The 56,727-nt window shown below is 74.0% G+C and carries 50 protein-coding genes (1 of these 50 only partly in view); 27 read left to right on the top strand and 23 right to left on the bottom strand.

Annotated features, from left to right (window positions below; all coding sequences use genetic code 11):
- Window positions 1–942, bottom strand: partial view of a septation protein SepH gene (sepH, locus tag ACFC2L_RS18000; RefSeq protein WP_375825709.1) — the 5' portion only. The gene continues 180 nt to the left of window position 1, outside the view; the window shows 942 of its 1,122 coding nt (coding positions 1–942); the start codon lies at window positions 940–942; its stop codon lies off the left edge, out of view.
- A gap of 247 nt (window positions 943–1,189) precedes the next feature.
- Between sepH and ACFC2L_RS17995 the strand changes: the two genes are divergently transcribed.
- The 3 genes from ACFC2L_RS17995 to ACFC2L_RS17985 all read left to right on the top strand — a co-directional run bounded on the left by ACFC2L_RS17995 (window position 1,190) and on the right by ACFC2L_RS17985 (window position 3,330).
- Entirely contained in the window at window positions 1,190–1,852 is a 663-nt protein-coding gene (locus tag ACFC2L_RS17995) for a trimeric intracellular cation channel family protein (RefSeq protein WP_375825708.1), read from the top strand.
- 3 nt (window positions 1,853–1,855) lie between these two features.
- Window positions 1,856–2,707: an inositol monophosphatase family protein gene (locus tag ACFC2L_RS17990; RefSeq protein ID WP_375825707.1), complete on the top strand. Its 852-nt coding sequence runs from the start codon at window positions 1,856–1,858 to the stop codon at window positions 2,705–2,707.
- Window positions 2,708–3,030: 323 nt separating this feature from the next.
- On the top strand, window positions 3,031–3,330 hold the full coding sequence (locus ACFC2L_RS17985) for a DUF4193 domain-containing protein (RefSeq protein ID WP_047234722.1): 300 nt from the start codon (window positions 3,031–3,033) through the stop codon (window positions 3,328–3,330).
- An 82-nt stretch (window positions 3,331–3,412) separates the two neighbouring features.
- On the opposite strand, the gene ACFC2L_RS17980 is transcribed toward ACFC2L_RS17985, so the two are convergent.
- Entirely contained in the window at window positions 3,413–3,928 is a 516-nt protein-coding gene (locus tag ACFC2L_RS17980) for a DUF3093 domain-containing protein (RefSeq protein ID WP_375825706.1), read from the bottom strand.
- Window positions 3,929–4,004: 76 nt separating this feature from the next.
- Between ACFC2L_RS17980 and dut the strand changes: the two genes are divergently transcribed.
- The 4 genes from dut (at window position 4,005) to ACFC2L_RS17960 (ending at window position 6,823) form a co-directional block, all read left to right on the top strand.
- Entirely contained in the window at window positions 4,005–4,481 is a 477-nt protein-coding gene (dut, locus tag ACFC2L_RS17975) for a dUTP diphosphatase (RefSeq protein WP_375825705.1), read from the top strand.
- Between the two features lie 160 nt (window positions 4,482–4,641).
- A complete protein-coding gene (locus ACFC2L_RS17970) occupies window positions 4,642–5,391 on the top strand; it encodes a DUF3710 domain-containing protein (RefSeq protein ID WP_375825704.1) in 750 nt (249 codons plus the stop codon).
- 1 nt (window position 5,392) lies between these two features.
- A complete protein-coding gene (locus ACFC2L_RS17965) occupies window positions 5,393–5,767 on the top strand; it encodes an OB-fold nucleic acid binding domain-containing protein (protein WP_087471902.1) in 375 nt (124 codons plus the stop codon).
- A 117-nt stretch (window positions 5,768–5,884) separates the two neighbouring features.
- Window positions 5,885–6,823 (top strand): DUF3159 domain-containing protein, encoded by a 939-nt coding sequence (locus tag ACFC2L_RS17960; RefSeq protein WP_375825703.1) that lies wholly within the window; start codon window positions 5,885–5,887, stop codon window positions 6,821–6,823.
- Window positions 6,824–6,850: 27 nt separating this feature from the next.
- On the opposite strand, the gene ACFC2L_RS17955 is transcribed toward ACFC2L_RS17960, so the two are convergent.
- Together ACFC2L_RS17955 and ACFC2L_RS17950 are read right to left on the bottom strand one after the other, a co-directional pair.
- Window positions 6,851–7,579 (bottom strand): potassium channel family protein, encoded by a 729-nt coding sequence (locus ACFC2L_RS17955; RefSeq protein ID WP_375825702.1) that lies wholly within the window; start codon window positions 7,577–7,579, stop codon window positions 6,851–6,853.
- On the bottom strand, window positions 7,579–8,232 hold the full coding sequence (locus tag ACFC2L_RS17950) for a potassium channel family protein (protein WP_375825728.1): 654 nt from the start codon (window positions 8,230–8,232) through the stop codon (window positions 7,579–7,581). The genes ACFC2L_RS17955 and ACFC2L_RS17950 overlap by 1 nt, the downstream gene beginning before the upstream one ends.
- Window positions 8,233–8,326: 94 nt before the next feature.
- Here ACFC2L_RS17950 and ACFC2L_RS17945 point away from each other — a divergent pair, with 94 nt between their 5' ends.
- From ACFC2L_RS17945 to ACFC2L_RS17925, 5 genes are all read left to right on the top strand, one after another.
- Window positions 8,327–10,330: an APC family permease gene (locus ACFC2L_RS17945; RefSeq protein WP_375825701.1), complete on the top strand. Its 2,004-nt coding sequence runs from the start codon at window positions 8,327–8,329 to the stop codon at window positions 10,328–10,330.
- Between the two features lie 106 nt (window positions 10,331–10,436).
- Entirely contained in the window at window positions 10,437–11,825 is a 1,389-nt protein-coding gene (locus ACFC2L_RS17940; protein WP_375825700.1) for a class I SAM-dependent RNA methyltransferase, read from the top strand.
- 100 nt (window positions 11,826–11,925) lie between these two features.
- A complete protein-coding gene (locus ACFC2L_RS17935) occupies window positions 11,926–12,189 on the top strand; it encodes a hypothetical protein (RefSeq protein ID WP_375825699.1) in 264 nt (87 codons plus the stop codon).
- Window positions 12,190–12,397: 208 nt separating this feature from the next.
- On the top strand, window positions 12,398–15,151 hold the full coding sequence (gene acnA / locus ACFC2L_RS17930; RefSeq protein WP_375825697.1) for an aconitate hydratase AcnA: 2,754 nt from the start codon (window positions 12,398–12,400) through the stop codon (window positions 15,149–15,151).
- Window positions 15,152–15,359: 208 nt separating this feature from the next.
- On the top strand, window positions 15,360–15,821 hold the full coding sequence (locus ACFC2L_RS17925; RefSeq protein WP_375825696.1) for a DUF1801 domain-containing protein: 462 nt from the start codon (window positions 15,360–15,362) through the stop codon (window positions 15,819–15,821).
- Window positions 15,822–15,844: 23 nt separating this feature from the next.
- Here ACFC2L_RS17925 and ACFC2L_RS17920 read toward each other — a convergent pair whose 3' ends face one another.
- Both ACFC2L_RS17920 and ACFC2L_RS17915 read right to left on the bottom strand, forming a co-directional pair.
- Window positions 15,845–16,567 carry an NUDIX hydrolase gene (locus tag ACFC2L_RS17920; RefSeq protein WP_375825695.1) on the bottom strand — a complete coding sequence of 241 codons (723 nt, stop codon included), beginning with the start codon at window positions 16,565–16,567 and terminating at the stop codon, window positions 15,845–15,847.
- Window positions 16,568–16,596: 29 nt separating this feature from the next.
- On the bottom strand, window positions 16,597–18,048 hold the full coding sequence (locus tag ACFC2L_RS17915; RefSeq protein WP_375825694.1) for a GuaB1 family IMP dehydrogenase-related protein: 1,452 nt from the start codon (window positions 18,046–18,048) through the stop codon (window positions 16,597–16,599).
- A gap of 202 nt (window positions 18,049–18,250) precedes the next feature.
- On the opposite strand from ACFC2L_RS17915, the gene ACFC2L_RS17910 reads away from it, so the two are divergent.
- The 3 genes from ACFC2L_RS17910 (at window position 18,251) to ACFC2L_RS17900 (ending at window position 22,466) form a co-directional block, all read left to right on the top strand.
- Window positions 18,251–19,726: an RNA-guided endonuclease InsQ/TnpB family protein gene (locus tag ACFC2L_RS17910; protein WP_375825693.1), complete on the top strand. Its 1,476-nt coding sequence runs from the start codon at window positions 18,251–18,253 to the stop codon at window positions 19,724–19,726.
- A 99-nt stretch (window positions 19,727–19,825) separates the two neighbouring features.
- The gene (gene dxs / locus ACFC2L_RS17905) at window positions 19,826–21,739 is read left to right on the top strand and encodes a 1-deoxy-D-xylulose-5-phosphate synthase (RefSeq protein WP_375825692.1); all 1,914 of its coding nucleotides are present in this window, start codon (window positions 19,826–19,828) and stop codon (window positions 21,737–21,739) included.
- 64 nt (window positions 21,740–21,803) lie between these two features.
- Window positions 21,804–22,466, top strand: coding sequence for an HAD family hydrolase (locus tag ACFC2L_RS17900; protein WP_375825691.1), 663 nt, complete (start codon window positions 21,804–21,806; stop codon window positions 22,464–22,466).
- 42 nt (window positions 22,467–22,508) lie between these two features.
- Here the strand turns inward: ACFC2L_RS17900 and ACFC2L_RS17895 are convergent, their stop codons facing one another.
- Window positions 22,509–23,606 (bottom strand): glutamate--cysteine ligase, encoded by a 1,098-nt coding sequence (locus ACFC2L_RS17895; protein WP_375825690.1) that lies wholly within the window; start codon window positions 23,604–23,606, stop codon window positions 22,509–22,511.
- Window positions 23,607–23,983: 377 nt separating this feature from the next.
- Between ACFC2L_RS17895 and pflB the strand changes: the two genes are divergently transcribed.
- The 7 genes from pflB to ACFC2L_RS17860 all read left to right on the top strand — a co-directional run bounded on the left by pflB (window position 23,984) and on the right by ACFC2L_RS17860 (window position 31,751).
- Complete coding sequence (gene pflB / locus ACFC2L_RS17890; protein WP_375825689.1) at window positions 23,984–26,296, top strand: formate C-acetyltransferase; 2,313 nt, start codon at window positions 23,984–23,986, stop codon at window positions 26,294–26,296.
- A gap of 20 nt (window positions 26,297–26,316) precedes the next feature.
- Window positions 26,317–27,309, top strand: a complete 993-nt coding sequence (pflA, locus tag ACFC2L_RS17885) for a pyruvate formate-lyase-activating protein (RefSeq protein ID WP_375825688.1) — start codon at window positions 26,317–26,319, stop codon at window positions 27,307–27,309.
- 131 nt (window positions 27,310–27,440) lie between these two features.
- The gene (locus ACFC2L_RS17880; RefSeq protein WP_375825687.1) at window positions 27,441–28,064 is read left to right on the top strand and encodes a GrpB family protein; all 624 of its coding nucleotides are present in this window, start codon (window positions 27,441–27,443) and stop codon (window positions 28,062–28,064) included.
- A 60-nt stretch (window positions 28,065–28,124) separates the two neighbouring features.
- Window positions 28,125–28,322: a CopG family transcriptional regulator gene (locus tag ACFC2L_RS17875; protein WP_108047630.1), complete on the top strand. Its 198-nt coding sequence runs from the start codon at window positions 28,125–28,127 to the stop codon at window positions 28,320–28,322.
- 2 nt (window positions 28,323–28,324) lie between these two features.
- Complete coding sequence (locus ACFC2L_RS17870; protein ID WP_175008631.1) at window positions 28,325–28,711, top strand: type II toxin-antitoxin system death-on-curing family toxin; 387 nt, start codon at window positions 28,325–28,327, stop codon at window positions 28,709–28,711.
- Window positions 28,708–30,759 (top strand): DEAD/DEAH box helicase, encoded by a 2,052-nt coding sequence (locus ACFC2L_RS17865; RefSeq protein ID WP_375825686.1) that lies wholly within the window; start codon window positions 28,708–28,710, stop codon window positions 30,757–30,759. Before ACFC2L_RS17870 ends, ACFC2L_RS17865 begins: the two co-directional genes overlap by 4 nt.
- A 221-nt stretch (window positions 30,760–30,980) precedes the next feature.
- Window positions 30,981–31,751 (top strand): PIG-L deacetylase family protein, encoded by a 771-nt coding sequence (locus ACFC2L_RS17860; protein ID WP_375825685.1) that lies wholly within the window; start codon window positions 30,981–30,983, stop codon window positions 31,749–31,751.
- A 1-nt stretch (window position 31,752) separates the two neighbouring features.
- On the opposite strand, the gene ACFC2L_RS17855 is transcribed toward ACFC2L_RS17860, so the two are convergent.
- The 6 genes from ACFC2L_RS17855 to ACFC2L_RS17830 form a co-directional block, all read right to left on the bottom strand.
- Complete coding sequence (locus tag ACFC2L_RS17855) at window positions 31,753–32,325, bottom strand: hypothetical protein (RefSeq protein WP_375825684.1); 573 nt, start codon at window positions 32,323–32,325, stop codon at window positions 31,753–31,755.
- A 116-nt stretch (window positions 32,326–32,441) separates the two neighbouring features.
- Complete coding sequence (locus ACFC2L_RS17850) at window positions 32,442–34,607, bottom strand: 3-hydroxyacyl-CoA dehydrogenase NAD-binding domain-containing protein (RefSeq protein WP_375825683.1); 2,166 nt, start codon at window positions 34,605–34,607, stop codon at window positions 32,442–32,444.
- A gap of 2 nt (window positions 34,608–34,609) precedes the next feature.
- Window positions 34,610–35,905 carry a thiolase family protein gene (locus tag ACFC2L_RS17845; RefSeq protein ID WP_375825682.1) on the bottom strand — a complete coding sequence of 432 codons (1,296 nt, stop codon included), beginning with the start codon at window positions 35,903–35,905 and terminating at the stop codon, window positions 34,610–34,612.
- 192 nt (window positions 35,906–36,097) lie between these two features.
- Entirely contained in the window at window positions 36,098–37,141 is a 1,044-nt protein-coding gene (locus ACFC2L_RS17840) for a peptidoglycan bridge formation glycyltransferase FemA/FemB family protein (protein ID WP_313663928.1), read from the bottom strand.
- Between the two features lie 21 nt (window positions 37,142–37,162).
- Window positions 37,163–38,437, bottom strand: coding sequence for an HRDC domain-containing protein (locus ACFC2L_RS17835; protein ID WP_375825681.1), 1,275 nt, complete (start codon window positions 38,435–38,437; stop codon window positions 37,163–37,165).
- On the bottom strand, window positions 38,434–39,057 hold the full coding sequence (locus ACFC2L_RS17830) for a DUF3000 domain-containing protein (RefSeq protein ID WP_375825680.1): 624 nt from the start codon (window positions 39,055–39,057) through the stop codon (window positions 38,434–38,436). The genes ACFC2L_RS17835 and ACFC2L_RS17830 overlap by 4 nt, the downstream gene beginning before the upstream one ends.
- Before the next feature lie 265 nt (window positions 39,058–39,322).
- On the opposite strand from ACFC2L_RS17830, the gene gndA reads away from it, so the two are divergent.
- Both gndA and ACFC2L_RS17820 read left to right on the top strand, forming a co-directional pair.
- The gene (gene gndA / locus ACFC2L_RS17825) at window positions 39,323–40,759 is read left to right on the top strand and encodes an NADP-dependent phosphogluconate dehydrogenase (RefSeq protein WP_087471924.1); all 1,437 of its coding nucleotides are present in this window, start codon (window positions 39,323–39,325) and stop codon (window positions 40,757–40,759) included.
- A 199-nt stretch (window positions 40,760–40,958) separates the two neighbouring features.
- Window positions 40,959–42,122 (top strand): DegT/DnrJ/EryC1/StrS family aminotransferase, encoded by a 1,164-nt coding sequence (locus ACFC2L_RS17820; RefSeq protein ID WP_375825679.1) that lies wholly within the window; start codon window positions 40,959–40,961, stop codon window positions 42,120–42,122.
- Between the two features lie 101 nt (window positions 42,123–42,223).
- On the opposite strand, the gene ACFC2L_RS17815 is transcribed toward ACFC2L_RS17820, so the two are convergent.
- From ACFC2L_RS17815 to ACFC2L_RS17805, 3 genes are read right to left on the bottom strand one after another with little or no spacing between them, the layout of a single operon-like run.
- Window positions 42,224–43,456, bottom strand: coding sequence for a hypothetical protein (locus ACFC2L_RS17815; RefSeq protein ID WP_375825678.1), 1,233 nt, complete (start codon window positions 43,454–43,456; stop codon window positions 42,224–42,226).
- 48 nt (window positions 43,457–43,504) lie between these two features.
- Window positions 43,505–44,188 carry an HAD family hydrolase gene (locus tag ACFC2L_RS17810; RefSeq protein WP_375825677.1) on the bottom strand — a complete coding sequence of 228 codons (684 nt, stop codon included), beginning with the start codon at window positions 44,186–44,188 and terminating at the stop codon, window positions 43,505–43,507.
- Between the two features lie 5 nt (window positions 44,189–44,193).
- On the bottom strand, window positions 44,194–44,781 hold the full coding sequence (locus ACFC2L_RS17805) for a GNAT family N-acetyltransferase (RefSeq protein WP_375825676.1): 588 nt from the start codon (window positions 44,779–44,781) through the stop codon (window positions 44,194–44,196).
- A 72-nt stretch (window positions 44,782–44,853) separates the two neighbouring features.
- On the opposite strand from ACFC2L_RS17805, the gene ACFC2L_RS17800 reads away from it, so the two are divergent.
- Window positions 44,854–45,594, top strand: a complete 741-nt coding sequence (locus ACFC2L_RS17800) for an aspartate/glutamate racemase family protein (RefSeq protein WP_375825675.1) — start codon at window positions 44,854–44,856, stop codon at window positions 45,592–45,594.
- Window positions 45,595–45,652: 58 nt separating this feature from the next.
- Here the strand turns inward: ACFC2L_RS17800 and ACFC2L_RS17795 are convergent, their stop codons facing one another.
- Together ACFC2L_RS17795 and ACFC2L_RS17790 are read right to left on the bottom strand one after the other, a co-directional pair.
- Window positions 45,653–46,138: a hypothetical protein gene (locus ACFC2L_RS17795; protein ID WP_375825674.1), complete on the bottom strand. Its 486-nt coding sequence runs from the start codon at window positions 46,136–46,138 to the stop codon at window positions 45,653–45,655.
- A 5-nt stretch (window positions 46,139–46,143) separates the two neighbouring features.
- The gene (locus tag ACFC2L_RS17790) at window positions 46,144–46,995 is read right to left on the bottom strand and encodes a dihydrofolate reductase family protein (protein WP_375825673.1); all 852 of its coding nucleotides are present in this window, start codon (window positions 46,993–46,995) and stop codon (window positions 46,144–46,146) included.
- 37 nt (window positions 46,996–47,032) lie between these two features.
- On the opposite strand from ACFC2L_RS17790, the gene zapE reads away from it, so the two are divergent.
- Window positions 47,033–48,160 carry a cell division protein ZapE gene (zapE, locus tag ACFC2L_RS17785; protein ID WP_375825672.1) on the top strand — a complete coding sequence of 376 codons (1,128 nt, stop codon included), beginning with the start codon at window positions 47,033–47,035 and terminating at the stop codon, window positions 48,158–48,160.
- Between the two features lie 36 nt (window positions 48,161–48,196).
- Here zapE and ACFC2L_RS17780 read toward each other — a convergent pair whose 3' ends face one another.
- From ACFC2L_RS17780 to glgX, 4 genes are all read right to left on the bottom strand, one after another.
- A complete protein-coding gene (locus ACFC2L_RS17780) occupies window positions 48,197–49,117 on the bottom strand; it encodes a PPK2 family polyphosphate kinase (RefSeq protein WP_375825671.1) in 921 nt (306 codons plus the stop codon).
- Between the two features lie 14 nt (window positions 49,118–49,131).
- A complete protein-coding gene (treZ, locus tag ACFC2L_RS17775; RefSeq protein ID WP_375825726.1) occupies window positions 49,132–50,970 on the bottom strand; it encodes a malto-oligosyltrehalose trehalohydrolase in 1,839 nt (612 codons plus the stop codon).
- Between the two features lie 68 nt (window positions 50,971–51,038).
- A complete protein-coding gene (gene treY / locus ACFC2L_RS17770) occupies window positions 51,039–53,684 on the bottom strand; it encodes a malto-oligosyltrehalose synthase (protein ID WP_375825670.1) in 2,646 nt (881 codons plus the stop codon).
- Window positions 53,681–55,876: a glycogen debranching protein GlgX gene (gene glgX / locus ACFC2L_RS17765; RefSeq protein ID WP_375825669.1), complete on the bottom strand. Its 2,196-nt coding sequence runs from the start codon at window positions 55,874–55,876 to the stop codon at window positions 53,681–53,683. Before glgX ends, treY begins: the two co-directional genes overlap by 4 nt.
- 205 nt (window positions 55,877–56,081) lie before the next feature.
- Here glgX and ACFC2L_RS17760 point away from each other — a divergent pair, with 205 nt between their 5' ends.
- Window positions 56,082–56,297, top strand: a complete 216-nt coding sequence (locus ACFC2L_RS17760; RefSeq protein ID WP_087471935.1) for a hypothetical protein — start codon at window positions 56,082–56,084, stop codon at window positions 56,295–56,297.
- 7 nt (window positions 56,298–56,304) lie between these two features.
- Here the strand turns inward: ACFC2L_RS17760 and ACFC2L_RS17755 are convergent, their stop codons facing one another.
- A complete protein-coding gene (locus ACFC2L_RS17755) occupies window positions 56,305–56,622 on the bottom strand; it encodes a hypothetical protein (RefSeq protein ID WP_375825668.1) in 318 nt (105 codons plus the stop codon).
- Between the last annotated feature and the right edge of the window lie 105 nt (window positions 56,623–56,727).

Below are 56,727 nucleotides of genomic sequence, written 5' to 3'. Positions count from 1 at the left end.
GTCCTCGGAGCCTGGGTCGTCCGGGGCGTCGTCGGGCGTCGGGTCCGGGAGACGCACCGCGTCGAGCGGACGGACGGTCGGGAGGTGGACGACGGTCGCCCCCGCGGGCGCGATCGTGTCGTCCGGGGAGCCCTGCGACTCGTCCTCGTGCCTGGCCCCCACCTGCGGGCCGAACCCCTCGAACGGCTCCTGCCCCTCGACCTCGACGGGACCCGCAGGGGCCTTGCGCGGGCGCACGCCACGGCGCTGGCTCAGGTCGTCGAGGAGCTCGGCCGTCCCGTCGTCGGGCGGGGTCGGGGGAGCGGCACGGAGCGCCCGGCCCCGCCCCGTCGCGTCGACGTCGAACACCGCGACGGCGCCGGGCGTCGGGTCGCGCGGGGCGTCGGTCCCCGAGAGCCAGCGGGCCTCGTCGTCGAGCGCCTGGAGCGCCCGCGTCACCGCGTCGTACTCCCAGCGGGCCGTCCGGCTGCCCGTCCCGACCTCGAACGCCGCCGTCACGACCCACGACGCCCCGGGCTGGCGAGCGGCGCTCCACTCCACGGCGTCGGGCTCGACGTCGCGCGCGGCGAGCCGCTGCGCGACGAGCTCCCCGACGGTCGGCGAGTCCTCTTCGTGCCCCTGACGGGAGGCGCGGACCCGGTCGACGACGTACTCCTGCTCGGCGACGACCGGGCCCGCGAAGCGGCGCACGTGCTCGACCCCGAGGCCGGCGGCCTCGGCGACCGCCTCCACGGACTCCCCGGCGCGCAACCGGGCCTGGATCTCGCGCGGGGCGAGGTTGCGCTCGCCCTCCGCGCGCAGGTGCTCCAGGTGCGGGCGGTCGCGGCGCACGGCCGCGCGCAGCGCCTCGGTGATCGGCAGCGTGAACTGCGTGCCGCCCGTCGCGCGCAGGACGAGGTGCTCCCCGTCCTCGTGCAGTCTCACCAGCTCCAGCTCGTCCATGGACCCTCCCGTGTCGCCGCGCCCGGTGGCGCTCGCGGTGCCGCTCCCGGAGCCGCCCGGTCGCCCGATGCCGCTCCGGTCGCCGGTGCCGTGCCGCGAGCCCGTCTCCCGGGCCGGCGGACCGCGACGACCGCGTCACCGCTCCCTCGAGGGTGCCATCGTCCCACCCGCGAGCCGCGCAGCACGCGCGGTGTGCCGCGGACTCGGCGCGCGCTCGTCCGCGCCCCGGGTGCGGGCGGCTGGGATGATGCCGGGTGTGATCCTCGACCTCGTGCCCGGCGACGCCCTCGAGCTCGGCGGCGTCTTCTTCGCGGCGCTCTCGGGCGGGCTCGCCGCCGTGCGCAAGCGGTTCGACCTCGTGGGCGTCCTGGTCCTCGCCTGGGTCGCCGGCCTCGGCGGCGGTCTGCTGCGCGACGTCCTCATCGGCGCGATCCCCCCGGTCGGGATCTCCGACTGGCGGCTCGTCGCGGTCGCGGTGCTCGCGGGCGTCGTGACCTTCTTCTGGCACCCGCGCCTCGAGCGGCTCCGGCGGGGCATCATCGTGCTCGACGCGGGCGCGCTCGCGCTCTTCGTGCTCTCCGGCACGATGAAGGGCCTCGACTACGGGGTGGGCCCGCTCGCGGCGATCTTCGTGGGCGTCATCACGGGCGTCGGCGGCGGGATCCTGCGCGACCTGCTGACCAACGAGGCGCCGCTCCTGTTCCAGGACAAGCAGCTCTACGCGATCCCGGCGCTCGCGGGCGCCGCGCTCACCGCCGGGCTCGCGGAGGCAGGCGCGCTCGGGCTGCTGTCCCAGGCCGCGGTCCTCGCGCTCGTGTTCGGCTTCCGTCTCCTCTCCCTCCGCCTCGGCTGGTCCGCCCCCGGCCCGTGGGAGGGTCGCACCGCACGCCGCGGGTCGGGCAGGATGTGATCCGTGCGCCTCTTCATCGACGACCCCCGACAGCCCGACGACGTGACCGTGGCCGACCTGCGTGACCTCGCCGAGCGCCTCGCGCGCGAGGCCGGCGACCTGGTCCGCTCCGGCCGCCCCGACCGCGTCGAGGTGGCCGCCACGAAGTCGACGGCCACGGACGTCGTGACGCGCATGGACGCCGACTCCGAGGCGCTCCTGCGACGCGGCATCGCGGCGGCCCGCCCGGACGACGCGATCCTCGGCGAGGAGGAGGGCGCGTCGGCGGGCACGTCCGGCATCACGTGGGTGATCGACCCCGTCGACGGCACGGTCAACTACCTCTACGGGATCGCGTCGTACGCGGTGTCCGTCGCCGCCGTGGTGGGCCCGCCGGACCCGCTCGAGTGGACCGTCCTCGCCGGCGCGGTGCACTCCGTCGTCGACGGCCGCACCTGGACCGCGGGCCTCGGGGCCGGGGCGACGGTGGACGGCCGTCCGGTCCGCGTGAACGCCGAGACCGACCTGGGGCAGTGCCTCGTGGGCACGGGCTTCGGGTACGACGCGGAGCGGCGCCGCGCGCAGGCGCGCGTGCTGGTCGACGTGCTGCCCCAGGTCCGGGACATCCGTCGCCTCGGCTCCGCGGCGATCGACCTGTGCCTCGTCGCCTCGGGCGAGCTCGACCTCTACTACGAGCGTGGCCTCAACCCGTGGGACATGGCCGCGGGCGCGCTCGTCGCGCACGAGGCGGGTGCGCGCGTGACGGGTCTGCGCGGCCGCGCCGCGGACCGCGAGATGACCGTCGCGGGGCCGCCCGAGGCGGTCGCACGGCTCGTCCGGATCCTCGAGGACGCGGACGCCGACACCGGCGCCTGATCGCGCCCGACGGGGCTGGGAGCGTTCCCGCGTCCCCGGGCCGGACGACCCCGTGTTCGCCCGTGACGAACGACACCGGGCGGGCGGGGCGCCACAGGGTGCATCCCTCCCGGAAATGGTGCAGAATCCGGTGGCCCGCCGGGAACAATTCCGGTGCGCCGTGCATTGACCAGCGTGCAACGCCTCGACGACCTCGGGGCACGACACGTCACGGGGTGCCCCCCGCGCCCCGCACCTGTGCCGCCCGGCACGACCGGCCATCGCCGGTGGTCCCGGACGGGCACTGTCGCGATCGACGAATACTCCGGAGAGTGACCCCACAGATGGCAACAGACTACGACGCCCCCCGCAAGAGTGAAGAGGAGCTCAGCGAGGACTCGCTCCAGGAGCTCCAGGCTCGTCGCTCCGACAAGAGCTCGGGCGTCGTTGACGAGGACGAGACCGAGGCGGCGGAAGGTTTCGAGCTGCCCGGTGCCGACCTGTCCGGCGAGGAGCTCTCCGTCCGGGTCCTGCCTCGTCAGGCCGACGAGTTCACGTGCTCGAGCTGCTTCCTCGTGCACCACCGCAGCCAGCTCGCGTACGAGAAGAACGGGCAGCAGATCTGCTCGGAGTGCGCCGCCTGACCTGCACGACGCCCGAAGGCCGCCGCCCCCTCCCCGGGGCGGCGGCCTTCGCCGTTCCTGGTGGCGCGTCGCGCCGCACCCGTCAGGACGCGCGTGCGGCCCGGACCGCGTCCGCGAGGCGCTGCGGGTGGCGCGTGGAGACGAGCCAGTACGGCGTCGGGTCCTGCGGGTCGTCGAGCACCACGTGCACGCCGGTGCGGGCCCACGCGCGCAGGCACACGTAGGCACGGGCGTCGAGCCGCGGGCCGAGCTGGACGCGCATCGCCTCCGCGTCGAGGGTCGTGACCTGACCGAGCAGCGACGCCGGGACGTGCGCGCGGCCGGCGCGGAGCTCGCCGTCCGCCACGGCGACGACCGGGGAGCTCCACCAGAGACCGACGACGCCCGCCACCGCGGCGAGCGCGCCCACGCCGAGCGCGATGGCGTGGCTCGCGGGCCACAGCGCGATCCCGAGCACCAGGGCGAAGCCGAGGGCCGCGGCCCAGCCGCCGACGCCCGGGACGAGCCGCTCGCGGTACGGCGTCATGCCCTCCGCGCGGGGTGCCCCGGCGGTGCCCGGGGTCGAGGAGGGCGTGCTGCGGTCGGCGGGGTCCGTCATGGGTCCATCATCCCAGCAGTCGGGGCGTCGCCCGACGTGCTCGCCCGGCCCGCCCCGGACCATTAGGCTCTGCCGGGTGCCGAACCACCACCAGCCCGAGACCGGGGACGTCGACGTCCTCATCACGCTCCTCGACGACGTCCCGGTGCCGTCCTACGCCCACCCGGGCGACGCCGGCGCCGACCTCGTGACGACCGTCGACGTCGAGCTGGCACCGGGGGAGCGCGTCGTCGTCCCGACGGGCGTCTCGATCGCGCTGCCCGACGGCTACGCCGCGTTCGTGCACCCGCGCTCCGGCCTCGCCGCGAAGCACGGCCTGACGGTCGTCAACGCGCCGGGCACCGTCGACGCGGGCTACCGCGGCGAGATCAAGGTGACGCTGCTCAACACCGACGCGCGGGAGGCCGTCGTCCTGCGCCGCGGCGACCGCGTCGCGCAGCTCGTCGTGCAGAAGGTCGAGCGCGCGCGGTTCGTGCAGGCCGAGCGGCTGCCCGGGTCGCACCGGGGCGAGGGCGGCTTCGGGTCGAGCGGCGGGTGGGGCGCCGCGACCTGACAGGTCGCGGACGGGCGCCGGCGCAGGAGCCGCACGCCCGTCGTCGCACAGCGAACGTCGCACCACGACCGTCGCTGCGCGGGCTAGTGTGGAAGCAGCGCGGGGCGAGCGCCCCGCGAGGAGTCCCGGCCGAGGGCCGGGCAGGTGAAGGAGTTCCTCCGTGGGTCTGTTCCGTCGCTCCAGGTCGTCCGAGCCGACCGAGTCGCCCGAGCCGTCGGCGCCGTCGGGCACGACGTCCGAGCAGGTCGACGACGGCGCTCCCGTCGTCGAGGCGACCGACGCGAAGCCCGCCCGCGGCCCCTACGACTCCTCCCAGGTGCCCGAGCGCGGGCCCCGCCTCGACCTGGGCGCCGTGTGGCTGCCCGGCGTGCCCGGCATGGAGCTGCGCATGGAGGTCGACAAGAAGACCCAGCGCATCACCGGCGTCGCGTGCGCCGTCGCGGGCTCCGGGCTGCAGGTGCAGGCCTTCGCCGCGCCGCGCACGGACGGCATCTGGGACGAGATCCGCGGCGAGATCGCCGCGTCGGTGACCAAGCAGGGCGGCACGGTCGACGACCTCCCCGGCCCGTTCGGCCGCGAGCTGCTCGCCCGCATCCCCGCGCAGACGCCGGACGGGCGCCCGGGCGTGCGCCCCGCCCGGTTCGTCGGGTTCGACGGCCCGCGCTGGTTCCTCCGCGGCGTCCTCACGGGCAAGGCGGCGGTCGACCCCGCCGAGGCCCGGCTGCTCGAGTCCGTGTTCGCCAACATCGTCGTCGTGCGCGACCAGAGCCCGCGCCCGCCGCGCGACCTCCTCGCCCTGCACCTGCCGGGCAAGGGGCCGGCAGCGGCGGCACCGGCGCCCGCCGGTGCGGCGGAGACGCCCTCGTTCGACCCGCTGACGCGTGGGCCGGAGATCACGGAGATCCGCTGACATGGCCCCCACCCTGCGGGACGCCTGGCGCACCGCCCTCGCCTCCCAGGAGGAGCTCGCCGCCGACGAGGAGCGCTCCGAGGCCGCACGGCAGAAGGGCTGCCGCGCCGTGTCCGAGCTGCCCAACCGCCGCCGGGCCAAGATCTCCGGCGTCCTGCGGTCGGTCGTGCTGCGTCCCCGCGAGGGCGTCCCGACGGTGGAGGTGGAGCTGTTCGACGGCTCCGGCGTCGTGGACCTCGTGTGGCTGGGCCGTCGTCGCATCGCCGGGATCGAGCCCGGTCGTCGTGCCCTCGTCGAGGGCCTGGTGTGCGACGTCGACGGGCGCCGCACCATCTTCAACCCGCGCTACGAGCTCCTCGCCAAGCCGGGGGAGTGACCTCGCGCCCGCCGACGCGCGGCGGTGCCGTACGATCCTGCGGACCCGCAGCGGCCGACCCGGGCCGCGCGCCCGGACCGTGACCGACCGACCCCGAGCCACCGAGGACGCCACGAGATGACGAGCAGCAGCGACGCGACCGGCGGCCCCGCGGACGGCCGGCCCGGCCCCGGGCACGCGCCGGAGGGGCTCGCGCACGACGCCGAGGTCGCGGAGACCGTCGTCGACGACGTCGCCGCGCCCGAGGACGGCCGCGCCCGCGGGGTCCGCGCGCTCGCCGGGCAGGACTTCTCCGTGGCCGACGCCATCGGGGGCGTGCGCGGGCTCGTCGAGTCGGTCGCCCCGGGTCTCGTCTTCGTCGTCGTCTACGTCGCCACGACGAACCTGCAGTGGGCGCTCGTGACCTCGGTCGCGGCGGCCCTGGTCGCCGTCGCGGCGCGACTGGTCCAGCGCACCCCCGTCACGCAGGCGTTCGGCGGCCTCCTGGGCGTCGGCATCGGCGTGATCTGGGCGTGGCGCTCGGGCGAGGCGCAGGACTACTTCGCGTGGGGCCTGTGGACGAACGCCGCGTACCTCGTCGCGCTCCTCGTCTCCGTCCTGGCCCGCTGGCCGCTCGTCGGGCTCGTGGTCGAGGGCTTCCGCAGCGGCTTCGGCGCGGGCGGCGCATCGGGGTCGGCCGGAGCGACCGCGGAGGGGTCGCCCGACGCGGTCGACGCCCCGGACGTCTCGGCCGAGCAGCCCGTCGTGGCCGCGGCGCAGGCCGGCGCACCTGCCGACGCGCGCGCCGGCGAGCCCGGCGCGTTCGCCCGCTGGGCCCGCACCTGGCGGTCCGACCGGGCGCTGATGCGCCGGTACACTGCCGCGACGTGGCTCTGGATCGGCCTGTTCGCCGCCCGGCTCGCGGTCCAGGTCCCGCTCTACCTCGACGGCGACGTCGGCTGGCTCGGCACGGCGCGCCTCGTCATGGGCATCCCGCTGTGGGCCCTCGTCCTGTGGCTCACGTGGATCCTGGTGCGCCGGCCGCACGGCGCGCCAGCCTCGCAGCCGTCGGCGTAGGCCCGCCGACCGCGGGGGCGTGCCCCGTCAGAGGACGGTGTCGTCGGCCTCGGGCGCCTCGACGGGCGTGTCCGGCGAGGTCGGCTCGACCTCGCCCTGGCCGGCGAGGAGCCGGCCGAGGGCACCCTCGTCCGCCTCGTCGCCCGTGACGAGCAGGAGCTCGTCCCCGGCCTCGAGCGTGTCGTCCTGGCTGGGCGCGATCGGTCGCGTGCCGCGGACGATCGCCGCGAGCACCGTGTCCGCGGGCCAGCTCACCTCGCCGACCCGGTGGCCGACGAGCGGCGAGGTCGGCGGCAGCGTGACCTCGAGGATGTCCGCGCCGGACTGGTGGAACGTGAAGATGCGGACGAGGTCGCCGACGGCGACGGCCTCCTCGACCATCGCGGTCATGATGCGGGGCGTCGAGACGGCGACGTCCACGCCCCACGACTCGTCGAACATCCACTCGTTCTTCGGGTTGTTCACGCGCGCGACCGTGCGGGGCACCCCGAACTCGGTCTTGGCGAGGAGCGACACGACGAGGTTCACCTTGTCGTCGCCCGTGGCCGCCACGATGACGTCGCACTCCTCGACCTTGGCCTCGGCGAGCGTCGAGAGCTCGCACGCGTCGGCGAGCAGCCAGTCCGCCTCCGCCACCTGCGCGACCCGCATGGCCGCCGGCTGCTTGTCGATGAGCATGACCTCGTGGTCGTGGCTCAGGAGCTCCCGGGCGATCGAGCGGCCGACCGAGCCCGCCCCGGCGATGACGACGCGCATCACTCGGCCTCGACCTTCGGTGCGTGGGTGAGCTTGCGTTCGACGACGGCGGCCTGCTCGTCGTCCATGAGCACGTGCAGCACGTCGTTCTCCTGCAGGACGGTGCGGTCCGTGACGAGGACCCCGTCGCCGAAGCGGCTGACGAACGCGACGCGCGCGCCGGTGGCGTCCTCGATGGCGCGGACGGTGCGCCCGACCCAGTCGGGGTGGAAGTCGACCTGCGCGAGCCGCACGTGCCCGGACGGGTCGCGGTACTCGTCGGTCGCGCCGAACGGGAGCATGCGGCGCAGCACCTGGTCCGCGGTCCACCGCACGGTCGCGACCGTGGGGATCCCGAGGCGCTGGTAGATCTCCGCGCGCTGGGGGTCGTAGATGCGGGCCACGACCTTCTCGACGCCGAACGTCTCCCGCACGACGCGCGCGGAGAGGATGTTCGAGTTGTCGCCGTCGGAGACCGCGGCGAACGCGTAGGCCTCCTCGATGCCGGCCTGCACGAGCGTGTCGCGGTCGAACCCGACCCCGGTCACCTTCTTGCCCGTGAACTCGGCCGGGAGGCGCCGGAACGCGTCGGGGTTCTGGTCGACGACGGCGACGGAGTGGCCGCTCGACTCGAGAGACTGGGCGAGCGTCGCGCCGACGCGGCCGCAGCCCATGATGACGAAGTGCACGCACCGAACGCTACCGCTCGCGGGGCCGCCGGGCGCGCACCAGCGCGACCGGGCGCCGTCGGGCATAGCATGAGGCCTCGTGTCGGAGATCGCTGATGCCGCGAAGCGGCTGCTGCTCGGGCGGCCGGTCCGCAGCGAGCACCTGGGGCACACGCTGCTCCCCAAGCGTGTGGCCCTGCCCGTGTTCGCGTCCGACGCCCTGTCGTCGGTCGCGTACGCCCCGGACGAGATCCTCCTGACGCTCGCCATCGCGGGCCTCAGCGCGACGATGATCTCGCCGTGGGTGGGCCTCGCGGTCGTGGTCGTGCTGCTGACGGTCGTCGCGTCGTACCGCCAGAACGTGCGCGCCTACCCGTCGGGCGGCGGCGACTACGAGGTCGCCACGGTCAACCTGGGCCCGTCGGCGGGCGTCGGTGTCGCGTCGGCGCTCATGGTCGACTACGTGCTCACGGTCGCGGTCTCGATCTCGTCGGGTGCGCAGTACGCGGCCAGCGCGATCCCCGCGCTGCGCGACCACGAGGCCGCGTTCGCGATCGGGCTCGTCGTCGTCCTCACGCTCGTCAACCTGCGCGGGGTCAAGGAGTCGGGGACGTTCTTCGCCATCCCCGTCTACCTCTTCATGCTGGCCATCGGCACGACGGCGGTCGTCGGGTTCTTCCAGTACGTCACGGGCAACCTCGGCCCGGCGGAGAGCGCGGAGTTCGAGCTCACGGCGGAGAGCGGGTTCGACCAGGGCCTCATCGGCATCGCGGGCGCGTTCCTCGTGGCGCGCGCGTTCGCGTCCGGGTGCGCCGCCCTCACGGGCGTCGAGGCCATCAGCAACGGCGTCCCCGCGTTCCGCAAGCCCAAGTCGCGCAACGCCGCCACGACGCTCGCCCTGCTGGGCGGCATCTCGGCCGTGATGATGCTGTCGATCCTCTTCCTCGCGCGCGCGACCGGCGTGCACTACGCCGAGGACCCGCACACCCAGCTCTCCCTGAACGGGGAGCCCCTCCCCGCGGACTACGTGCAGCACCCGGTGATCGGGCAGCTCGCCGAGACCGTGTTCAGCGGGGCCCCCGTGCTCTTCTACGTGGTGTCCGCGGTGACGGGGCTCATCCTCGTGCTCGCGGCGAACACCGCGTTCAACGGCTTCCCGGTGCTCGGCTCGATCCTCGCGAAGGACGGCTACCTGCCACGCCAGCTCCACACGCGCGGCGACCGGCTCGCGTTCTCGAACGGCATCATCACGCTGGCCGTCGCGGCGATCGTGCTCATCTGGGCGTTCGACGCGCAGGTCACGCGCCTCATCCAACTCTACATCGTGGGCGTCTTCGTGTCGTTCACGCTGTCCCAGCTCGGGATGGTGCGGCACTGGACGCGCGCGCTGCGGACCGAGCACCAGCCCCGCGAGCGGGCGCGCATGCGCCGCTCGCGCGTGGTCAACACGGTCGGCCTGGCCATGACCGGGACCGTGCTCGTCATCGTCCTCGTCACGAAGTTCACGCACGGCGCCTGGATCGCGATCCTCGCGATGGCGCTCGTCTTCGTGCTCATGAAGTCGATCCGCAAGCACTACGACCGGGTGCGCGACGAGCTCGCGCTCGGCGACGAGGCCGCCGCGGCCCGCGCGCTGCCCAGCCGGGTGCACGCCATCGTCCTCGTGTCCAAGATCCACCGGCCGACGATGCGGGCGCTCGCGTACGCGCGCGCGTCGCGCCCGTCCGTCCTGGAGGCGGTCACCGTCGGCGTGGACTCCGAGGACGTCGAGGACCTCATGCGGCAGTGGGAGACGCTCGACCTCCCCGTCCCGCTGCGCGTCCTGGACTCGCCCTTCCGCGAGATCACACGCCCCGTGCTGTCGTACGTGCGCTCGGTCCGTCGCGAGTCGCCGCGCGACCTCGTGGTCGTCTACATCCCCGAGTACGTCGTGGGGCACTGGTGGGAGCAGCTCCTGCACAACCAGAGCGCGCTGCGCCTCAAGGGTCGTCTGCTCTTCACGCCGGGCGTCGTCGTGGCGTCGGTACCGTGGCAGCTCTCCTCGACCGCGGGCCAGACCGGCCTCGAGGGCGAGGGCTTCCGCCAGCGCTTCACGGGCTACTGATCCGGGACCGGTTGTGGGCGTGGAATGGGCCCGGTTCTTCGACGAGGACCGGGCCCATTTCACGCCCACAACCGGTGTGGCGGCGCGAGTCCGGGATACTGGGGGCATGCCGTCCTCCTCGCGCGGTCCCGCCGTGCCCTCCGACCGATCGTCCGACCCCTTCGCGGACCGTCGTGCCGCGCGCGGCGGACGCCGCACGACCCGTCGGCAGGGCGGTCGAGCGACGCGGCAGTCGGCCCGCGTCGACCCTCGACCTGAGGTCGAGGTCGAGCTCGAGGTCGGCCCGGTCGCGCACGGCGGCCACTGCGTCGCGCGGTACGACGGCCGCGTCGTCTTCGTCCGTCACACGCTGCCCGGGGAGCGGGTGCGCGCCCGGGTCACGGAGGGCGGGGACGCCGCGAAGTTCTGGCGCGCCGACGCCGTCGAGATCCTCGAGGCGTCGCCCGACCGCGTCCCCTCGGTGTGGCCGGAGGCCGGTCCCGGGGGCGTCGGCGGCGGCGAGCTGGCGCACGTCGCGCTCGACGCGCAGCGCCGCTGGAAGCGGGACGTGCTGGCCGAGCAGCTCCGCCGGCTCGGGAAGGTCGACCTCGACGAGGTTGACCCTCAGGTAGAGGTCGAGGGTTTGCCGGGCGACGCCGAGCGCGGCGGCCTCGGCTACCGCACGCGCGTGGACCTCGTGGCCGACGGCACGGGCCGCGCGGGCATGCACCGCTTCCGGTCGCACGACGTCGTCGCGCTGAACGGCATGCCGCTCGCGACCGAGGACGTCGCGGAGCTCGCGGCGCGCGAGAAGGTCTTCACGCGCACCTGGCGTCCGGGCACGCGGATCGAGCTCGTCGCCCCCGTGGGCTCGGCGCCGGTCCTCCTCGTGGACGGCGAGCCGTGGCGGTCGGGCTCGCCCGACCAGCGCCCCAACGCGCGCCGCAGCGTGACCGAGCGCGTCGTGCTCGGCGACCGGGAGCACGAGTACCGGGTCGCGGCGGGCGGGTTCTGGCAGGTGCACCGCGAGGCGCCCGCCACGCTGGCGCGCGCGGTGCTCGACGGCGTGGGGGACGTCGACGGCGCGCGCGTGCTCGACCTCTACGCGGGTGCCGGGCTGTTCACCTCGCCCCTGGCAGCGGCCGTGGGGGCGACCGGCTCGGTGGTCGCCGTGGAGGGCGACGAGCGGGCCGTGCGCGACGCGCGCCGCAACGCGCACGGGCTCGACCGGGTGGAGCTGCACCACGGTCCCGTCGAGCAAATGCTCGCCGACGACCCCACCGGTGCGGACGTCGTCGTGCTCGACCCGCCGCGCGTCGGCGCCGGACGCGGCGTGGTCGAGGCGATCGCCTCCCGGCAGCCGTCCCGGGTCGTGTACGTCGCGTGCGACCCGGCCGCGCTCGCGCGCGACGTCGCCTACCTCGCCGGCCACGGCTACGGGCTCGCGTCCCTGCGCGCGTTCGACCTCTTCCCGCACACGCACCACCTCGAGGCCGTCGCGGTCCTCACGCGCTGACGTCGCCGGGCGCGCTCGGCCGTGCGCGAACCCGGGTGCGCCGGGGCGCGCGCCGGGAGGACGATGAGAAGACGGTCGGACGAGCGGGACGGTGAGGGACGTGACGAGCACCAGCACGACGAACGGGACCACCGCGAGCGGGACCACGGCGAGCGGGACGACGGCGGTGACGGCTCCGGCGGCGGACCAGGCGTTCCCCGTGCCCGACGACGTGCGCGACGTCGTCGGCGTCGGCGTCCTGCTGCCGAACGGACGGCTCGCCGGGCGGAGCTTCGCGTCGCGCGCCGAGGCGGAGGCGTGGGCGCGCCCCGACGAGGGGGAGCAGGTCGTCGAGCTCAACCTGCTGTGCGACTGCGACCTCTGAGCGGGTAGGACGGCCATATATCTTGACGTCAAGATATATGGGGTATGCTGGTCGCGGTGCAGGTCGCAGCGGGTCGTGGACGAGCCGCCGACCACCGCCAGAGCGGTCCTCCGGGCCCGGCTGAGCGGCGCGCCGGCCCGGCGTAGGCTGGGCGAAGCCCCCTGAACCATGGCATCCGTGCCACCGTCTCGCCACGAAGGAGCTACGAGTGAGCAGCGTCGACACGTTCGGGTCGAAGGGAACGCTGGAGGTCGGTGAGAACTCGTACGAGATCTTCCGCCTGTCCGCCGTCGAGGGTGTCGAGCGCCTCCCGTACAGCCTGAAGATCCTTGCCGAGAACCTCCTGCGCACGGAGGACGGCGCCAACATCACGGCCGACCACGTGCGCGCGCTCGCGTCCTGGGACCCGGACGCGCAGCCCGACACCGAGATCCAGTTCACGCCCGCGCGCGTGATCATGCAGGACTTCACGGGCGTGCCCTGCGTCGTCGACCTCGCGACCATGCGCGAGGCCGTCGCGGAGCTCGGCGGCGACCCGTCGCGCATCAACCCGCTCGCGCCGGCCGAGATGGTCATCGACCACTCCGTGCAGATCGACGTCGCGGGCCGCTCGGACGCGTTCGAGCGCAACGTCGAGTTCGAGTACCAGCGCAACCACGAGCGCTACCAGTTCCTGCGCTGGGGCCAGACGGCGTTCGACGACTTCAAGGTCGTCCCCCCGGGTACCGGCATCGTGCACCAGGTCAACATCGAGTTCCTGGCGCGCACGATCATGACGCGCGAGGTGGGTGGCACCCTGCGCGCGTACCCCGACACGTGCGTCGGCACCGACTCGCACACGACGATGGTCAACGGCCTCGGCGTGCTCGGCTGGGGCGTCGGCGGCATCGAGGCCGAGGCGGCCATGCTCGGCCAGCCCGTGTCGATGCTCATCCCGCGCGTCGTCGGCTTCAAGCTCAACGGCTCGATCCCCGCGGGCGTCACCGCGACCGACGTCGTGCTCACCATCACCCAGATGCTGCGCCAGCACGGCGTCGTCGGGAAGTTCGTCGAGTTCTACGGCGCCGGCGTGGCCCAGGTGCCGCTCGCGAACCGCGCCACGATCGGCAACATGAGCCCCGAGTTCGGCTCGACGGCCGCGATCTTCCCGATCGACGGCGTGACGATCGACTACCTGCGCCTCACGGGCCGCAGCGACGAGCAGCTCGCGCTCGTCGAGGCGTACGCCAAGGAGCAGGGCCTGTGGCTGGACCCCGCCTCCGACAGCTACGTCGAGCCGGTGTTCTCCGAGTACCTCGAGCTCGACCTCTCGACGGTCGTGCCGTCGATCGCCGGGCCGAAGCGCCCGCAGGACCGCATCGAGCTGTCGAACGCGAAGTCGGCGTTCGAGCGCGACCTGCCCACCTACGCGCCCGAGGTCCGCGACCTCGTCGACGAGGCGGAGAAGGAGTCGTTCCCGGCGTCCGACTCGCCCGCGATCACGCCCAACGGCCGCAAGACCGTGAGCGTGACGGACTCGGACGGCAGGTCGTTCGAGCTGTTCCACGGCGCCGTCGCGATCGCGTCGATCACGAGCTGCACCAACACGTCCAACCCGTCGGTCATGCTCGCCGCCGCGCTCCTCGCGAAGAAGGCGGTCGAGAAGGGCCTCGAGGCCAAGCCGTGGGTCAAGACCTCGATGGCCCCGGGCTCGCAGGTCGTGACGAACTACTACGAGAAGGCCGGCCTGTGGCCGTACCTCGAGAAGCTCGGCTTCCACCTCGTGGGCTACGGCTGCGCGACGTGCATCGGCAACTCGGGCCCGCTCGACGAGAAGATCTCCGAGGCGGTCAACGAGCACGACCTCGCCGTGGTGTCGGTCCTCTCGGGCAACCGCAACTTCGAGGGCCGCATCAACCCCGACGTGAAGATGAACTACCTCGCGTCGCCGCCGCTGGTCATCGCGTACGCCCTCGCGGGCACGATGGAGTTCGACTTCGACCACGACCCGCTGGGCCGTGACGAGGCGGGCCACCCGATCTTCCTGCGGGACATCTGGCCCACGCCGGACGAGGTCCAGGCGACGATCGACGCGTCGATCGACCGCGACATGTTCACCAAGGACTACGCGGACGTCTTCACCGGCGACGACCGGTGGCGCGCGCTCGAGACGCCCGAGGGCGACACGTTCGCGTGGGACACCGAGTCGACCTACGTGCGCAAGCCCCCGTACTTCGACGGCATGGGCATGGAGCCGTCCCCTGTCGCGGACATCTCCGGTGCGCGCGTGCTCGCCAAGCTGGGTGACTCTGTCACGACCGACCACATCAGCCCCGCGGGCGCCATCAAGGTGGACTCGCCGGCCGGGAAGTACCTCGCCGAGCACGGCGTCGCGCGTCGCGACTTCAACTCCTACGGCTCGCGCCGCGGGAACCACGAGGTCATGATCCGCGGCACGTTCGCGAACATCCGCCTGCGCAACCAGCTCCTCGACAACGTCGAGGGCGGCTACACCTTCAACTTCGTCAAGGGCGCGCAGGACACGATCTACGACGCCGCGCAGGACTACGCCGCGCAGGGCACGCCGCTCGTCATCCTGGGCGGCAAGGAGTACGGCTCCGGCTCGTCGCGCGACTGGGCGGCCAAGGGCACGGCGCTCCTGGGCGTCAAGGCCGTCATCACCGAGAGCTTCGAGCGCATCCACCGCTCGAACCTCATCGGCATGGGCGTCCTGCCGCTGCAGTTCCCGGCGGGCGAGGACGCGGGGTCGCTCGGCCTCGACGGCACCGAGACGTTCGACATCGCCGGCATCACGGCGCTGAACGACGGCTCCACGCCCTCGACCGTGAAGGTCACCGCGACCAAGGCCGACGGTACGACGGTCGAGTTCGACGCCGTCGTGCGCATCGACACCCCCGGCGAGGCGGACTACTACCGCAACGGCGGCATCCTGCAGTACGTGCTGCGCTCCCTGGTGGCGTGAGCCACCGCTAGCGCTACGGGCTTGCCCGACGGCGCACGCGCACCCCGGCGGGGCGCCCACCTCTCGAGGTGGGCGCCCCGCCGTCGTCCCCGGCGAGAGCGACGGCGGCGAGCTCGGCACGTCCTGCTGAGATCGGCGGTCGTGGCTGCCGAACCTGCGCGGGCGTGCCGATCTCGCGCGCCGCCGCCGTGCCGCGAGAGACTGGGGCATGGCGAGCGAGAACACGACCCGGCCCACCGGCGCGGACGTCGAGACGTTCCTCGCGGCGGTGGAGCACCCCGTCCGGCGCCGCGACGCGTACCGGCTCGTCGAGCTGATGGGACGGGTCACGGGGGAGCCCGCGCGGATGTGGGGCTCGTCGATCGTCGGGTTCGGCACCTACCACTACCGCTACGCCGGCGGTCGCGAGGGCGACATGGCGGCGGCAGGATTCTCGCCGCGCAAGGCCGCGACGACCGTGTACCTCATGGACGGCGTCGACGCCCACGCCGCGCTGCTGGACCGTCTGGGACCCCACTCGGTCGGCAAGGGCTGCGTCTACGTCAAGGACCTCGACGCCGTCGACCTCGACGTGCTCGAGGAGATCGTGCGCCGCTCCTCCACGACGCTCACGGACGACCCCGAGTTCGGCCGGCGGCTCTCCGGGCCGTCGGCACAGGAGCCCGGCTAGCTGACCGCGACCGGGTCGACCGGTCAGAGCGGGGCGTCGAGCGTGCGGGTCCGGTCCCAGGGCTCGGTCCAGCCGAGCCGGTCGAACAGCGCGTCGAGGATGCCGCCCGTGAACCCCCAGACGAGGTGCTCGCGCCCGTCCGCCTCGACGAGGAACCCGGGGCTCTTGTGCACGCGGCGGTCGCGCCGGACGGTCACGGTGCGACGGCGGGCGGGGTCGAGCAGGTTCGCGACCGGGACGCGGAAGACGTGCGCGGACTCCGCGGCGTCGACGGCGCGCACGGGTGTCGGGTGCGACCACCACCCGAGCACCGGGGTGACGACGTGGTTGCTCACGGGCACGGGGAGCTCGCCGAGCGTGCCGAGCACGTCGACGCCCGAGCGGTCGAGACCCGTCTCCTCCACGGCCTCGCGCAGCGCGGCGTCGACCGGCCCGTCGTCCCCCGGGTCGATCCGGCCGCCGGGGAAGGCCACCTGGCCGGGGTGGTGGCCGAGCGTCGCGGCGCGGGCGAGCAGGAGCACGTCCAGGTCACGCGGAACGGTGCGGGCCCGGTGCTCGGACGGCACGGCGTCGAGGGCGCCGAACAGCAGGAGCACGGCGGCGGGCCGGGCACGCTCGTCGAGCGAGCCGATCGCGAGCCGCCATGGCGACGGCCAGGCCCCGCCGTCCACGGCGAGCGCGGCGAGCTGGTCGCGCGCGAGTGCCTCGGCACCGGCGGACGCCCGGGGATCGGTAGGGGCCGTCACGGCAGGATCCCGCCCGGCCTCGCGGCTCGTCACCAGCTCACCGGGAGCGGGCGGCCCTCCTCGTAGCCCGCGGCGGACTGGATCCCGACGACGGCGCGGTCGGCGAACTCCGCGAGGCTCGACGCGCCCGCGTAGGTCGCGGAGCTGCGCAGCCCCGACGTGATCTGGTCGAGGAGGTCCTCAACGCCCGGGCGCTGCGGGTCGAGGAACATGCGCCCCGAGCTGATGCCCTCCTCGTAGAGCCCCTTGCGCGCGCGGTCGAACGGCGAGCCGCCCGCGGTGCGCGCGGCCACGGCCCGCGCCGAGGCCATGCCGAAGCTCTCCTTGTAGAGCCGGCCGGTGCCGTCGTCGTGCAGGTCGCCGGGCGACTCGTACGTGCCCGCGAACCACGAGCCGATCATCACCTGCGAGGCGCCCGCGGCGAGCGCGAGGGCGACGTCGCGGGGGTGGCGCACGCCGCCGTCGGCCCAGACGTGCTTGCCGAGCTCGCGCGCCGCGGCGGCGCACTCGAGGACGGCGGAGAACTGCGGTCGCCCGACGGCCGTCATCATGCGGGTCGTGCACATCGCGCCCGGGCCGACGCCCACCTTGACGATGTCCGCGCCCGCGGCGACGAGGTCGCGCACGCCGTCGGCCGTGACGACGTTGCCCGCGACCACGGGGACGTCCGGACCGACCGAGCGGACGGCGTCGAGCGCCTGGAGCATCTTGGCCTGGTGGCCGTGCGCCGTGTCGACGACGAGCACGTCGACGCCCGCCGCCAGGAGCTCCTTGGCCTTGGCCGCGACGTCGCCGTTGATCCCGACCGCGGCGCCGACCCGCAGGCGGCCCGCCGCGTCGAGCGCGGGCGCGTAGACGGACGAGCGCAGCGCGCCCTTGCGCGTGAGGACGCCGACGAGGGCCCCGTCGCGCGTCACGGGCGCGACCTTGAGGCGCGCGGTGTGGAGCTGGTCGTAGGCCGCCTCGAGCCCGGCGCGGCCGCCGTCGAGGACGGACGCGTCGAGGACCAGGGGGTCGGTCGTCATGACCTGGTGGACCTGGGTGAAGCGGTCGACGTCGGCGCAGTCGGCCTCCGTGACCACGCCCACGGGCCGGCCGTCGTCCACGACGACCGCCGCACCGTGCGAGCGCTTGCCGATGAGGGTGAGCGCCGTGTGGACGGTGTCGTGCGGGCCGACCACCACGGGCGTCTCGATGACGGGGTCCTTGGACTTCACGTCGGCGACCACGTCGGCGACGACGTCGGTCGGCACGTCCTGCGGGATGATCGCGACGCCGCCGCGGCGCGAGACCGTCTCCGCCATGCGGCGGCCCGCGACGGCGGTCATGTTCGCGACGACGACGGGGATCGTGGTCCCCGTCCCGTCCGCGGAGGAGAGGTCGACGTCGAAGCGCGAGGCGACCTCGGACCGCGACGGGACGAGGAAGACGTCGCCGTACGTGAGGTCGGTCGCGGGGGACTGGCCGGGCAGGAAGCGCATACCCCCCATCCTACGAGGTCGCGGCCCCCCGATGTCCGCAGGGCGGAAGTGACATTCCATGCGCGCTTGGTCTTTGCATCGCGCAACCCTCGCAGGCGCGGGGTCCGTGGGTGGGTCGGGGTGTCGTCGGACTTCCGTTCGGCCGCCTTGGTTGCCGTGAAAGTGCCACCTGTCGGCGTGATTCCCGGCTCGGGGATTTGGCGTGGTCCCCAGCCTGTCGGTGCTCGGCGGTAGCGTGCTCGTCGTGTCCCGGCATACGACGTTCCAGTGGGTTGTTGAGCCCACCGTGGAACAAGCGCGTGCCATGGCCAGGCACGAGGGTGCTGCGCGGTTCGCGTTCAATCAGGGCCTACGCCTGCATCTGAGCGCCCGCGACGCGTCCGAGAATGCCGATGACGGCATCGTGTCGGTGCCGTGGACGGGGTTTGACCTGATCAACGCGTTCAACGCGTGGAAGCGCTCGGGGGCCGCCGGTCGCCGGTTCATCGTCGATGGCTCGGGCGTCGTCGAGGCCGAAGTCACAGGCCTGGCCTGGCGGACCGAGGTGAGCGCGCAGGTCTTCGAGGAAGCTGTCGTCGACCTCGGCAGAGCGCTCAAGGCATGGACCGACTCCCGGCGTGGCAAGCGGACCGGTCGGGCGGTCGGGCATCCGCGGTTCAAGAAGAAGAACCACGAGCGTGGCTCGTTCCGCATGCGCAACAAGACCTCGAGGACGAAGACCGGTGAGCGGTCCACGATCCGCGTCGGTGAGGCTGGGCCGCGCTCGGTCACCCTGCCCGGGATCGGCGCGATCAAGGTCCATGACGACACCCGGAAGCTGCGCCGCATGCTCGCCGCGGGGAGGGCTCGGATCTTGTTCGTGACCGTGTCGCGGCGTGGCGGGCGGTGGCGCATCAGCGTGAACGTCGAGGCCAGCGACCTGCACCCTGCTGCCCGGCACCTGCCGAATGAGGACACCGATCACGGTGGATGGGTCGGCGTGGACCGCGGCCTGCACGCGCCCGTCGTCGCTGCCACCAGCGACGGAGCCGAAGTGCTGCGCGCAAGCACGGCACCCAAGGCGTTACGAGCCGCGCAGTCGGTCACTCGCCGGTTGCAGAAGTCCGTATCCCGGAAGGTCAAGGGCTCGGCGAAACGGCGTTCCGCAGTGCGTCGGCTGGCTCGGCACCACGAGCGGGTTCGCGCCCGCCGCCATCATTTCCTGCACCAGGTCTCCAGCGCGCTGGTCAAGACCCACGACCGGCTCGTCATCGAGGATCTGAACATCACCGGCATGCTCGCCAACCACCGGCTCGCCGCAGCGATCTCGGACGCGGCCTGGGGAGAGCTCGCCCGCCAGGTCGCCTACAAGCAGTCCTGGCGTGGCGGGCAGGTCCTGGTCGCGGATCGATGGTTTCCCTCCTCGAAGACCTGCTCGGCCTGCGGCGACGTCACCACGACGCTCACCCTCGCCGACCGCGTCTTCGTCTGCGACACGTGCGGGCACACCATCGACCGCGACCTGAACGCCGCGGTCAACCTCGCCACCTGGGGCGAGAAGCACCACTCCCAGGTCCTGGACCCCGAAGCACGAGGCCAGGTCACCAACGCCCACCGACCGGACGGCTCTGGCCGACGCCCTCGCGTCGACGAAACCAGCCGGGATGACGTGGGAACCCTCACCGCGCCAGCGGCATAGGGACGTCCGAGAAGGACGCTGCCGAACACCTCAGCGGGGAGGTTCGACAGGCTTTAGAGTTGTCGGGCTGGTCGCACGGGAACGGAACGGAGCATCTGCATGAGCCTGCTTGGCACGATCACCTCGCCCGAGGACGTGCAACGGCTGACCCTCGAGCAGACGCGGGAGCTCGCCGGCGAGATCCGTGCGTTCCTCGTCGACTCGGTCTCGCGCACCGGCGGGCACCTCGGTCCGAACCTCGGGGTCGTCGAGCTCACGATCGCGATGCACCGCGTGTTCTCGTCGCCGACCGACACGTTCGTGTTCGACACGGGCCACCAGTCCTACGTGCACAAGCTCCTCACGGGTCGCCAGGACTTCTCGGCGCTGCGCAAGCAGGGCGGAATGTCGGGCTACCCGTCGCGCGCCGAGTCCGACCACGACGTCGTCGAGAACTCGCACGCGTCGACCGCGCTCTCGTGGGGCGACGGCATCGCGAAGGCGAACGTCGTGCGCGGCCTGACCGACCGGCACGTCGTCGCGGTCATCGGCGACGGCGCGCTCACGGGCGGCATGGCCTGGGAGGCGCTCAACAACATCGCGGAGAGCCAGGACCGGCGGCTCGTGGTCGTCGTCAACGACAACGGGCGCTCGTACTCGCCCACGATCGGCGGCCTCGCGCACCACCTGTCGACGCTGCGCACGACGCACGGCTACGAGAGCTTCCTGCAGTGGGGCAAACGCACCCTCAACCGGTCCGGCGCGCCGGGGCGGTTCGCCTACGAGTGGCTGCACGGCCTGAAGAAGGGTCTCAAGGACGTCGTCGCCCCGCAGGGGATGTTCGAGGACCTCGGCATCAAGTACGTCGGCCCGGTCGACGGGCACGACGTCGAGGCCATGGAGCACGCGCTGCGCCGGGCCAAGGCGTACGGCGCGCCCGTGATCGTGCACACCATCACCGAGAAGGGCCGCGGGTACACGCCCGCCGAGCAGGACGTCGCCGACCGCTTCCACGCCGTCGGGAAGATCCACCCCGAGACCGGTCTGCCGGTCGCGCCGTCGCGCTTCGGCTGGACGAGCGTCTTCGCGGACGAGATCGTGCAGATCGGGCGGCGCCGGTCCGACGTCGTCGCGATCACCGCGGCGATGCTCGAGCCCGTGGGGCTCAAGCCGTTCGCGCAGGCGTTCCCCGAGCGCACGTTCGACGTCGGGATCGCCGAGCAGCACGCCGCCACGTCCGCCGCGGGCATGGCGTTCGCGGGCCTGCACCCCGTCGTCGCCGTCTACGCGACGTTCCTCAACCGCGCGTTCGACCAGGTCCTCATGGACGTCGCCCTGCACAAGGCCGGCGTGACGTTCGTGCTCGACCGTGCCGGCATCACGGGCGACGACGGCGCGAGCCACAACGGCATGTGGGACATGGCGATGCTGCGCATCGTGCCCGGCCTGCGGCTCGCCGCGCCGCGCGACGAGGAGACGCTGCGGACGGCGCTGCGCGAGGCCGTGGACGTGGACGACGCACCGACGGTCGTGCGCTACCCCAAGGGGGCGCTCGGGGACCCGCTGCCCGCCGTCGACACCGTGGACGGCGTGGACCTGCTCGCCGTGCCGGGCGAGGCGCCGAGGACCGCCCCGCAGGGCGCGGCACCCCGCGCTCGGGTCCTGCTCGTCGGCCCCGGGTCCATGGCGCGCGTCGCGCTCGACGCGGCGGAGTCGCTCACGGCCCACGGCGTCGACGTCACCGTCGCGTCGCCGACGTGGGTCCTGCCGATGCCGAGCGCGCTCGTCAAGCTCGCGGGCGAGCACGACCTCGTCGTGAGCGTCGAGGACGGCGTCGCCGACGGCGGCGTGGGCGCGCTCCTCGCGCAGCGCTCGCTCGAGGGCGGCGTCCGCACGCCGGTGCACGCGCTCGGCCTGCCCGCGCAGTTCCTCGACCACGCGACCCGGGACCAGGTGGCCTCGGCGTACCGGCTCACGCCGGCCGACGTCGCGCGCGACGTGCTGGACGCGCTCGCGGCGCTCGCCCGCGGCTGACCGTCCCGGACGCCCGCCGCGGACGCCTCGGCGCCGCGCGGGTCGTCCGGGCTAGGGTCCAGGCGTGATCTGGCTCCTCGACCTCGACAACACGCTCGTCGGCCGCGACGCCGCGTTCGCCGCCTGGGCGGCCGACGCCGTCGCGCGCGCCGGGCGTGACGCCTCCGACCTCGCCGCGATCGTCGCCGCCGACCAGGGCGGGTTCGCGGTCAAGACGGAGGTGGCGCGCGTCATCGTCGACCGCCTCGGCTGGGACGAGGATCTGCCCACCGCGGTCGACCGCTTCCGCGCCGGCATCCTCGACCACGTGCGCGCGTACGACGGCGTGCTCGACCTGCTCGACGCGCTGCGTGCCGACGGCGACGTGGTCGTCGTGGTGACGAACGGGACGTCCGCCCAGCAGCGCGGCAAGCTCGCCCGCTGCCGGGTCGGGGTGCACGTCGACGCCGTCGTCGTGTCCGGCGAGGAGGGCGTGGACAAGCCGGACCCGCGGCTCCTCGAGATCGCGCTGGAGCGCGTCGGCGCGACCGACGTGGACCGTGCGGAGGTCTGGATGGTCGGGGACGCGGCGCACGCCGACGTCGCCGCGGGCCGGGCCGCCGGCACCCGCACCGGCTGGGTCTCCCACGGGCGCGCGTGGGCGGACGGCCCGCGGCCGGACGTCCTGGGACCGACCGTGCACGACGTCGTCGCCCGCGCCCGCGAGGCGGCCCTCACCGCGCCGTAGCGCGCAGCGCGTCCTGTCAGCGGCGCGCCGGCGGCCGGGGCGTCAGGAGTGCGTGACCTCCACGGCCTGCTCGACGACGGCGCGCAGATCCCCGCCGGACGCTGCGTGCCACGCGCGCTGGCGCTGCGCGCCGTTCCCGCCGGACCAGAGGCGTCCGAGGAGCTCCGTCACGGCGTCGAGGTCGCCCGCGTCGACGAGCGCGTCCCGCACGTGCGCGACGAGCAGCCCAACGACGTCGTGCGCCGGGGCGGGGCGCCACGTGAGCGGCGAGACCAGGTCCTCCTCGAGGCCCGAGCGCCCGGCGCGCCACGAGGCGGTCCGCAGGATCTCGGGGCGGAGCTCCGGTGCCGCGACGCCGTCCGCGGCCTCGCGCGCCGCCGTCTCGACGAGGCCGCGGCTGAGGGCCGCGAGGAGCGTCGCCGTGTCGGGGTCGAGGCACACGTCGGCGACGCGGATCTCGACCGTCGGGTAGCGCGACGACAGCCGGGCGTCGAAGTAGACCATGTTCTCGTCGAGGATCGTGCCGGTCGCGACGAGGGTGTCGACCGCGTCGCGGTACGCCTCGGGCGAGCCGAACGCCCGGGTGGGCCCCGACGTCGGCCAGCGGGACCAGACCTGGGACCGGAAGCTGGCGTACCCGCTGTCCTGGCCCTGCCAGAACGGGGAGTTGGTGCTCAGCGCGAGGAGCGTGGAGAGCCACGGCCCGATGCGGTCGAGGACGGCGACCCCCTCGGTGTCGTCCGCGACGGCGACGTGCACGTGGCACCCGCTCGTGAGCTGCTCGCGCGCCGTGAGCCCGAACGCGGCGCGGGCCTCGAGGTAGCGCAGGCGCGAGACGGTGGTGCCCTCGAAGGGCAGGGGCGAGGTGGAGAGCGCGGCGACCCGGGCGCCGACGCGGTCCGCGGCCTCCTGGGCGCGCTGCCGGCCCGCGCGGATCTCCGTCGCGAGGTCGTCGAGCTCGCGCCGCGGGTGGGTCGCGGTCTCGAGCTGCTCCTCCATGAACTCCGACTCGAGCGAGCCGGTCCCGCCGCCCTTCTCGTCGGTCCCCGACGCCTCCAGGGCCTCCGCGGCCCGGGCGACCGGGTGGCCGTCGTCGCCGACGAGCAGGAACTCTTCCTCGACCCCTACGGTGCGCTTCACCCGGGCAGTCTCACACGGAAGCCGCGACCACGTCGGGCGGGCGTGTGACGTGCGTCCGTGTCGTGCGTCACGGGGGTGCGCTGCCGGGGTCGCAGCCAGCTTCCGAGGGCTTGTGAAGGTCATCACAAGAGGTGGTCGCGACGGGGTGTAAGCGGTGAGGAAACGGCGAGATCCCGCGGTTCCCGCGGGGTCCCGCCCGGCTCGGGACCTAGGTCCCCGGACGGCCCGAAACCCCTCCGCGCGACGCCGCGTGAACCTAGCCTGGAGGTGGCGAAGGAGCCCGTCGGACCTCCCACGAGGGCCTCCACCCGAGGCCGGGGAGACCGGCGGGTCCGGCCGGCGCGCGGACCCGCGCGTCAGGCACGAGGGAGGTCCAGATGACCAGCGTTTCCGAGGCACCCGGCACGACGAGCGGCGGCCGTGCGGTGGAGGGCGGCGTCGACGCGCAGCACGACACCGCGCACGTCCCCGCGTGGGAGGGCTTCACCGACGGCCCGTGGCGCGACACGGTCGACGTGCGCGACTTCATCCAGCGCAACTACCGCCCGTACACGGGCGACGCGTCGTTCCTCGCCGGGCCCACGGAGCGCACGACGGGGATCTGGGACACGCTGTCCGCGATGTTCCCCGAGGAGCGCGAGATGGGGATCTACGACGTCGACCCCCACACGCCCGCGGGGATCACGGCGCACGCGCCCGGCTACATCGACAAGGCGCACGAGGTGATCGTCGGCCTGCAGACCGATGCCCCGCTCAAGCGCGCGATCATGCCGAACGGCGGCTGGCGCATGGTCGAGGGCGCGCTGCAGACCTACGGCTACGAGGTCGACGAGACCCTGAAGAAGGTCTTCACCGAGTACCGCAAGACCCACAACCAGGGCGTGTTCGACGTCTACCCGCCGAACGTGCGCGCGGCCCGCAGCTCGCACATCATCACCGGCCTGCCCGACGCCTACGGCCGCGGCCGGATCATCGGCGACTACCGCCGCGTCGCGCTCTACGGGGTCGACGCGCTGATCGCCGCGAAGAAGCTCGACAAGCTCGGCCTCGACGCGCAGCCGTTCAGCGAGCAGGTCGTGCGCGAGCGCGAGGAGCACGCCGAGCAGATCCGCGCGCTCGGCGAGCTCAAGGAGATGGCCGCCGAGTACGGCTACGACATCTCGGGCCCGGCGACCACCGCCCGCGAGGCAGTGCAGTGGCTCTACTTCGCCTACCTCGCCGCGGTGAAGGAGCAGAACGGCGCCGCGATGTCGCTCGGCCGCACGTCGACCTTCCTCGACGTGTTCATCGACCGCGACCTCGAGGCCGGCCGCATCACGGAGTCCGAGGCGCAGGAGATCATCGACGACTTCGTCATCAAGCTGCGCATCGTGCGGTTCCTGCGCACCCCCGAGTACGACGCCCTGTTCTCCGGCGACCCGACGTGGGTCACCGAGACCATCGGCGGCATGGGCGAGGACGGGCGCCCGCTCGTCACCAAGAACTCGTTCCGCTTCCTCCAGACCCTCTACAACCTCGGCCCGGCCCCCGAGCCGAACATGACGGTCTTCTGGAGCCCGGAGCTGCCGCAGGGCTTCAAGGACTACTGCGCGCAGGTCTCGATCGACACCTCGGCCGTGCAGTACGAGTCGGACGAGCTCATCCGCCAGCACTGGGGCGACGACGCGGCGATCGCGTGCTGCGTGTCCCCGATGCGGGTCGGCAAGCAGATGCAGTTCTTCGGTGCTCGCGTGAACCTCGCCAAGACGCTGCTCTACGCGATCAACGGCGGCCGCGACGAGATCTCCGGCAAGCAGGTCTCGCCCGTGGCGGCGCCCGTCGAGGGCGACGTGCTCGACTTCGACGACGTCATGGCGAAGTTCGACGCGACCATGGACTGGCTCGCCGAGACCTACGTCGAGGCGCTCAACTGCATCCACTGGTCGCACGACAAGTACGCGTACGAGCGCATCGAGATGGCGCTGCACGACAAGGACGTGCTGCGGACCATGGCGTGCGGCATCGCGGGCCTGTCCGTCGCGGCGGACTCGCTCTCGGCGATCAAGCACGCGAAGGTCTCCGTCGTGCGCGACGAGCGCGGCCTCGTCGTCGACTACGTGACCGAGGGCGAGTTCCCCACGTACGGCAACGACGACGACCGGGCCGACGCGATCGCCGTCGACCTCGTCGAGCGGTTCATGGCGAAGGTGCGCACGCACCCGACCTACCGCGACGCGGTGCCGACGCAGTCGGTCCTGACGATCACGTCGAACGTCGTGTACGGCAAGGCGACGGGCAACACGCCCGACGGCCGCCGCGCCGGCGAGCCGTTCGCCCCGGGCGCCAACCCGATGAACGGGCGCGACACCCACGGCATGCTCGCCTCGGCGCTCTCGGTGGCCAAGCTGCCGTACGACGAGGCGCAGGACGGCATCTCGCTGACCAACACGGTCGTGCCGAGCGGCCTCGGGCGCACCAAGGAGGAGCAGGTCACCAACCTCGCCGGCCTCCTGGACGCCTACATCGGGTCCGAGGGGTACCACATGAACGTCAACGTGCTGAACCGCGAGACGCTCCTGGACGCCATGGACCACCCGGAGAACTACCCGCAGCTGACGATCCGCGTGTCCGGGTACGCGGTGAACTTCGTCCGCCTCACGCGCGAGCAGCAGCTCGACGTGCTCTCGCGCACCTTCCACGGCGCGCTCTGACGAGCGCTGAGGAGCCCGCCATGACCGTCACCCTTCCCGGCCCCGCCGTCCGCCCGTCGCGCGGGTGCGGCGTCGCCGGGGGCACCCTGCCCGACGACGCCACGCGCCTCGACGTCCCGGGTGCCCCGACCTCCGCGGTCGAGCCCGCCGCGTCGGGCACGCCCGTGGGCCACGCCCGCCGGGCGGGCGCGGGCCTGGACGGGCTGACGGTCGCGGACGTGGACCGGGCCGACAAGCTCGCGGCGATGCGCGCAGGCGAGCTCGGCTCGGTCCACTCCTGGGAGCTCGTCACCGCCGTGGACGGCCCGGGGACCCGGCTCACGGTGTTCCTCAACGGGTGCCCGCTGCGGTGCCTGTACTGCCACAACCCCGACACGTTCGCCATGAAGGACGGTCGGCCCGTCACGGCGGACGAGCTCCTGGGGCGGGTCAAGCGCTACCTGCCGGTCTTCCGAGCCACCCACGGCGGGCTCACGCTCTCCGGCGGCGAGGTGCTCATGCAGCCCGCGTTCGCGGCCCGCGTGCTGCGCGGCGCCAAGGCGATGGACGTGCACACCGCGCTCGACACGTCGGGCTTCCTCGGCGCCAACGCGACCGACGCCATGCTCGACGACACAGACCTCGTGCTGCTCGACGTGAAGTCGGGCGACCCCGACACCTACAAGAAGGTCACGAGCCGCGACCTCGAGCCGACCCTGAGGTTCGGACGACGGATCGCCGAGCGCGGCCTCACCGGCCACGCGCCCGAGGTGTGGGTGCGCTTCGTCCTCGTCCCGGGCCTCACCGACGACGTGGACAACGTGGAGAAGGTCGCGGAGTACGCGGCCTCGCTCAACGCGATCCGCCCCGGCACGGTGACACGCGTCGAGGTGCTGCCCTTCCACCAGATGGGCCGCGACAAGTGGGACGCCCTCGGGCGCACCTACGAGCTCGACGACACGCCCGCTCCGTCGGCCGAGCTCACCGAGCGCGTGCGCGACCAGTTCCGCGCTCACGGCCTGACGACGTACTGACCCGACCTGCCGACGAGCGCCCGCTCGCCGAGACCCGAGAAGTGGCCCCGGACCGCCATGGTCCCGGGGCCACTTCTCACGTCTCGGTGGGCCTGCGCTCCCGAGGCGGGGCCGGGTCGTAGGGTTCACGGGTGCCCGCAGCGACCGTCGACATCCACGACCCCCGATGGGCCGACACCGGGAGGCGGTGGACGGAGCGCGTCGCCGGCGCGCTCGCCGACCTCGCGAGCCCCGACGGCACGAGCCCGGTCGTCGTCGAGCACATCGGGTCGACGGCCGTCCCCGGGCTCGCGGCGAAGCCGATCATCGACCTCCAGGTGCGCATCGCGCCGCTGCCCTCCGAAGCGGCGCTCGAATCCGCGCTCGGGCCGCTCGGGTTCTCGATCGAGCGCGGGGCGCGCCCCGACTCGCCCGGCGTGTACCGGGACGTCCCGCGCCCGGGCGCCGACCCCGCCCCCGAGCTCTACGCCAAGCGACTGCTCACCCGCCCCGGCGACGAGGACGAGCCGCCCGTGATCCTGCACGTCCGGCGCCTCGGCTCGCCGTTCGCGGCGTACGTCGTCGCGTTCCGCGACTGGCTGCGCGCCGTCTCCGCCGAGGCCGCGGCGTACGAGGCGACGAAGCGCAGCCTCGCCGCACGCCACGCGGACGCCGACGACTACGACGACTACACGGGTGACAAGACGGCGTTCCTCGACGCGGCGCAGTCCCGGATGGAGCGCTGGCTCGCCGAGCGCGCGAACGCTCCTGCCTGATCCCTGCACGGCGCCGCCCGAGCACTGATACCGTGGTGGTACCAAATGAGAGGAGCTCACGTGGCTATGACCTTGCGGCTCGACGACGACGCGCAGGCGGCGCTGGAGCGTATCGCCCGCCGCGAGGGCGTCTCCGCGAACACCGCCGTCGCGCGCGCCGTCGTGGAGTACGACGCGAAGCGGCGCGAGATGCGTGACCGGCTGCTCGCCGACATCGTGGCGGAGGACCAGGAGCTGCTCGACCGGCTCGCGCAGTAGCCGTGGTCGTCTACCTCGACGAGGACGACCTCGTCGCCGCCGCCACGGCGTTCCTCGGGCACCCGCCCGCCGTCCGCGACTACGGGCTCCTGTCGTCCGCACTGGCGCGTCCGGCCGCGTCGATGTACGGCGTCGAGGCCTACCCCGCCCTCGACGAGAAGGCAGCGGCGCTGCTTCTCTCCGTCACGAAGAACCACGCGCTGATCGACGGGAACAAGCGACTGGGCTGGGTCGCGGTGAGACTCTTCTACGCGCTCAACGGGGTGCGGCTCGTCATGCCGCAGGACACCGCGTACGCCCTCGTCGTCGGTGTCGCAGCCGGCGAGATCGACGACGTCGAGACCGTGGCGCAGAAGCTCGCGGAGCACGTCGTGCGCCGCGAGTCGTGACCGCCGCGAGCGGCGCGCTGCCCGACGTCGCCACCGCTCGGACGGTCGTCGCGGATGCGGACGCCCTCGCCGCGCTGCTCGCGGCGCTCGCCGCGGCACCCGGGACGGCGCGCGAGCAGGTGCGCGCCGCGTTCGGCGACAGCCGCGAGGAGAAGGTCCTGGCGCGACTCGACACCGTCGACGTCGCGTCGCTGCGCGACGTCACGCGCGAGCGGCTGCGGCTCGGGGCGCTCGCCGGCGCAGGCGTGCGGACGGTCGGGGAGGTCGCGCGGCTCGGGCGCGAGGGCCTGGAGACGATCCCCGACATCGGGCCGCAGACCGCGACGCACCTGCTCGCCGCCGCCGAACAGGTCGCGCGCGCGGTGCGCGAGAGCCTGCGCTTCCGGATCGACCTCACCCCGACGGAACCGGTCGCGACCGCTCTCGTCCAGACGTTGCACACGCTCGACCAGGCCGACGCCGCACTCGCCCGGTACGGCGACCAGGTGCGCGCCGCGCTCGCGACGCACGAGCTCGTGCGCGACGACGCACGGGTCGCCGCGAGCGGGCCGCGCCGCCTGTTCGCCTGGGGCGAGCGGCGTCGTCGGGTTCTCGCGGCGGTGGCGACGCTCGCCGGGGTCGCGGAGCGGGCCCGCGAGACGGGGCTGGCCGAGGAGGCCCGCCGCGTCACCGCGCTCCTCACGGAGCCCGCGCGCCCCTACGACGCCTGGGCGGACTTCCGGCGCCGGTCCGCGGCGTACTACGCGCTGCTCGACGGCGTCGCCCCCACCGGCCGAGACGTCGCCGCCGCGGCGGGCCACCTGCCCGCGGAGCTCGTGGACCGCGTGCAGACGCAGACGCTCAACGAGACTCTGCTGCGGGTCTCGCTGCGCGGGTACCAGGCGTTCGGGGCGCGCTTCGCGCTCGCGCAGCGGCGCGTCGTCCTCGGCGACGAGATGGGGCTCGGCAAGACCGTCCAGGCGATCGCCGTCGTCGCGCACCTCCTCGCGCGCGGCGCGACGCACGCGCTCGTCGTGTGCCCTGCGAGCGTCCTGGAGAACTGGGTGCGCGAGCTGCGCGCGCACGCGGACCTCCCGGTCCACGCCGTGCACGGCGAGGAGCGCGACGAGGCCGCCGAGGCGTGGCGCGCGACCGGTGGCGTCGCGGTCGTGACGTTCGCGGGCCTGCGCCGCGCCGGGACCGAGGCCTTCGTGACGGCCGGGTCCGTCGGCCCCGCCGTGCTCGTCGTGGACGAGGCGCACTACGTGAAGAACCCGCTCGCGAAGCGCTCGGTCGCCGTCGCGGCGCTCGCGGCCAGGACGCAGCACGTGCTGCTCCTCACCGGGACGCCGATGGAGAACCGGGTCGCCGAGTTCCGCACCCTGGTCGGCTACCTCCAGCCCGCGCTCGCCGAGCGTCTCGATGCCGCGCACGGCGCGGCGGGCCCCGACGCGTTCCGGCACGCCGTGGCGCCCGCCTACCTGCGGCGCAACGCCGAGGACGTGCTCGAGGAGCTGCCCGAGCTGGTGCAGGTCGACGAGTGGGAGCGGCTCGGGGCGGTCGACGGCGCGGCGTACCGCGAGGCGGTCGCGGCGGGGTCCTTCATGGCGATGCGGCGGGCGGCGTTCGCGGTCGACCACCCCGAGGACTCGGCGAAGCTGCGCCGGCTCGTGGAGCTCGCGCGCGAGGCGGCCGAGAACGGGCGCAAGGTCGTGGTGTTCTCGTACTTCCGGGACGTCGTGGACGTCGTCGTGCGCGCGCTCGGCGACCTCGCGCTCGCTCCGTTGACCGGCTCCGTGGCCGCCCGGACGCGCCAGACGATCGTCGACGACTTCACCGCGGCCGAGGAGCCGCGCGTGCTCGTGAGCCAGATCGACGTCGGGGGAGTGGGCCTCAACCTCCAGGCCGCCTCCGTGGTGATCCTGTGCGAGCCCCAGACTAAGCCCACGACCGAGGCCCAGGCCGTCGCCCGCGCCCACCGCATGGGTCAGGTCGAGACCGTCCAGGTGCACCGTCTGCTCACGGTCGACAGCGTCGACGAGCACCTCGTGCGCCTGCTCGGGACGTAGGCGCGGCTGTTCGACGCGTACGCGCGGCGCAGCGCGCTCGCCGAGGAGGTCGCGGGCGCGGTCGACGTGTCCGAGGCGTCGCTCGCGCGCGCGGTGGTCGACGCCGAGCGGGAGCGGCTCTTCGTCGACCCGGCGGTCACCTCGGTCGAGGACGCCGTCGTCGAGGACTGAGCGACGGTCCGGGCGCGACGGCGCGCGCCTGACGGCCTAGCGTCTGTCGTATGAGCGACGACACCGGCACCTCCGCGACCCCCGCCGCGCCCCTGACCCCGCTGCCCGAGGACTGGTCCACTGCGCTCGCGGTCGTCGCCCATCCCGACGACATGGAGTTCGGCGCCGCCGCTGCCGTCGCGCGATGGACGGGGCAGGGCAAGCGGGTCGTGTACTGCATGGTCACGAGCGGCGAGGCCGGCATCGACGGCATGGACCCGGACGAGGCGCGACGCGTGCGCGAGGCGGAGGAGATCGAGTCCGGGCGGATCGTCGGCGTCGAGGAGGTCGAGTTCCTCGGGCTGCCGGACGGCGTGCTCGAGTACGGCCTGCCGCTGCGCCGTGCGATCGCGGGCGCGATCCGGCGCCACCGGCCCGACGTCGTGATCACCGGGAACTACCGCGAGACGTTCCCGGGCGGGATGCTCAACCAGGCGGACCACATCGCGACGGGACGGGCCGTCGTCGACGCCGTGCGCGACGCGGGGAACCGGTGGGTGTTCCGTGAGCAGGTCGAGACGGACGGGGTCGAGCCCTGGGGCGGCGTGCGCCAGGTCTGGGTCGCGGCCTCGCCCGATAGCGCGCACGGCGTCGACGTGAGCGCGACGTTCGACGCGGGGGTCGCGTCGCTGCGCGCGCACGCCGCCTACCTCGACGGGCTGGGGTGGGAGGACTTCGACCCCGCGGCGTTCCTCGCGTCCATGAGCGCGCCCACGGGCGAGCGCATGGGCGTCCCGCACGCGGTCGCGTTCGAGGTGCTGCGCATGGGCTGGGAGGACTGACTCAGGCCGGGTCGGGCTGGTCCTCGACCTCCACGACCTTGAGCTCGGGCGCGAACCCGAAGAGCCTGCCGTCCTGCGCGCCGACCCACCACTTCCCGCACATCGCGGTGGCGCCCTGCTCCGTGCCCTCCTCCCACCACGACGCCCTGAGCGTCGCCGACGTGCGGTAGTCCGCCGCGGTCAGGTCGCCACGCTCGGGTCGAGGCTCCAGCGGGTGCTCCGCCGAGACGGGCGTGCAGCTCTCGGGCAGGGCGCCGAGGTCGGCCGTCATCGTGAGGATCCGCTCGTCGCCCGTCGTGCGGACCACCTCGCGCACGTCGGTGGCCGAGTCGGGGACCCAGTCGGGGAGCACGGCCTCGGCCTTGCCCGTCTTCCCGGTCGCGAACGCGTAGGTCTTGGTGTGGCCGGCACGGTTCTCGGCGACCGCCTCGCCGATGCTGCCGCACGCGGAGAGCAGGAGGGCAGCGCCGGCGGCCAGCGTGAGGGCGCCGAGCATCCGGCGCTCGGTCGTGCCGCGCGGCGTCGTGGTCAGGGGGAGGTCGGTGGCGGGCTGGGCGGGGGTGCGGTCTGTCATGGCCACGACGCTACGGAGCGCGTGGCGCCAGCGGATCGGGCCGCGAGCGGAACCTCCGCGCGGTCGTCGTACGACCACGGGAGGGCGCTCGCGGCCCGGCGTCCGACCCCGGTCGCTCAGGCGCGCGACGCCGCCGGGACGTTCGCGACGCCGTCGGGCAGGAAGCGGCGGCCCAGGACCTTCTCGCTGTAGCCCGTGCGGTCGAGGTACGGCGTGATGCCGCCGAGGTGGAAGCCCCACCCGGCGCCGAGGATCATGCACAGGTCGATCTGCGACGGGCTCGCGACCACGCCCTCGTCGAGCATGAGCCCGATCTCCTGCGTGAGTGCCGTGAGCACGGAGTCGAGGACGCCCGCCTCGTCGAGCGCCCCCGGGCCGCCCGCCTCGCCGGTCCCGAAGACCCGCTGGATCGCCGGGTCGACCGGCTTGGGCAGGCCCTTCGGCGCGTCGAGCACGACGGGGATCTGCTCGTCGACGATGCGCTGGAGGCCGGGGGACTCGGGGAACCGGTCGCCCAGGTCCTCGCGCAGCGACGTGAGGACGTGCAGGCCGACCGCCGGGCCGACGAGGTCGAACAGCGCGAACGGCGGCATCGGCAGGCCGAGCGGCGCGACGGCGCGGTCCGCGACCTCGACCGACGTGCCGTTCTCGACCGCCTCGACGATCTTGCCCATGAGCAGGATGAGGAGGCGGTTGACGACGAACCCGGGGCGGTCGGCGACGAGCACCGCCGTCTTGCGGAGCTTCTTCGTCATGGCGAACGCCGTCGCGAGCGCGGCGTCGTCGGTCTTCGCGGCCTGGATGATCTCGACGAGCGGCATCTGCGCGACGGGGTTGAAGAAGTGCATCCCGACGACGCGCTCGGGGTGCTGCAGGTCGGCCGCCATCTCCGTGATGGACAGCGCGGAGGTGTTGGTCAGCAGCACGGCCTCGGGCGAGAGGACACCCTCCAGCTCGGCGAAGACCTTCTTCTTGAGGCCGAGGATCTCCGTGACCGCCTCGATGACGACGTCGCAGCCCGCGAAGTCGCCGAGCTCGGTCGTGCCGTGCACGGAGCCGACGATGCGCGCGCCCGTGTCCGCGGACATGCGGCCCGAGCCGACGAGCTTCTCGACCGTCGCACGGACGTAGCCGAGGCCCTTGTCGACGCGCTCCTGGTCGAGGTCGCGCATGACGACGGGCACCTGGAGGCGCTGGGCGAACAGCAGCGCGATCTGCGCGGCCATGAGCCCCGCGCCCACGATCCCCACGCGGGTGACGGGGCGGGCGAGCTTCGCGTCGGGCGCGCCCTGGGGCCGCTTGCCCTTCGAGACGAGCTGGAACGCGTAGACGCTCGCGCGCATCTCGTCGCTCATGATGAGGTCCGCGAGGGCCTCGTCCTCGGCGGCGAACGCCTCCTCGCGCGACGCGGTACGCGCGGCGGCGACCAGGTCGAGCGCGCGGTAGGGGGCGGGGCGCGAGCCCGCGACCACGGCGTCGAGGCGCTGACGCGTCCCCGCGACGACGGCGTCCCACACGGGCTGCGGGTCGAGCTCGCGCCGCTCGACGACGATCTCGCCGCGCAGCACGGCCCCGGCCCAGCGCAGCGAGGACTCGAGGAAGTCGGGTGCCTCGAAGAGCGCGTCGACGAGGCCGATCTCGTACGCCTCCTTGGCCTTGAACGGCTTGTTCGCGGCCGGGCGGGCGAGGATGACGTCCATCGCCTTCTCGACGCCGAGCAGGCGCGGCACGAGGTAGGCGCCGCCCCAGCCGGGGACCAGGCCCAGGCCGACCTCGGGCAGCGCGAGCGCGCCCGCGTCGGACGCCACGGTGCGGTACGTGCAGTTCAGCGCGACCTCGAGGCCGCCGCCGAGCGCGACGCCGTTGACGAACGCGAACGTCGGCACGCCCATGTCCTGGAGCAGCGTGTAGGCGGCGTGCCCGGCGCGCCCGAGGGCGAGCGCGTCGTCGCGCACCTGGACGGCCGCGGCCTGCGTGAGGTCCGCGCCCGCGGCGAGGAAGTACGGCTTGCCGGTGATCGCGACGGCGACGATCTCGCCGTCCGCGGCCCGGCGCCGCAGCGTCTCGAGGGTCGCGTGCAGCTCCGCGAGGCCCTCGGGGCCGAGCGTCGTCGGCTTCGTGTGGTCGAGCCCGTTGTCGAGCGTGACCAGGGCGAGCGTGCCCGTGCCGCCGGGGAGCGCGACGTCGCGCACGCGCGAGTGCGTGACGCGCTCGCCGCGGGAGGCGTCCTTCGTCGCGTCCTGGGAGGCCGCGGGGGTCTGGGTGTCGGTGGGTGCGCTCATCGTCAGTTCTCCGCGGTCTCGAAGGTGTGGCCGGAGTAGTCGGCGTGGTGCGGGTTCTCCCAGATGACGGTGCCGCCCATGCCGAGGCCGACGCACATGGTCGTCATGCCGTAGCGCACCTCGGGGTGCTGCTCGAACTGGCGCGCGAGCTGCGTCATGAGGCGCACGCCCGACGACGCGAGCGGGTGGCCCATGGCGATGGCGCCCCCGTACTGGTTGACGCGCTCGTCGTCGTCGGCGATGCCGAAGTGGTCGAGGAACGCGAGCACCTGGACCGCGAACGCCTCGTTGATCTCGAACAGGCCGATGTCGTCGATCGTCAGCCCGGCGGACGCGAGCGCGCGCTCGGTCGCGGGGACCGGCCCGATGCCCATGACCTCGGGGTCGACGCCCGCGTACGCGTACGCGACGAGGCGCATGCGCGCCGGGAGCCCGAGCTCGTCGGCGACGTCGCCCGCGGCGAGCAGGCACGCCGTCGCGCCGTCGGTCAGCGGCGAGGCGTTGCCCGCGGTGACCTTCCCGCCGGGGCGGAACGGGGTCTTGAGGTCGCGGATCGAGTCGACCGTGGTGCCGGGGCGGGGGAGCTCGTCGGCCGTGGCCAGGCCCCACCCGAGCTCGGTCGACCGGGTCGCGACCGGCACGAGGTCGGGGGAGATGTCGCCGTTCGCCAGCGCCTTGGCGTACTTGGCCTGGCTCGCGACGGCGTACGCGTCGGCACGCTCCTTGGTGAGGTGCGGGTACCGGTCGTGCAGGTTCTCGGCCGTCGCGCCCATGACGAGCGCGGAGGAGTCGACGAGGCGCTCGGCGACGAACCGCGGGTTCGGGTCCGACCCTTCGCCCATGGGGTGGTGGCCCATGTGCTCCACGCCGCCCGCCACCACGACGTCCTGCGCGCCCACGGCGACGTTCGCCGCGGTCGTCGTGACCGCCGTCATCGCGCCCGCGCACATGCGGTCGATCGCGAAGCCGGGCACCGACTTGGGCAGCCCGGCCAGCACGGCGACGCTGCGGCCGAGGGTGAGGCCCTGGTCGCCGGTCTGCGTCGTCGCGGCGAGCGCGAGCTCGTCGATCCGCTCGGCGGGCAGCTCGGGGCGGCGGCGCAGGAGCTCGCGGATCGTCTTCACGGCGAGGTCGTCGGCGCGCGTCTCGGCGTAGATCCCGTCGGGGCGCGCCTTGCCGAACGGGCTGCGCACGCCCTCCACGAAGACGACGTCGCGCACGGGGCGGTGACGCGATCGCTGGCTGGCCGCCGGGGTGGGTGCCGAGGTGGGAGAGGGGGCCTCGTTGGCCACGGTCATGGCATCTCCATCCGATGCAGATGGTCGGGACGGCGGTGTCCGGGAGCGGCACCGCTCGGGGGTCGTACGTGCGATACACGCTACCGCGAGTATCGGTAAAGCACGAGACCGATGCTACGACATGAAGAGACCCGGTATCGCATCGGGCGATACCGGGTCTCTGAGGGCTGTCGAGGAGGCCGAGCGGAGGGGTCAGCGGCTCCCGCGGAGCTTGCGCACGACCTTCTTCGCGGTCGGCAGGCCCTTGTTCCAGGCGGAGTACCACATCGAGAACGGCACGTCGACGCTGTGGACCAGCTCGTCGTCGTGCTGGGCGAAGCTGCGCTTGAACTCGCTGATCCCGTCGTTGAGCAGCCCGTTCATGTCGTACCGGACCAGGCCGGCCTGCTGCGCGAGCGTGATCGCGTGCCACTTCACCGGCGCGTTCGCGCGAAGCTTGCGCCCCGCGTCGTTGATGCCGCCGTAGAGCTCGAACGACGTCGTCGCCGACGACACGCACCACACGAACGACACCGGCGCGCCCTCGGAGAACGCGGCGACGAGCACCGAGTGCTCGCCGAGCTCGCGGTGGATCGCGAGGTAGTACTCGTCGTCGTGCAGCGCGAAGCCCGCGCGCTCGGCGGTCTCGTGGTAGACGTCGAGCACCTGGCGCACCTCGGCCTCGTCCGTCACGCGGCGCACCTCGAGCCCGGTGCGCGCCGCCTTGCGGATGTCGTACCGCGTCGACTTGCCCATGGCCTTCGTCAGCTCGTCCTCGGACTTCGTGAGGTCGAGGATCAGCGTCACCGGGTAGAGGATCGGGTTCGCCGCGGGGCGGGCGTCGGGCAGCGCGAGGTGCGTCCCGACCGGCCAGTCGGGCTCGATCGTGACGCCCACGCCGCCCACCGTCGTCTTGCACCACGCGACGACCGCACGGGTCACGGCGTCGCGCGTCGCGTCGTCGCCCACGCCCGGGCCGGCGCCCCAGCCGTCTCCCGCCGGCGCGATCACGGGCCCGCGGGGCACGTGGCACAGCGCCTTGAACTGCGCCGGGAGCGAGCGCACGAGCACCTGGGCCAGGCCGCGGACGCGGCCGTCGGCGTCCACCGCCTCCACCCGGTGCGGGGTCCACGCTCCCGTGGCCTTGACCTCGCCCCAGCCCCAGAGCTGGAGGGGGTGGCCGCCGAGCTCGTTCACCCGGGCGTCCCAGGAGGCGCGGTCGGTGACTGTCCGGATCGTCAGGTTCGCGTCGTGCACGCGGACGACCCTACCCGCTCGCTACGCCCGCCCGATGCTCGCGAACGCCTGCGCGAGGGGCTCGGCGACGAGCGCCACCTGCCAGTCGCGCGCGCCGCGCCCGTGCAGGAACGCGGCGATCCCCGCCGCATCGAGCGGGTCCGGCGGCGTCCAGCACAGGCGCCGCAGCGCGTCGGGCTGGAGCACGTTCTCCACCGGGAGCGCGAACCGTTCCGAGATCCCCTGCACGACGCCGCGCGCCGCTTCGAGGCGGGCCGCGGCGCCGGGGTCGCGGTCGGCCCACGCGCGCGGCGGCGGTGGGGCGTCCGTGCGCGGCCCCCGTGTCGTGGGGAGGGCGCTCGCGGGCAGCGCGAGCGCGGCGTCGATCGCGCGCTGCCAGTACGCCGCCCGGCGGCGTGTGCCCTTGCCCGCGAACGGGGGGAGCTCGACGAGCTGGCCGGCCGTGCGGGGCAGCGCCTCGGCGGCGGCGACGATCGCGCGGTCGGGCAGCACGCGGCCGGGCGCGATGTCCCGCGCGCGAGCGGTCGCGTCGCGGGCCTCCCACAGGCTCCGCACGACCGCCAGCCGACGCGGGTCGCGCAGCGTGTGCGTGCCGGACGTGCGCCGCCACGGCTCGGGGCGCGGCGGCGGCGGACCGGCGGTCCGCACCGCCTCGAACTCTTCCGCCGCCCAGCCGGCCTTGCCCGCCTCCTCGAGCCGCTCGCCGAGGGCCCGGCGCAGCGGGACGAGCACCTCGACGTCGAGCGCGGCGTACCGCAGCCAGTCGTCCGGGAGCGGGCGGGTCGACCAGTCGACCGCCGAGTGCTCCTTCGCGAGGCCGAGGCCGAGCACGTCCGCGACGACGGCCGCGAGGCCGACGCGCTCCATGCCGAGCAGGCGGGCCGCGAGCTCGGTGTCGAACACGCTCGCGGGGACCACGCCGTGCTCGGCGAGGCCCGGCAGGTCCTGGGACGCGGCGTGCAGCACCCACTCCGCGTCCCCGACCGCCTCGCGCAGCGGCGACAGGTCGGGCACGGCGACGGGGTCGACGAGCGCCGTCCCTGCACCCTCGCGACGGACCTGGACGAGGTAGGTGCGCTGACCGTAGCGGTAGCCCGAGGCGCGCTCCGCGTCGGCGGCGACCGGGCCGCTCGCGGCGGCGAACGCGTCGACGACGCGCGCGAACGCGGCAGGGGTGTCCACGACGCGGCCGAGCCCGTCGGACGGCTCGGTGAGCGGCGTGACGACGGTCTGCTGTGTGCCGGTCGCGGGGGTCGGGTCGAGCGGCGGGGGTGCGGGTGCTGCGGTCGAGCTCATGGGTTCACGGTATTGCGTCGGGCGGGGGGTCGAGCACCGAGGGGCGTGACGCCGTCGGGCAGGGGAGGTAGCCCGGCTGCCGTGCACAGCAGCTGCGCCCAGGCCGCGAGGTGGTCGCCGAGGTCCGCCGGACCGGTGGGGCCCGCGGGCACGGGGGTCCACGACGCGCGCATCTCCAGCTCGACGTCGTTGTCCTTCCCGGCGAGCGCGCCGAAGCTCTGCGACAGCACGCGCGTCACCGTGCCGCCCTCCGCGCGCACGGCCGCACCGGTGTCGTGGAGCGCGTCCTCGAGCCAGGTCCACGCGACCTCGGCGAGCATCTCCTCGGACGCCATCTCCGGCTCCAGCGTCGCGCGCACCATCGTCACCACGCGGAAGCTGCCCTGCCACGCCTCCTGCCCCGCGGGGTCGTGAAGCACGATGAACCGCCCCGACGCGAGGTCGGGGTCGTCGGCGCGCGGGGCCTCGACCTCGCCCGTGAGCGCGACCGACCACGGCGCGATCCGGCGGGGGGCAGGGACCTCGCGCAGCGTCACCTCGGGTCGCAGCCGCCGCGCGCCGAGGGCGTCGAGGACGGCACGGAACTCCGGGGGAGCGTCGGTCCCGTGAGCGGTGATCACCCTCGGCACACTACGAGCCGACCGGACGAACCGGACGCACGCCGCGCGGCTGTCATCGAATCGTGATCCCGACTTCGTCAAGAACGCTGCGGGTGACCGGATCGTGGCCCCTCGGGAGCGGTGCGGCGCACGAGGACTAGGCTGGCGGCGTATCCATCACCGGTGCACCCGGCCGCGCGCCCGCGCCCGGCCTGGAACGGCTCCGCGCCCTCCCCGCGCGCAGCCGTCGTGCGCCGGGACCGACCCTCGAGGAGCAGGGAAGCAGATGTCAGCACGCGCACAGATCGGTGTGACCGGACTCGCCGTCATGGGTCGCAACCTGGCCCGCAACTTCGCCCGGCACGGCTACACGGTCGCGGTGCACAACCGCTCGTACGCCAAGACCGAGTCCCTGATCGCCGAGGCGGGCAGCGAGGGCGACTTCGTCCCGTCCGAGTCGATGGCCGACTTCGTCGCCTCGCTCGAGCGTCCGCGCAAGGTCGTCATCATGGTCAAGGCGGGCGCGGCCACCGACGCCGTCATCGACGAGCTCGTGCCGCTGCTGGAGGAGGGCGACATCGTCGTCGACGCCGGCAACGCGCACTTCCCGGACACGATCCGCCGGGAGAAGGCGCTCGCGGCGCAGGGCCTGCACTTCGTCGGCACCGGCGTCTCGGGCGGCGAGGAAGGTGCGCTCAACGGCCCGTCGATCATGCCCGGCGGCACGCGCGAGTCCTACCAGAGCCTCGGCCCGATCCTCGAGGACATCTCGGCGAAGGTCGACGGCGTGCCGTGCTGCACCTACGTCGGCCCCGACGGCGCCGGCCACTTCGTCAAGATGGTGCACAACGGCATCGAGTACGCCGACATGCAGCTCATCGCCGAGGCGTACGACCTGCTCAAGCAGGGGCTCGGCGCGTCCGCGCAGGAGATCGGCGAGATCTTCGCGCAGTGGAACACGGGCGACCTCGAGTCGTTCCTCATCGAGATCACCGCGGACGTGCTCCAGCACGTGGACGCGGAGACCGGCAAGGCGTTCGTGGACGTCGTGCTCGACCAGGCGGAGCAGAAGGGCACCGGCCGCTGGACGGTGCAGAACGGCCTCGACCTCGGCGTGCCGATCACCGGCATCGCCGAGGCGACGTTCGCCCGCGCGCTGTCCGGCTCGGTCCCGCAGCGCGAGGCGGGCCGCGCCGCGCTGCCCGCCGACGCCGCCGCGTGGGACGTGCAGGACCGCGACGCGTTCGTCGAGGACGTGCGCCTCGCGCTGTACGCGTCGAAGGTCGTCGCGTACTCGCAGGGCTTCGACCAGATCGCGGCCGCGTCCGCCGAGTACGGCTGGGACATCGACCGCGGCGCGATGGCCCGCATCTGGCGCGGCGGCTGCATCATCCGCGCGCGCTTCCTCAACCGCATCACCGAGGCGTACGAGCGCGACGCGCAGCTCCCGCTGCTCCTCGCGGACGAGTACTTCACCGGCGCGGTGGGCAACGGCCTCGCCGCCTGGCGTCGGGTCGTGTCGCAGGCCGCGCTGAACGGGGTCCCCACGCCCGCGTTCTCGTCGTCGCTCGCCTACTACGACGGCGTCCGGGCCGAGCGCCTGCCCGCCGCGCTCATCCAGGCGCAGCGCGACTTCTTCGGCGCGCACACCTACCGCCGCGTCGACAAGGCGGGCACGTTCCACACCGAGTGGTCGGGCGACCGGACCGAGTCCGACGCCTGACGGCTCACCACCGCACGCACCGACGGCGGTCGTCGCGCTCCGGCGCGACGGCCGCCGTCGGTGCGTCCGCCGCTCCCGAGTCGGGCCCGACGCCGCGCGCGGTCCGGGCCCGTCGGGTGACGTGGCAGGCTAGGCCCGGCGGGCCGCTGCGTCGGCCCGACCTCTCTGACCCCCCTGACGCCGGACGACACGGAGAACGATGAGCCGCCACCCGCAGGACGCGACCGCGACGAGGATGCTCGCCGACCGGACGGGCACCGACCCGGCCGACTGGTTCCTCGTCTTCAAGGCCCGCTACGGGATGGAGGTCGTGTTCCGGGCGCTCGCCGAGGTGCGCGGCGCGGGCGAGGTGGTCACCCAGGTGTTCACGTGCTCGACGGCCGTCGACCCCGTCCTCGTCGCAGGCCTGCGGCCCGTCTACGCCGAGGTGTCCCCGGCGACCGTCGCGATCGACCCCGACCGGCTCGCGGTCGGGCCGGACACGCGCGCCGTCGTGCTGCAGAACACGTTCGGCATCGTCGACGACGCGGCCGCGCTCCGGCTGCGCGCCGCGGCGCGCTCGGTCGGGGCGCTCCTCGTGGAGGACAGCGCGCACTGCGTCACGCGCCTCGCGCGCGACGCCGACGGGTCGCCGGTCGCGGACGTCTCGTTCCACTCGTTCGGCGTGGAGAAGATGCTGCCGACGCGGTTCGGCGGTGCCGTGTGGGTGAGCCCGGCGCTCGACCCGGCGCTGCGTGCCGCGATCGTGTCCGCGCTCGACGCGCTGCCGGTCGTCGGGGCCCGGCTCGACCTCGCCGCGCGCAGCTTCCGCACGCAGGTCCGCGTGCTCAACCGCCTCCCGGGCGGGGCGGCGGGCAAGGTCCGCGGCGCGCTCACCGCCGTCGGAGCGTACGAGCCGGCGATCGCGCCCGTGGAGAACCGGGGCGGCCTCGCGCACCCGCCGCAGCGGCCGTCGTCGTGGGTCACCGGCCGGATGGTCGACGCGCTGCGGTCGAGCGGCGACGTCGAGGCGCGTCGCGCGGACACCGTCGCGGAGTACGTGCGCGGGCTGTCCGACGTCGTCGAGGTGCCGGCGGGGGTCGGCGAGCGCGCGCCGCTCGTCCGGTTCCCGTTCTTCGCGCCCGACGCGGCGACCGCCGACCGGCTCGTGCGGGAGCTCACCGTCGCCGGGTTCTACGTCGGCAAGTGGTACCGCCCCGCGCTGTTCCCTGGCCCGGACGACCCGACGGTCTACGGGTACACGCCCGGCGACCCCGCGCTCGCGACGACGGAGGACCTCGTGGCCCGCGTCGTCAACCTCCCGACCACGGTGGGAGCCGCGACGGCGCGCCGCATCGTCGAGGCCGTGCGCTCCGCACTGTGAACCCCTGACCCCCTCGACCAGGCGATCCCGGCCGGCCGAACAGGCGATCCCTGCGCGTCAGTGACACGGGACGCGCCGAGACCGCCTGGTCGACGGGAGCATCATGCCGACGGGCGGGAGCGCGCGAACTTCACGTAGTCGAGCGTGTGGCGCAGGTCGACGCGCCACACGTCGAGGCGGCGGCGCAGGCTCCTGTCGGGCGCGTAGCGCAGCGTGTGCCACACGCCGTGCTTGCGGGCCTTCTTCACGCGGTGGCGCAGCGACACCGGCACGAGGGCGCGCACGACGGGGTAGGGCACGTTCACCCACAGGCGCGCCTCCGACGTGACCTGCTCGGGGAGCTCGCGCCCGTGCACCAGGTCCTCGACGTAGCAGCGGGCGAGGTTGCCGCCCGCCGCCATCGTGTAGAAGCTCGCCGCGCCCTGGCGCAGGTTGACCTCGAGGATCTTGCTCGTGCCCGTGCGGCGGTCGTACATGACGTCGAGGTTCGCGGCGCCGACGTAGCCGAGGCTGTCGAGCAGGTGCCGGACCGACTCGGTGAGCTTGTCGTCCTTCATCGTCACGACGGCGTTGTAGTTCCCGACGAGCTTCGGGTCGTACTCGCCGAGCACGATCTGCGCCGCGGAGAGGAACCGCAGGCGGCCGTGCCGGTCGGAGTACGTGTTGACCACGCGCATGACCGACTCGTCGCCCGCGAGGTACTCCTGGACGATGAGGTCGTCCGTGTACCCCGCGGCGTAGATGCGGCGCCCGACGTCGCGCAGCTCGGCCGCGTCCTGGACCAGGTAGACCTTCTTCTTGCCCTCGAACCGCAGGCGCGGGTACGTGTCCGTGTCCGACGGCTTGAGGATGAGCGGGTAGGGGAACGGCAGGTTCTCGCCGAAGCCCGGCGCGTCGACGTCCGCCGCCGTCGCGATCACCGTCTCCGGGTGCGGCACGCCCAGCTCCGCGCAGGTGCGGTAGAAGTCCGTCTTGTTCATGAGGCGCGCGGCCAGCTCCTGGCCGACGAGCGGGATGACGTACAGGTCCTCGAGCTCGGCGCGGTGCGCGATCACGACGTTCGTGTAGAACTCGATGTTCGCGACGAGCAGGCGCTTGCGGCCCGGGAACTCCTCGGCGAGCTCGCGCAGGACCGCGACGATGCGCTCCGGGTCGTCGAAGTCGCGGTAGGTGCGCACGTCGACGATGCGGGAGTCCGCCGTCTCGCGCAGCGGGAAGCGGCCCAGGGCCAGCGTGCGGACGCCGTACGCCTCGTGCAACGACCTCGCGATGTTGTAGGTGTTGAGGTTGGTCCCCAGGACGATGGGGAGGAACTCGGCGTTGCCGTACGTCATCGCGGAGGGTCGTCCGTTTCTCTGTGTGGTCGGCGGGCGTCCGCCATCCTACGGGCCGGGTACGGCCGCGCCCGGGTTGCCGTAACTCGCGACGCCCTCGCCCGCGGCGCCCTGACCGGCCTGGATGGCGACGCCGTGCCCGGCCAACGTGCGCACGAGCTCGTCGTGGCCGCGCGAGACGTCCCAGTGCACCCCGACCATGCCGGCGGCGCGCGCGCCCTCGACGTTGCGCGCGGTGTCGTCGACGAACAGCACCTCGTCCGGGTCCGCGCCGATGCGCCGGGCCGCCTCGACGAAGAACCGCGGGTCGGGCTTGGCGATCCCGAGCTCGCACGAGTACCAGCTCGTGTCGAACTCCGCGTCGTAGCCGAGGGTCTGGCGCATGAACGACACGCGCCGGCTCTCCTGGTTGGTGCCGAGGTGCACGCCGTAGCCGCTCGCCCGCAGCCCGCGCACGAGGTCGAACGACGCGTCGACGACCTCGAGCGCGTCGAACCAGATCGCGCGGTAGACGTCCTCCGCCGGCTCCGTCACGCCGTAGCGCTCGAGCCCCGCGGCGAGGACCGGGAGATAGTCGCCGTCGCCGACCAGCATGGGCAGCTCCTCGCTCCACGTCTCGAGCAGGAACTCCCGGGTCCGGTCGCCGAGGTAGGGCTCGACCGCCGCATACCAGCCCTCGGGGATGTGCTGGAGCACGCCGTCGGCGTCGAACAGGACGTGACGCAGTGTCATGCCAGTCACCCTAGCGACGCCTCGGGCGCGATCCGCGCGTGGGTGTGCATGTCGTGCCACCCGTCGGCGTGCAGCACGGCCGAGCGCCGGACCCCTTCCGCGGCGTAGCCCGCCGAGGCGGCCGCGCGGCACGACGGTGCGTTGTCGACCGAGTGCTCGAGCCACAGTCGGTGGAAGCCGGCGCCGAAGGCCCATCGCGTCGCGGTGCGTAGCGCGCGCGGCGCGACCCCCTGGCCGCGGGCCGTCGGCACCGTCCAGTAGGCGACCTCGGCGCTCCCGTCCTGCAGCGACACGTCGCGCAGCGCGACGCGCCCGCAGAGCGTGCCCTCCTGGTCGACGACGGCCCACGAGGCGCCGGCCGCCTCGCCCCAGCGCGCCGCCCACCCGAGCGCGACGTCGCGCGCCTCGTCGTCGGTCGTGAGCGACCGGACGTGCCACCGCCGGACCGCCGGGTCGTCGTACACCTCGCGCAGCGCGGGGGCGTCGTCACCGGTCCACGGGCGCAGCCGCAGGCCGTCGCCGGTGTCGAGCACGGGCTGCGGCACGGCGAAGGCGCGCGGGTCGACCGCCGGTCCGGCGAGCATCGGAGCCATGGGCACAGCATGGCGGGGTCGGCGCGGGGGCCGAGGGGGTGTCCGGGACGTGGGCCGCCGTAGGATCCACGGGTGACCTCGCGACCGGACCAGGACCACGCCCAGCCCCTCGTCGGAGTGCTCGGAGGGGTCGGGCCGCTCGCCACGGCGTACTTCCTCCAGCTCCTCGTCGAGCTCACGGAGGCGGAGCGCGACCAGGACCACGTGGACGCCGTCGTGCTCAACCACGCGACGATCCCCGACCGCACGGCGTTCATCCTCGGCCGCTCGGACGCGGACCCGGGCCCGGTGCTCGCGCGCGACGCGGAACGGCTCGAGCGCTTCGGGGCGGACTTCCTCGTGATGCCGTGCAACACGGCGCACTACTTCACCCAGCAGGTGCTCGACGCGATCAGCGTCCCGTTCGTGTCCATCATCGACACGACGGTCGACGCGGCCCGGTCGCGGGTCGCGGACCTGCGCGCGGTGGGTCTGCTCGCGACGGCGGGGACCGCGGCGTCGGGCGTCTACCAGGACGCCTTCGCGCGTCACGGCGTCGACGCGCTCGTCCCGGACGAGGCCGACCAGGCGCTCGTCTCGCAGATCATCTACGAGCAGGTCAAGGCCGGCCGGCCGGTCGACATCGAGACGTTCCGCGCCGTCGCGGGCCGGCTCGTCGAGCGGGGTGCCCAGGTGATCGTGCTGGGCTGCACGGAGCTGTCGGTCGTCGCCGTCGACCACGACCTGCTCGCCGACCCGCTCTACCTCGACTCGACCGACCAGCTCGCGCGCGCGACCATCCGCCGCGCAGGGCACCGCGTCCGCGGGGCCTGACCAGGCCCCTCCCTCGACGGACCGGGCCTCTGCCTCGGCAGAGAGGCTCGACGCCGGGTCAGCCCAGCTCGCTCGTGCCCGAGTACAGGTGCAGCACGGGGACGTGGAGCTCCTCGCGCGCGCGGGAAGCCCAGTCGGTGTGGAACGTGTCCTCGACCGCGTGCGGGTAGGTCACGACGACGATCTCGCGCACGCCGTCCGCGGCGACGGCCTTGTGCAGCGCGGGCAGCGGGTCGTCGTCGACGACCGAGCCGTCGGCCTCGCGCCCCGCCGCGCGCAGCTCCGCGACGCTGCGCTCGAGCTGCTCGCCCGCCGTCACCGTCGCCTGGACCGGCGAGGGCTCGCGACCGAGGACCTCGTCCCACGCCTCCTTGAGCTCGCCCACGCTGAGGTGGTCGATGATCCCGGAGATCACGTTGCGCTCCGTGTCCGCGGGCACGAGCACCCGGTAGGCGAGCTGCTCGTCCTCGTGCAGCGACAGGATGTGCTGCACGTCGGCCGGGTTCAGCGTGTCTTCGGTCAGGACGAGGATCGTGTCGGTCACGCGGATCAGCCTATCGGCAGGAGCCAGCGCGCGGCGGTCGTACCGGCGGGGGAGCCGGGCCGGTCCTCGGGGCTGTGCAGCAGGTGCGCGAGGCGCGCGCCCCGGGGCGGGAGCGCGGTCGTGCCCGACGGCGCCGCCCCGGCCACGATCCGGCCGGGCCCCTGCCCGACGACGGTCGGCGTCGTGGTGACGCACAGCTCGTCGACCAGGTCCGCCGCGAGCAGGTCGCCCAGGAGCGTCGGCCCGCCCTCGGTGAGCACGCGGGCCAGGCCGCGGTCGGCGAGCGCGGCGAGCCCCGCGGCGAGGTCGACGGCGGCGTCCGGCCCGGGCGAGGTGCCCTCCGCGTCGTGCCCGACGACGAGCACCCGGTCTGCGGGCACGGCGCCCCTCGCCGCGGCCGCCCCGGCGGGGCCGGTGAGCACGAAGGGCGCACGGTCGCCGCGGGCGAGCGCCTCGGGGACTCGGCCGGTCCGGGTGACGATCGCGAGCTCGAGCGGCGCGTCGTGCAGGTGTCGTAGACCGCGCGGCCGGTCGAGCGCGGTGTATCCCTCCGCGCGGGCGGTCCCTGCACCGACCAGGACGACGTCGGCCAGCGCGCGCAGGACGCGGAAGACGCGCCAGTCCGCGTCGTCGTTGATCGACCCCGAGCGGTGGTCCGGGCCCCACGCCGCGCCGTCGACGCTCGCGACCATGTTGGCGCGCACGACGTGCGACCCGCGTGCGGGCGGGCCGTACGCGTAGAGCGCCGCGAGGCGCTCCTCGCGCGCGTCGGGCGGCAGGTGCTCCGCGGCGGGGAGCAGGACGTCGAGCGGGGGCAGGTCGGTGCGCCCGGCCGGGGTCGCCGTGGTGGAGGTCACAGCGGCCAGGTTAGCCGCAGGCGTAGGCTGGATCCTCGTGACTGCGCCCGTCGCCGGCGGCAACTCGGCCCCGGCAGCCCTCCCCGGCACCGCCCGCGCGTCGGCCCCCGACGCGACCCTCGACGTGCCCGGACGCACGCGCGCCCTCGCCGACGTCCGCCCGTCCGTCCCGCCCGCACGCCTGCTGGCCGACCTCCTGCCGCCGCGGCACTTCGCCGACGCCCGCTTCTCGACCTACCGCGCGAACCCCGCGTACCCGAGCCAGGCGCGCACCGTCGCGCGGCTCGAGGAGGTCGCGGCCGCCGTCGTGAAGCCCGCGCGCAAGGGGCTCTTCGGCGGCCGCAAGCAGACCGCGCCCGCGGTGTACATGGACGGCGGCTTCGGCGTCGGCAAGACCCACCTCCTCACGTCCCTCGCGCACGCCGTCGGCCTCGACGCGAGCGCCTACGGCACGTTCGTCGAGTACACGAACCTGGTGGGCGCGCTCGGCTTCCAGGCGACGGTGGACGCGCTCGCGACGAAGAAGCTCGTGTGCATCGACGAGTTCGAGCTCGACGACCCGGGGGACACCGTGCTCATGTCGCGCCTCCTGCGCGAGCTCGCCGACCGCGGCGTCGCGCTCGCGGCGACGTCGAACACGCTGCCCGAGGCGCTCGGCGAGGGCCGCTTCGCGGCCGAGGACTTCCTGCGCGAGATCCAGGCGCTCGCGGCCCGGTTCGAGGTGCTGCGCGTCGACGGCGAGGACTACCGCCACCGTGCGGTGGTCACCGACTCGGCCCCGCTGCCCGAGGACGCGGTGCGGGCCGCGGCGGTGGGCCGCCCCGGCACGACGCTCGACGCGTTCGACGACCTGCTGGCGCACCTCTCGCACGTGCACCCCAGCCGCTACCGTGCGCTGCTCGACGGCGTCGAGGTCGTCGCGCTCACCGGCGTGCACACCGTGACCGAGCAGTCCGCCGCCCTGCGCCTCGTCGTCCTCGTCGACCGCCTCTACGACCGCGACGTGCCCGTGCTGCTCGCCGGGTCGGGCGACTACACGGGGGAGCGGAGCCTGTTCACGGAGGAGATGCTGCGCGGCGGGTACCGCAAGAAGTACTACCGCGCGCTCTCGCGCCTCGGCGCGCTCGCCGAGGACGGCCGCGCGGTCGCGCGCGCCTCCGCCTGACGGCAGGCCCGAGCGGCACGTCGCCGTCCGGGCGGCTCATGTCGCGGCGAGGCGCTCCTTCTCGACCTCGATGTCGAAGTCGGCCGGGGGCCAGCCGAGGTCGAGGCGGCGCAGCGCGTCGAGCAGGAGCTCGCTCACCGCGAGGCGTGCGAACCACTTGCGGTCGGCCGGGACGACGTGCCAGGGCGCGGCCTCGGTGCTCGTCCGGTCGAGGACGGCCTGGTAGGCCTCCTGGTACGCGGGCCACTTCTCGCGCGAGTCCACGTCGTTCGGGTTGTACTTCCAGAACTTGTCCGGGCGCTCGAGGCGCTCCATGAGCCGCGCGCGCTGCTCCTCGTAGGACACGAGCAGCGCGACCTTGACGATGGTCGTGCCCGCCGCGACGACCTTCCCCTCGAACCGGTTGATCTCGTCGTACCGCGCCTCCCAGACCTCGGGCGGCACGAGGCCGTCGACGCGTGCGACGAGCACGTCCTCGTAGTGCGAGCGGTCGAAGACGCCGATGTACCCGGGGTCGGGCAGGGCGCGGCGGATGCGCCAGAGGTAGTGGTGCTTGCGCTCCTCGGGCGTGGGGACGCCGAACGACCGGTGCGCGACGCCCTGCGGGTCGACGAGCCCGACGACGTGCCGCACGATGCCGCCCTTGCCCGCGGTGTCCATGCCCTGCAGGACGAGCAGGACCGAGCGCGACCCGCCCGAGCGGCCCTCCGCGAACAGGCGCTCCTGCAGCTCGGAGAGCTCGTCCGCGTGCCGCGCGACGAGCGCCTGGCCGGCCGCCTTGTCGCCGGCGAACCCCGGCGTGGACCCGCGGTCGAACGCCGCGAGGTCGAAGCCGGCGGGCACGCGCAACGACTCCGTGGGGGCGACCTCCCAGTCGGCGTCGAGCGTCGGCACGGAGCCTGAGCCGGACCCCGAGCCCTTGCCGTGCTTCTTCTTCGCCTTCTTCGTCGTCGACATGGGCGTGAGCGTAGTCACACCCAGGACAGGACCGCGACCGAACGCGCGGGCAGGTCGACGTGGCGTCGGTGCACGCTCGTCGCCGGGTCCCACGCGGCGAGGACGCGCGGCGTGCCGCCGAGCGCGAGCCGGAGCCGCCGGGGCTCCGCACCGAGGTTGACCGCGACCGCGACGGTCCGGCGGTCCACGACGAACGCGGGACCGCCGCGCGGGGCCGAGGTCGCCGCCGGCTCCTCGCCCGAGGCGTCGTCGTCCACGCCCCCGGGGCCGTGCACGCGCACGACCGAGAGGTCGCCCGAGCGGACGTCCGGCCGCGACCGCAGCGCCACCAGCGTCCGGTACCAGGCGAGCAGCCGTGCGTGCTCGCCGCGGTCGCGCTCGGACCAGTCGAGGACGCTCGCGTCGCGGGTCGCCGGGTCCTGCGGGTCGGGCACCGGCGCGCCGTCGCCCCACCCGTGGTCGGCGAACTCCGCCGCCCGCCCGCGCCGGACCGCCTCGGCGAGCTCCGGCTCGGCGTGGTCGGTGAAGAACTGCCACGGCGTCGACGCGCCCCACTCCTCGCCCATGAAGAGCAGCGGGGTGAAGGGCGAGACCAGGACGAGCGCCGCGGCCACGGCGAGCCCGCCGCCGTCGAGCGTGGCCGACGTCCGGTCCCCGAACGCGCGGTTGCCGACCTGGTCGTGGTTCTGGGCGCTCACGACGAACGCGTGCCCGTCGGTCCCCGCCGGGACCGGGTGGCCCCACGTGCGGCCGCGGAAGGTGGAGTACGTGCCGTCGTGCACGAACGCGCCCGTGAGCGCCTTGCGCAGCACCGCGACGGAGCCGAAGTCGACGTAGTAGCCCTGCCGCTCGCCCGTGAGGAGCGCGTGCACGGCGTGGTGGACGTCGTCGGCCCACTGGGCGCGCATGCCGCGCCCGCCCTGCTCGACGCCCGTGACCGTGGCCGGGTCGTTCTCGTCCGACTCCGCGACGAGCGTGAGCGGCCGTCCGACCTCCTGCTCGACGCGGTCGACGCGCCGGGCGAGCTCGGCCAGCAGGTGCGTCGCGGAGTCGTCGACGAGGGCGTGCACGGCGTCGAGGCGCAGCGCGTCCACGTGGAACTCGACGAACCACCGCTCGGCGTTGTCGATCACCCACTCGCGTACCTCCCGGCTGCCCGGCCGGTCGAGGTTCACCGCCGAGCCCCACGGCGTCGTGTGCGCGTCGGTGAAGTACGGGCCGAACTCCGGCAGGTAGTTCCCGGACGGCCCGAGGTGGTTGTAGACGACGTCGAGCACGACCGCGAGACCCCGGGCGTGGGCGGCGTCCACGAACCGCTGCAGGGCGCGCGGGCCCCCGTAGGGCTCGTGCACCGCGTACAGGTGCACGCCGTCGTAGCCCCAGCCCCGCTCGCCGCCGAACGCCGCGACGGGGAGGAGCTCGACCGCGCCGACGCCCAGGTCGACGAGGTGGTCGAGCCGGTCGATCGCGGCGTCGAGCGTGCCCTGCGGCGTGAAGGTGTCCACGTGCAGCTCGTAGACGACCTCGCCCCGCATGTCGCGGCCCGCCCACGCGTCGTCGGTCCACGCGTACGCCGCGTCGAACGTGCGGCTCGGACCGTGCACCCCGTACGGCTGCCACGGGCTGCGCGGGTCCGGGCGCCCCGGGCCGCCGTCGACCGCGAAGCCGTAGTCCGTGCCCCACGGCAGCTCGTGGTCGTAGCCCCACCAGCCGGGCACGTGCGCGCCCACGAGGCGCAGCGGGAGCCGCTGCGCGCCCTCGAACGTCCCGGAGCCCGGCTCCGGCAGGAGCAGCTCGACGCTGCGTGCCGTCGGCGCCCACACGACCGGCCGCGGCCCGGGCACGGCGAGCATGGGGGTCGACCGGGGCGGGGGGACGCGGGTCGTGGGGACACCGGGCACCTGGCTCGTCGGGTCGGTCGTCACGGCGCGTCCCCCGCGGGCTCCCGGGCCTCGCCCGTGCGCGCGACGGCGGCGCCCGCCGCGTCGCCCGGGTCGACGAGGAGCGCGACCGGCAGGTCGGCGAGCAGGTCGGCCACGCGCACCGTGCCGGACGCGTGCTCGCGCCCGGTGAGCACGTCGACCCACGCCCCCGTGCCCTCGGGGAGCGCGACGACGTGGTCGCGCCACCCCCCGAGCCGGTCGACCGTGCCCGCGAGCCGCGTCGCGACGGTCACGACGCGCGCGACGCCCGTCTCCGCGCTGCCCGGGGTGGTGCGCGCGAACGCGAGCGCGCACGGCGTCGACGACGCGACGGGCGCGTACCCGGCGCCGTCGCCCACGAACGCGTCGGCCAGGGCGCGGCGCAGCCGCAGCGCGTGCGCGGTGACGAGCAGCTTCTCGTCCGCGAGCGTGCGGGCGGGCGCCCCGCCGTCGAGCCGCGCGAGCCGTTCGGTCAGCGCCCCGACGTCCACCGGGCGGCGGTTGTCGGGGTCCACGAGGGTCGGCGCGTACGACTCCGCGCCCTGGTACACGTCCGCGACGCCGGGCGCCGTGAGCCGCACGAGCGTGATCCCGAGGCTCGCCGCGCGCAGCTCCTCGTGGTGGTCGCGGGACCACCGGGCGAACGCGCCGGTCACCGCGGGGTCGGCGAGCGCGCGCCGCGCGAGGTCCGCGACGGCCTCCTCGTAGGCGACGTCCGGGCTCGTCCACGACGTCGCGACCTTCGCCTCGCGCAGCGCCTTGCGCAGGTAGTCGACGAGCCGGTCGGGGGCGACCGCCCCGCCCGCAGCCGCGTCGGAGAGGTCGGTCCCGGTGCCGGCGTCGGGCAGCCACGTGCCCGCCACGGTCTGCCACAACAAGTTCTCGGCGAGGCCGTCCACGAGCACCCCGCGGTACGGGGCGGTCGCCGCGCGGACCTCGTCGACGAGCCGTGACCAGCCCGCCGCGTCCTCGGACAGCACCCCGAGCGCCGCGCGCGTGTCCTCGCCGCGCTTGGTGTCGTGCGTCGACCCCGCCGTGAGGGCGTGCGGCGTGAGCGCGGCGAACCGCTGCGCGAAGGCGTGCCAGTCGTGCACACCGAGGCTGAACCGGTCCGGCTCGCCCCCCACCTCGCACAGGCTCACGAGCTCGGTCCACCGGTAGAACGCGGTGTCCTCCACGCCCTTCGCCGTCACCGCGCCGCAGACCTGCTGGAACCGCACCACGAGCTCGTCGCGGCGCGCCTCGCGGCGCCGTCCCGCGCTCCCGACCTCCCGGCCCAGCACCAGGCCGACCACGACGTCGAGCGTCTCCGCGCGCTGGGGGTCGAGCCGGGCGCGAGCGCGCGCGGCGGCCTCCTCGACCGCACGCACCGCCTCGTGCCGCGGCGGGGTGCCCGGCACGACGTACGCCCGGTAGCGGTCGAACGCGACGAGCAGCTCGCGCAGGCACTGGTGCAGGCCGCGCCACGTGTGGTCGCGCAGGCGCGGGTCGTCATGGCAGACGGCGGCCGCGAGGTCGGTCAGGCGGTGCAGCTCCGCGTACAGCGGGCCCGCGACGACCTCGCGCTTCGCCTCCTCGACGAGCGCGCCCAGCCCGCCCGGCGCGGCGCCCGTGAGGCGCGTCATCACCGCGTCCAGACCCGACCGGCCGCCGGGATCGACGAAGAGCTGCTGCAGCCGCCACGCGACGTCGTAGCCCGTCGTCCCGACCGTCGCCCAGTCCGGGGGCACCTGCTCCTCGCCGGCGAGGATCTTCTCCACGACGACCCACGCGCCGTCGGTGCGGTCGGCGAGACGCTGGAGGTACTGCGCCGGGTCGGCGAGGCCGTCCGGGTGGTCGATGCGCAGGCCGTCGACGGTCCCGGACGTGACGAGGTCGAGCACGAGCGCGTGCGTCGCGTCGAGCACCTCCTCGTCCTCGACCCGGACCGCGACGAGCGACCCGACGTCGAAGAAGCGCCGGTAGTTGAGCTCCTCGTCGCCCACGCGCCAGTACGCGAGGCGGTAGTGCTGACGCTCCACCAGCTCGGTGAGGGGCAGGTCCTCCGTGCCCGCCCGCACGGGGAAGACATGGTCGTGGTACCGCAGCACGCGGCGCGGCCCCGGCGACCCGGGGACCTCGACCTCGTCGAGCGCGATCTCGCCCGCCGCGAGCACGTCGCCCAGGCGTGCGCCGAGGACCGGCATGAGCACCGCACCCTCGCCCGCCGACCAGTCGACGTCGAACCACCGGGCGTACGGCGAGTCGGCGCCGTCCTCGAGGACCGACCACAGCGCGTGGTTGTGCCACGCGGGCGTCGGCACCGCCATGTGGTTCGGCACGACGTCGAGCACCAGGCCCAGACCCGCCGCCCGGGCGCTCGCGGCGAGACGCTCCAGGCCGTCGCGCCCGCCGAGCTCGGCGCTGACGCGCGTGTGGTCGACGACGTCGTAGCCGTGCGTCGAGCCGGGCGCGGCCTGGAGCACGGGGGAGAGGTAGAGGTGCGTGACGCCGAGGGAGGCGAGGTACGGGACCTGGCGCGCGGCGTCGTCGAACGTGAGGTCGGGCCCGAGCTGGAGCCGGTACGTCGAGACGGGGACGCGGGGCGGCGTGCCGTGCGCGCCGGTCGCGCCGGCTGCGCCGACGGTGGGGACGGCGGCCGTCATCGCAGCGGCGGGCGGGTCAGGACGATGACGCTGCGGCCCGTCACGGAGACCGTGTCTCCCGGGTGCAGGGCGTCGCCGACGTCGACCGTGCCGTCGGTGTCCAGCACGACGTCCCAGCCCTCCCCGTACCTCGCGGGCGGCACGGTGAACTCCAGCGCGTCGGAGTGCGCGTTGAGCAGCAGGAGGAACGAGTCGTCCACGATCGGCTCGCCGCGCCGGTCCTGCTCGGGGATCGCGTCGCCGTTGAGGAACACCATGACGGTGCGCGCGTACGCGTGGTCCCAGTCCTGCTGGTCCATGCGCGACCCCGTGATGTCGAGCCACTCGATGTCCGGCAGCTCGTCGTCGGCCGTCCCGGAGCCGCCGCGGCCGAGGAAGAAGCGTCGCCGGTGCAGGACCGGGTGGTCGCGCCGCAGCCACACCACGCGACGGGCGAAGTCGAGGAGCGCGGCCCGCTCGTCGTCGAGGCCCTCCTCGCCGCCCCAGTCCATCCACGTGATCGCGTTGTCCTGGCAGTAGCCGTTGTTGTTGCCGCCCTGCGTGCGCGCGATCTCGTCGCCGTGCGCGAGCATCGGCACGCCCTGCGAGAGCAGCAGCGTGGCGAGGAAGTTGCGGCGCTGCCGTGCGCGGAGCGCCCGCACGTCCGGGTCGTCCGTCGGTCCCTCCACGCCGCAGTTCCACGACCGGTTGTGGCTCTCGCCGTCGTTGTTGTCCTCGCCGTTCGCGTCGTTGTGCTTCTCGTTGTACGACACGAGGTCGTTGAGCGTGAAGCCGTCGTGCGCGGTGACGAAGTTGATCGACGCGATGGGCTTGCGGCCGCCGTGCTCGTAGAGGTCGGACGAGCCCGTGAGGCGGCTCGCGAGCTCGGGCAGCGTCGAGGGCTCACCGCGCCAGAAGTCGCGCACGGTGTCCCGGTACTGCCCGTTCCACTCCGTCCACAGCGGCGGGAACCCGCCCACCTGGTAGCCGCCGTCGCCGAGGTCCCACGGCTCGGCGATGAGCTTGACCTGCGAGATCACCGGGTCCTGCTGCACGATGTCGAAGAACGCCGAGAGGCGGTCGACCTCGTGGAACTGCCGCGCCAGCGTCGCCGCGAGGTCGAAGCGGAACCCGTCCACGTGCATCTCCGTCACCCAGTACCGCAGCGAGTCCATGATGAGCTGGAGCACGTGCGGCGAGCGCATGAGCAGCGAGTTGCCCGTGCCGGTGGTGTCGAAGTAGTGAGCCTCGTCGCCGTCGACCAGCCGGTAGTACGCCTTGTTGTCGATGCCGCGGAAGCTCAGCGTCGGACCGAGGTGGTTGCCCTCGGCGGTGTGGTTGTAGACGACGTCGAGGATGACCTCGATGCCCGCCTCGTGCAGCGCCTTGACCATGGTCTTGAACTCCATGACCTGCTGCCCGCGCGTCCCGTACGCCGCGTACCCGTTGTGCGGCGCGAAGAAGCCGATGGTGTTGTAGCCCCAGTAGTTCGACAGCCCCTTCTCGACGAGCGTGGGGTCGTTGACGAACTGGTGCACCGGCATGAGCTCGACCGCGGTCACGCCGAGCGTCACGAGGTGCTCGATCACGGCGGGGTGGGCCATCCCGGCGTAGGTGCCGCGCAGCTCGTCGGGCACGTCGGGGTGGAGCATCGTCATCCCCTTGACGTGCGCCTCGTAGATCACGCTGTCGTGGTAGTCCCGGTTCGGGGGGCGGTCGTGGCCCCAGTCGAAGTACGGGTTGATGACGACCGAGACCATCGTGTGGCCGGCGGAGTCCTCGTCGTTGAGCGGGGGAGCGGTCGCGGGTGCCTCGTCCGTCCCGCCGCCCTCGGGGTCCTCCTCGGGCGGTGCCGCCTCGCCGCCGTCGGCGAAGCGGTAGGAGAACAGGGACTCGTCGCCGTCGACCCGCCCCTCGATCGCCTTCGCGTACGGGTCGAGGAGCAGCTTGGCCGGGTTGCACCGGTGGCCGTTCGCCGGGTCGTACGGCCCGTGCACCCGGTAGCCGTAGCGCGTGCCCGGCCCCTTCCCGGGCAGGTAGACGTGCCAGACGTGCGCGTCGACCTCCTCGAGGTCGACGCGCGTCTCGGTGCCGTCGTCGCCGAGGAGGCAGAGCTCCACGCGCTCCGCGACCTCGGAGAACAGGGCGAAGTTCGTCCCCGTCCCGTCATAGGTGGCGCCCAACGGGTAGGGGTGGCCGGGCCAGGTCTGCATGCCCTCGAGGATTCCACGCCCCCCGGGTCGCTGTCGTCGCAGGAGGCGCCCGACCTCACGTGACAGGGGACACGTGCACAAATAGTGTGCCAAGCGCGCGTCGATCGTGGGTCGGGTCGCGCGGCCGTCTCACCGCGTCAAGCCCTGACCGCGCCGCGCCGCGGACGGTCGTGCATCGCGGCGTCGGACCTGGTAGACCCGTGCCATGAGCACCCACGCAGACCACCGCGACGACCTCAACGAGTCGGACGTCGCCTCCGCACGACTGTCCCCGCGCCGCGAGGAGGAGGGGGAGGCCGTCGGTGACGTGCTGACCGGTGGGGACGCGACCAAGGCCCCGCAGTCGCTGTCGGAGAACGAGCGCCGACCGATCGACGGCGCGTCGTCGGGCACGTCCTGGGACGACCCCGACGAGCTCTGAGCGCCGGTCAGTCCACGCGCGGCAGCCGGTCGGCGTCGACCGGGATGAGCCGCGGCATCCCGGCCGGGGCGACCGCGCTCAGCGCGAGGTAGCGCGCCTCCGCCCGGTGGAGGCGGATGTGCTCGTCGACGGTCCAGTCCGGGCCGTTCGTGAGCGACATGCCGCACGAGCAGTCGATCGTCACCCGCCCGGCCCCCTCCTCGCGGACCTGCCCGATCGTCACGTGCGCCGAGCGCGCGTCCGCCTTCGCGCGGCGCATGCTCGCGCTGACGGGTTCGGGGCGCGTGGCCTCTGGCGACGGGTTCGGGGCGGGTGCGGCACTCACAGGTCCCGAGCCTAGGGCGTGTCCGGTGAATCGCGGAGCCAGAGGATGATCGCGGCGATGGTGAGTTCGGAGCGGTAGTAGGCGGCGCGTTTGGTGAAGCGGGTG

Origin of the sequence: Cellulosimicrobium sp. NPDC055967, assembly GCF_042269845.1 — a bacterium.
Lineage (GTDB): Bacteria > Actinomycetota > Actinomycetes > Actinomycetales > Cellulomonadaceae > Cellulosimicrobium.
This window is presented reverse-complemented; position numbering and strand designations above follow the sequence as displayed.

What these genes read in the sequence shown, in the direction of transcription:
- ACFC2L_RS17995 (WP_375825708.1), top strand. Translation starts at nt 1,190, where the DNA reads ATGCCGGGTGTGATCCTCGACCTCGTGCCCGGCGACGCCCTCGAGCTC.
- ACFC2L_RS17985 (WP_047234722.1), top strand. Translation starts at nt 3,031, where the DNA reads ATGGCAACAGACTACGACGCCCCCCGCAAGAGTGAAGAGGAGCTCAGC.
- ACFC2L_RS17980 (WP_375825706.1), bottom strand. Translation starts at nt 3,928, where the DNA reads ATGACGGACCCCGCCGACCGCAGCACGCCCTCCTCGACCCCGGGCACC.
- ACFC2L_RS17965 (WP_087471902.1), top strand. Translation starts at nt 5,393, where the DNA reads ATGGCCCCCACCCTGCGGGACGCCTGGCGCACCGCCCTCGCCTCCCAG.
- ACFC2L_RS17960 (WP_375825703.1), top strand. Translation starts at nt 5,885, where the DNA reads ATGACGAGCAGCAGCGACGCGACCGGCGGCCCCGCGGACGGCCGGCCC.
- ACFC2L_RS17955 (WP_375825702.1), bottom strand. Translation starts at nt 7,579, where the DNA reads ATGCGCGTCGTCATCGCCGGGGCGGGCTCGGTCGGCCGCTCGATCGCC.
- ACFC2L_RS17950 (WP_375825728.1), bottom strand. Translation starts at nt 8,232, where the DNA reads ATGGGCTGCGGCCGCGTCGGCGCGACGCTCGCCCAGTCTCTCGAGTCG.
- ACFC2L_RS17940 (WP_375825700.1), top strand. Translation starts at nt 10,437, where the DNA reads ATGCCGTCCTCCTCGCGCGGTCCCGCCGTGCCCTCCGACCGATCGTCC.
- ACFC2L_RS17925 (WP_375825696.1), top strand. Translation starts at nt 15,360, where the DNA reads ATGGCGAGCGAGAACACGACCCGGCCCACCGGCGCGGACGTCGAGACG.
- ACFC2L_RS17915 (WP_375825694.1), bottom strand. Translation starts at nt 18,048, where the DNA reads ATGCGCTTCCTGCCCGGCCAGTCCCCCGCGACCGACCTCACGTACGGC.
- dxs (WP_375825692.1), top strand. Translation starts at nt 19,826, where the DNA reads ATGAGCCTGCTTGGCACGATCACCTCGCCCGAGGACGTGCAACGGCTG.
- pflB (WP_375825689.1), top strand. Translation starts at nt 23,984, where the DNA reads ATGACCAGCGTTTCCGAGGCACCCGGCACGACGAGCGGCGGCCGTGCG.
- pflA (WP_375825688.1), top strand. Translation starts at nt 26,317, where the DNA reads ATGACCGTCACCCTTCCCGGCCCCGCCGTCCGCCCGTCGCGCGGGTGC.
- ACFC2L_RS17860 (WP_375825685.1), top strand. Translation starts at nt 30,981, where the DNA reads ATGAGCGACGACACCGGCACCTCCGCGACCCCCGCCGCGCCCCTGACC.
- ACFC2L_RS17855 (WP_375825684.1), bottom strand. Translation starts at nt 32,325, where the DNA reads ATGACAGACCGCACCCCCGCCCAGCCCGCCACCGACCTCCCCCTGACC.
- ACFC2L_RS17850 (WP_375825683.1), bottom strand. Translation starts at nt 34,607, where the DNA reads ATGAGCGCACCCACCGACACCCAGACCCCCGCGGCCTCCCAGGACGCG.
- ACFC2L_RS17845 (WP_375825682.1), bottom strand. Translation starts at nt 35,905, where the DNA reads ATGACCGTGGCCAACGAGGCCCCCTCTCCCACCTCGGCACCCACCCCG.
- ACFC2L_RS17835 (WP_375825681.1), bottom strand. Translation starts at nt 38,437, where the DNA reads ATGAGCTCGACCGCAGCACCCGCACCCCCGCCGCTCGACCCGACCCCC.
- gndA (WP_087471924.1), top strand. Translation starts at nt 39,323, where the DNA reads ATGTCAGCACGCGCACAGATCGGTGTGACCGGACTCGCCGTCATGGGT.
- ACFC2L_RS17820 (WP_375825679.1), top strand. Translation starts at nt 40,959, where the DNA reads ATGAGCCGCCACCCGCAGGACGCGACCGCGACGAGGATGCTCGCCGAC.
- ACFC2L_RS17815 (WP_375825678.1), bottom strand. Translation starts at nt 43,456, where the DNA reads ATGACGTACGGCAACGCCGAGTTCCTCCCCATCGTCCTGGGGACCAAC.
- ACFC2L_RS17810 (WP_375825677.1), bottom strand. Translation starts at nt 44,188, where the DNA reads ATGACACTGCGTCACGTCCTGTTCGACGCCGACGGCGTGCTCCAGCAC.
- ACFC2L_RS17805 (WP_375825676.1), bottom strand. Translation starts at nt 44,781, where the DNA reads ATGGCTCCGATGCTCGCCGGACCGGCGGTCGACCCGCGCGCCTTCGCC.
- ACFC2L_RS17780 (WP_375825671.1), bottom strand. Translation starts at nt 49,117, where the DNA reads ATGTCGACGACGAAGAAGGCGAAGAAGAAGCACGGCAAGGGCTCGGGG.
- treZ (WP_375825726.1), bottom strand. Translation starts at nt 50,970, where the DNA reads ATGCTCGCCGTGCCCGGGCCGCGGCCGGTCGTGTGGGCGCCGACGGCA.
- treY (WP_375825670.1), bottom strand. Translation starts at nt 53,684, where the DNA reads ATGACGGCCGCCGTCCCCACCGTCGGCGCAGCCGGCGCGACCGGCGCG.
- glgX (WP_375825669.1), bottom strand. Translation starts at nt 55,876, where the DNA reads ATGCAGACCTGGCCCGGCCACCCCTACCCGTTGGGCGCCACCTATGAC.
- ACFC2L_RS17760 (WP_087471935.1), top strand. Translation starts at nt 56,082, where the DNA reads ATGAGCACCCACGCAGACCACCGCGACGACCTCAACGAGTCGGACGTC.